This window comes from Kurthia sp. YJT4, assembly GCF_030219945.1.
Classification (GTDB): Bacteria; Bacillota; Bacilli; order Bacillales_A; family Planococcaceae; genus Kurthia; species Kurthia gibsonii.
On sequence record NZ_CP126689.1, the window covers coordinates 328,187 to 385,857 of the forward strand.

The window sequence follows — 57,671 nt, forward strand, 5'->3', positions numbered from 1 at the left end:
GTGGCTACGAACTAAACGGTTCAAAAGTATTCATTACAAATGGTGGTTATGCAGATGTCTATATCGTATTTGCAGTAACAGATTCAACTCAAAAGACAAAAGGAATTACAGCCTTTATTGTGGAGCGCACGATGGAAGGACTTGTAATTGGTAAAAATGAGGAGAAGATGGGGCTGCATGGTTCAAGTACGGTACAACTGACATTCGAAAACTTATTTGTTCCAGAAGAAAATATACTAGGTCAACTAGGCGAAGGCTTTACAATCGCGATGGCAAACTTAAATGTTGGACGAATTGGGATTGCAGCACAGGCTTTAGGGATTGCAGAAGCAGCACTTGAAGCGGCGATTGGTTATGCGAAAGAGCGACAACAATTTAATCAGCCGATTATTAAACATCAAGGAATTGCATTCAAATTAGCTGATATGGCGACATCTGTAGAAGCTGCGAAACAACTAGTTTATAGTGCAGCAGCATTATACGAACGTGGTGAAGACTGTAAAAAAGAAGCTTCAATGGCGAAATTATTTGCTTCGAAAATTGCAGTTGAAGTAGCAACTGAAGCTATCCAAGTTTACGGAGGCTATGGTTATTCAAAAGAATATCCTGTGGAACGCTATTTCCGCGACGCCAAAGTAACAGAGATTTATGAAGGTACGAGTGAAATTCAACGTTTAGTTATTTCAAAAGAACTTTAAAATCGGGAGGAAATGAATATGCAATTTAAATTATCAGAAGAACATGAGATGTTAAAGAAAATGGTTCGTGATTTTGCAGAGGAAGTAATCGCACCTTCAGCAGCAGAGCGTGATGAAGAAGCACGATTTGATCGTACGCATTTCGAACAAATGGCTGAACTTGGTTTAACAGGTGTTCCGTGGCCAGAAGAATACGGCGGCGCAGGAATGGATTATTTAGCGTACTGTATCGTTGTAGAAGAATTATCGCGTGTAGATGCTTCAGTGGGTGTCACAATTTCCGCTCATACGTCTTTAGCAGGTTGGCCGCTTTATAAATTCGGTACAGAAGAACAAAAGCAAAAATACTTACGCCCGATGGCAGAAGGTAAGAAGATTGGTGCTTATGGTTTAACAGAACCTGCTTCTGGTTCGGATGCAGGGGGTATGAAAACTGTTGCGAAAGAAGACGGTGACCATTACATCATTAATGGCTCGAAAATTTTCATTACAAATGGTGGTTTAGCTGATATTTATGTTGTATTTGCATTAACGGACCCGAATGACCGTCGTAGTACGACAGCATTCATCGTAGAATCTGACTTTGAAGGATTCTCTGTTGGGAAGAAAGAAGATAAGATGGGGATTCGTTCTTCACCAACAACGGAGATTATTTTTGAAAATTGCCGCGTTCCAAAAGAGAATATCTTAGGTGAAGTTGGTGATGGTTTTAAAATCGCGATGAAGACATTAGATGGTGGTCGTAACGGAATTGCAGCACAGGCAGTTGGTATTGCACAAGGCGCACTAGATGCGGCAGTTGCATATGCAAGTGAACGTGTTCAATTCGGTAAGCCAATCATTGAAAATCAAGGTGTCGGTTTTACACTAGCAGATATGGCGACAGCAACAGAAGCATCACGTCTTTTAACATATCAAGCAGCGTGGTTAGAAGGAGAAGGTCTACCATATGGTAAAGCATCTGCAATGGCGAAACTCATGGCTGGTGATACGGCGATGAAAGTAACAACAGATGCTGTACAAGTATTTGGTGGTTATGGTTATACGAAAGACTATCCAGTAGAACGCTTCATGCGCGATGCGAAAATCACACAAATTTATGAAGGTACACAAGAAATTCAGCGTATGGTTATTTCACGTATGCTACAAAAATAATGAAGCAAACTGTATGATGTTGGGGCATTTATAGTGGGTGGTAGAAATTGAACAAGCATCAATCTCTACTGCCCTTCTTTTATATAAGGGGAGGTCATAGAATGGGAAAAGTGAAAAGTAAAAGTCCAGTTCGTTTTGTAACGGCATCAAGTTTATTTGATGGACATGATGTGTCCGTTAATATTATGCGTCGTATTTTACAAGCACAGGGTGCAGAGGTTATTCATCTTGGGCATAACCGTTCTGTAGAAGAAGTCGTCAATGCAGCGATTCAAGAAGATGCACATGGTGTAGCAGTATCTTCTTATCAAGGTGGACATGTCGAGTACTTTAAATACATGTACGATTTACTCAATGAGAAGGGCGCACCACATATTAAAATTTGGGGCGGCGGTGGAGGTGTTATTCTCCCAGCCGAATTAAAAGATTTACATGCATATGGTGTTGCAGGATTATTCTCGCCAGAAGATGGCCGCCGTCTTGGACTAGATGGCATGGTGGCAAAGATGATTAATGATTCTGACAAGCCATTACCAGAAGATGATGTCATCGATTTAATACCAGAAGTTACAACTGAGAATGTACCGACACTTGCGAAGTTAATCACGTATGCAGAAAATGGCGCAAATGAAGCCTTTTTAGAGCAGGCGAGAAAGGCTTCAAAACATACACCTGTTTTAGGGATTACAGGAACAGGTGGTGCAGGGAAAAGTTCATTAACAGATGAATTAATTCGTCGTTTCCTTTCTGAATTCCCAGATAAAAAAATTGCGATTTTGTCAATTGACCCAACGAAGCAAAAAACGGGCGGTGCGCTACTTGGTGATCGTATTCGTATGAATGCGATTTTCGACCAGCGCATCTATATGCGTTCGCTTGCGACACGTGATTCACGTACAGAACTATCGCATGCTATTCGTGATGTACTTGATGTTGTGAAAGTCGCTGGGTTCGATTTAATCATCATTGAAACATCTGGTATTGGACAGGGTGATAATGAAATTACGACGATTTCAGATGTCGCAATGTACGTCATGACAAGTGAGTTTGGTGCGCCAACACAACTTGAAAAGATTGATATGATTGACTATGCCGACTTAATCGTTATTAATAAATTTGAACGTAAAGGTTCAGAAGATGCACTACGTCAAGTGCAAAAGCAGTATCAGCGTAGTCATATGCGTTTTGATGAGCCAATTGATCACATGCCTGTTTACGGTACAATTGCGAGTCAATTTAACGATAAAGGTACAAACGCATTATTTGCGGCACTTATTCGTACATTTAATGAGAAGATGGATTTAGATTGGCAAACAAGCTATGAAGAATTCGTTAAGACACAAAAACAAAATGTCATTATTCCAAATGACCGTCGTTATTATTTACGAGAGATTTCAGATACGGTGCGTAACTACCATAAAACAGCAGCAGAACAAGTAGATATCGCACGTCGACTATTCACATTACATGGCTCAATTGAAGCAGTGAAAGCAAATGGTGGAGATGAGGCGACAATCCAAGTTTTAGAGCAATTAGCTTTCCAAACAGAAGAACAACTAACAGCTGAATCACGTACGATTTTACGAAACTGGGAGCAGTTAAAAACGGATTATTCAGGGGATGAATATGTAACAAAAGTACGTGATAAAGAGATTCGCACAATTCTACGCACAGAAAGTTTATCAGGTACAAAAATTCCGAAAGTAGCCTTACCAAAGTATAAAGACTACGGTGAGATTTTAAACTTTGTCTATCGTGAAAATGTTCCAGGACAGTTCCCATTCACAGCAGGCGTATTCCCGTTCAAACGTGAAGGTGAAGATCCAAAGCGTCAATTTGCTGGAGAAGGAACACCAGAACGTACGAATCGTCGTTTCCACTATGTATCAAAAGATGATGATGCCAAACGTTTATCAACAGCTTTTGACTCCGTAACATTATACGGTGAAGATCCAGCAGAACGTCCTGATATTTATGGTAAGGTTGGGGAATCTGGCGTGAGTATTTGTACATTAGATGATATGAAAAAACTCTATGATGGATTCGATTTATGCGCACCATCTACATCGGTGTCGATGACGATTAACGGACCAGCACCGATTATTTTAGCGATGTTTATGAATGCAGCAATCGACCAACAAGTGCAAAAACGTGAAGAAGAGTTAGGCAGAACACTGACCGTCGAAGAATTTATGGAGACGAAAGAACATACGTTGAATGTTGTGCGTGGGACGGTTCAAGCAGATATTCTAAAAGAAGATCAAGGGCAAAATACATGTATCTTTTCTACGGAATTTGCGCTACGTATGATGGGTGACATTCAGCAGTACTTCATCGACCATAAAGTTCGCAACTACTATTCTGTATCGATTTCTGGCTATCATATTGCAGAAGCGGGCGCAAATCCAATTTCACAATTAGCATTCACGCTGGCAAATGGTTTCACATATGTTGAGTACTATTTAAGTCGAGGTATGCATATTGATGATTTTGCACCGAACCTATCGTTCTTCTTTTCGAATGGTTTAGACCCAGAATATACGGTGATTGGTCGTGTTGCACGTCGTATTTGGGCGACAGCAATGCGTAATAAGTACGGTGCAAATGAGCGTAGTCAAAAGTTAAAATATCATGTTCAAACGTCTGGACGAAGCTTACATGCGCAAGAGATTAACTTTAACGATATTCGTACAACACTACAAGCATTAATGGCGCTACAAGATAACTGTAACTCGCTGCATACAAATGCATATGACGAAGCGATTACAACACCAACAGAAGGTTCTGTACGTCGTGCGATGGCGATTCAGATGATTATTACAAAAGAGTATGGCTTAGCGAAGAATGAAAATCCATTACAAGGTTCATTCATCATTGAAGAATTAACGGATTTAGTCGAACAAGCTGTATTAGAAGAATTCGATCGTATTAACGACCGTGGCGGTGTACTTGGTGCGATGGAAACACAGTATCAACGTGGTAAAATTCAAGAAGAATCCATGTTATATGAACATCTAAAACATTCAGGTGAATTACCGATTATCGGTGTGAATACGTACTTGAACCCAAATGAAGAGTCAGACGAATCGATTGATTCAATGGAAGTAGCACGTGCAACGAAAGAAGAAAAAGAGTTACAATTAAAAAATCTACGCACTTTCCAAGAAAAACATCGTAATGAAGCAGAAGAACAACTTAAAAAATTAAAGCATGTTGCGAAAACAAATGGCAATATTTTCGAACAGTTAATGGAAACAGTTCGTTATGCGAGTCTAGGACAGATTACAAATGCATTATATGAAGTGGGCGGACAATACCGTCGTAATATGTAGTAGAATGACACAACACCTCTTGCGTATTTCGATACAAAAGAGGTGCTTTCTTTTGTATAAGGACAAAATCATTATTTTTTTGTATAATGACAGGTAAAGAGTTTTTTTTTAAGGAGCGTTAAATTGATGAAGAAATTCGTTCCAGGTATCATTTTAATAGGACTATTGATTGCGACTTATTTCATGTATAATAAGCAACTGGGCGCAATTCCAATCTTATTGCTCTCATTTTATTTATTCTATATTGTTTACACGCGCATAAAAGTCAACAAAACAACTAAATGATTGTGGTACAATGTAGTACACTGCGTTTATAATAGTAACATCATACTTTATGTATTTAGGAAAGGACGTGCACGAATTGAACCTTCGTGAATTAACTGAAGAAGAATTATTAGAAGAATCGCTAGTCAACCTAGCTTATGGCTTATTAACTGAACAAAAGCAACCACTTGCTTTCACAGAAATCATTGCAGAACTTGAAAAATTAAATGCACGTACACCAGAACAAATGGATGCGTATTTAAACCAATTCTACACAGACATGAACATCGATGGACGCTTCATGGTATTAGCTGAAAATCGTTGGGGCTTAAGAGAATGGTATGCAATTGATCAAGTAGAAGAAGAGATTGCACCAACTGTTAAAACACATAAGAAAAAAGTAAAAGCGGCATTATTAAATGACGATTTATTATTAGATGATGAAGAAATCGAAATCGACTTAGACTTAGTTGAAGAATTCGACGCATATGATGATGACGATGACGACGAAGATGATGACGATTTAGCAGTTCTAGATGTCATTGATGAAGATAAAGATTTAGATGAAGACGAAGAAGAATTAGAAATCGACATCGAAATTGATTTAGATGAAGATGAAGATGAAGATGATTTAGAAGAAGACGAGGAAGAAGAAGGTTTTAAATAATCTCGTTTTAAAAAAGTGCGAATTTCTTATAAGGAATTCGTACTTTTTTTCTATATGAATTGATAAAAAAAGCAACTTTCCGAAAAAAATAATTATCATCTTTAAAAATTTTTTCTGTCAGCGAAATACGGTACAAAAGGAATGAAAGCCCTTCCTAAAATAGCACTTTTACGTCATAACGACAAAATTCTTGACTTACAACTGCAAAAGTAATACTCTTTTATTTGGGCTCCCTTAAAAAGGAGATTGACCGTGTAAATACGACGCTCCCCCTGCAAAATTGCAGGATGGGGGCGTTTTTTCATTTTACAAAATGATTGGAATCACATTACTAAGGAGGTAGTCAATTTGACTAAATATATTTTCGTAACAGGTGGCGTCGTATCATCTTTGGGTAAAGGGATCACAGCAGCATCACTCGGTCGTTTATTAAAAAATCGAGGTTTAGAAGTAACTACACAAAAATTTGATCCTTACATCAACATCGACCCAGGCACAATGAGTCCGTATCAACATGGTGAGGTATTCGTAACGGATGATGGTGCAGAAACAGATTTAGACTTAGGTCACTATGAACGTTTTATTGATATTAACCTTGGTAAACATTCGACTGTTACGTCAGGTCGTGTCTATGCAACTGTGTTGAAAAAAGAGCGTCGCGGTGATTATGAAGGTGGAACAGTGCAAGTTATTCCACATATCACAAATGAAATTAAAGACCGCATTCAACGTGCAGGGCGCGAAACGAATGCAGATATTGTCATTACAGAGATTGGCGGCACAGTAGGTGATATCGAATCATTACCGTTCCTAGAAGCGATTCGTCAGTTAAAACGTGATTTAGGTAGTGAAAATGTATTGTATTTACATTGTACATTAGTACCGTATATCGCAGCTTCAGGAGAATTAAAAACAAAACCAACACAGCACTCTGTAAAAGAGTTACGTTCATTAGGTATTCAACCAAATATTTTAGTTGTACGTTCAGATCGTTCTGTTCCACAAAGTATGAAAGAAAAAATTGCGCTATTCTGTGATGTACATGCACATGAAGTAGTAGAGTGTGTAGATGCAGAAAGCTTATATGATATTCCACTAGCACTATTAGAACAAAATTTAGATGGCATTGTATTAGACCATTTTGGTATGGAAGCGCCAGCAGCAGATATGATGGAGTGGACAGCTTTAGTTAATCGTGTGAAAAATCTATCTAAAACAACAACAGTGGCATTAGTCGGTAAGTATGTCGAATTACAAGACGCTTATATCTCAGTAGCAGAGGCATTAAAACATGCTGGTTATGCACATGATGCTGACATTAACATTCAGTGGATTAATGCAGAAGATGTGAATGCTGAAAATGTAGCATCTTTATTATCAAAAGTTGATGGTATTCTTGTACCGGGTGGTTTTGGAGATCGCGGCGTAGAAGGTAAGATTGAAGCGATTAAATATGCACGTGAGAACGATGTACCATTCTTAGGTATTTGTTTGGGTATGCAAATGGCAGCTGTTGAATTTGCACGTAATGTTTTAGGATTAGATGATGCGCATTCTGCTGAATTAGATGCAGATACAGCACATCCAATTATTGACTTATTACCAGACCAAGAAGATGTAGAAGATTTAGGCGGTACATTACGTCTTGGTTTATATCCATGTAAATTAAAAGAAGGTTCACGAGCAGAAGCAATCTACGGAGAGTCGTTAGTATATGAACGTCATCGTCACCGCTATGAATTTAACAATGCGTATCGTGAGGCGATGGAAGCAGCAGGTCTTGTATTCTCAGGTTTATCACCAGATGGTCGACTAGTAGAAATTTTAGAATTACCTGAGAAGAAATTCTTTGTGGCAGCACAATTCCACCCAGAATTTATCTCACGTCCACAACGTCCACAACCTTTATTCCGCGACTTTATTGGCGCAACAATGAAATAATAATGAAGAAATAGTTGCTGGAACGTCGGTGTATAAACATCATTTTCTATAGGTATCAGAAAAAAACGGAATCGTGCTGTGGCGCGGTTCTGTTTTTTCGTTGCGAACTCTAAAAAGAAACATGAATATTTTGTTCCGAACACTATTTTAGCGGGAGAAATATCTCAGTCAAAAAAATATTAAAATTAAAAAATTTGAATTCGAAATAAGGGTATAGAGAAAATAAGATTGTGCATTAGAAGGTATTTTAAGTATATAAATGCTCGTTTAAGTAATAAAATTCTGTATTTATGATAAAATCTATTTCTAAAAAAAGGGATATTAGGTATGATGAGTATATTAAAAATGTGAGGTGGAAGTTTTGACAAAAAAAGCAATCGCCATCGTCGTTGCGTTAGTCGTACTAGTTGCAGCTGGTGGTTTTGGCGTATATTACTATTTTACAAATACGCCAAAGAATAAATATTTATTAAGTGAAAAGAAAAGTTATGAAGATGTAAGCAATTATCTTTCTGAACGATACAAAGATGAAATGGCGTTATCAAATAAAATGCCAAATGAGTCTTACAAATCGAGTATTACATTAGGTGCTGAATTACCTGAAACACTTACAAGTGGTCTTGGTATTCCGGCAGATTTAATTAAATCATCAAAAATTGAATTAAGTGCAGCACATGATCCGAAAAATAGTGCATCTCAATTGGCAATTAATCCGACAATTGGAGATAGCAAGATGGATGCATTCATTTGGAGTGCAGACGCTAAATATCAATATTTACAAGGTCCAATTCTGAAGAACCCGCTACAATTCAATAATGATCAATTTATTGAAGGACTTGAAAAATTAACAGGGGAAAAAATGAGTACTGAAGATGGGTTAACGAATGATACATTAAACCTAAACAGCATCATGAGTACACCGATTTCACAAGACCAACTGAATGATTTAGTAAATCGTTACATGAAATTCACAATCGACCAATTAAATGATGACTTATTCAAAAAAGGTAGCGAAGAGGTCGACGTATTCGGTAAAAAGCAAAAGCTTGATACAATTACATTAGACATGAAAAATACAGATGTGAAGAATTTAACAATTGCAGTTGTGGAAGAAGCATCGAATGATAAAGATTTACAAAAGCTATTAAAGCAATCAGATGCAACAATTGATGTGAAAAAAGAATTACAGACAGCTTTAAAAAGTTTAAAAGAAACAAAAGCAGCAGATTTCCCAACGATTAAGTCAACAATTTATGTCGATGGTAAAACAATTTTAAAACGTGATATCGTAATTGGTATTGATGAAGAAAAATTACACATCGTCGCTGATACAAAAGTAGATAAAGAGGTACAATTAAAAGTTGTTGGAACAGACAAAGAACAAACAGGGGCATTCACAATTGAAGGTTCATCAACAGGTTCAAAAGACTTTAAAGATGACTACACAATTAAATTATCAGACCAAGATACACCGATGTTTGAAATTCAACTGACAAATGATGAAAAAGTTGATGGTAAGAAGCGTACGAATGCGATGGCTCTGAACTTTACAGCTCCAGATGAAGATCCATTCAAAATTACGTACGATCAAGAGATGACAACAGATGTGAAGAATAATAGCCAAGACTCAAAAGGAACAGTTGCTTTTGATGTACAAGGTGAAAATATTAAACTATTTGTAGATACAAAAACAAAATTAAAAGAACCACTTAAACTAGACGTTCCAAACGCGAAAAATGTGAACGACATGACGGAAGATGAAGTAATCAAATTACGTGAAGAAGTAACAAACGTATTTGCTTCGTTATTTATGGGTTTAGGCGGACTATAAAATAGGAGGAGTGTGTAAATGTCAATCATGAACTTAATGGGCATTTACCACTCTTTTTTATTGAAAAAGTGGTATGTGCTTCTCTATGTTTTAGCGCTTATTGGACTCATTTTAGCTGCACTTTTATGGTTCAACACCCATCAACAAAAGGAGACAATCCTACAACTTGGTATTGTTGACCAAGATCAAACTACCGAAACGAATATGATTTTACAAGCAGTCGGTAAGGGGGAGGAGTTCTCAAATCAATTTAAGCTCAAACCCTTTACGAATGAAGAAGCAAAACAAGCTTTAGAAAATCATAAGATTGACGGTTATATTGTTTTAAAAGAAGGAATGACGAAAGCTTTTTATAAGAATGGAGAACTACCAATTCACGTCTATACATATGACGAAACATCTGTTCAAAGTATTGTGATTCAGCAATTGGCAGATTCCGTATATAGTCGCTTGATGTTAGCAGAGAGTGGGATTCTAACTTTCGCAGAATTCCAGAAAAAAGCGACAGATGAAGAATTCGTTTCGATGATGATTCGCTTACTCGTGACGGGATTAGACCGTCAAGGTGCATTTGAAGTGGAAGAAGTGAAGACGTATCAATTATCGACATATGTACTCGTAAGTGCGTACTTTCTATCAATTCTGATTATCTATTGGACGGTTTCGACATTACTGCATATGAATACATCGCAAGCGTTACAACAGCGTCTACGCCTCTACCCATTCGTTCAAGAACGTTTGATTTTATCAAGAGGATTATTTGCGACAACCGTGACAGTTCTTTTTTCAATCATTATGACAATCTGCATTGTTCCATTTACGGCATTCGAAGCCTATAATAGCTTGTATTTAATAACGACATTACTTAGTTATATTTTATCAATTTTCTTCTTATTTACGCTATGTGAATGGGTTCGCTTTTCGATTGGAAAATGGCTTATCTTACTCTACCTACTCGTGTTCTCAGGTGCAGTTATTCCAACACTTTATACACAACAGTGGCATATGAAAGAAAATCTATTTGCCCAAGTATTTCAGCGCATATTAGATTTACTACATGAAAATTACATTACCGACTTTACATTTGTTTTTTATATACAGATTAGCAGTATTGTTCTCATATGGTGTGTTGTGTTAGTTTGGAGGAAATACCGATGAAAAAACAATGGATTTTATATGGATTAACTTGTATCGCAGTCGTTTGCCTTATTGTCTTATTTGAAAAAAGCCAACAGCAAGTATTTAAAATTCCGATACTCATACAAGACGAAGACAAGTCTAAACAGTCAAAAGAGTGGGTCAAGTCAATTCAACAATCGGATTACATCGCTGTTCAATCCTTATCAAACGCGGAAGAAGCAACTGAAAAAATTCGTTTGAATGAAGCGAGCGTGGCACTCATCATTCCAAAAGGCTTTTCGACAAATTTAGCTTCGCAAAGTACGAAAGGAACAGTTCGCCTTGTGCAAGCAGATGGTTTAGTCGCGTCCATTGCAACAGAATTAATCAGTCAGGCACTCTATAAACAGCAAATTCCATATATGATTAAAGATGAACTGAAGAACAAAGAACCGATTGAGAAAATTGAACAAGCCTATGAAAAGAACGAACCAAAGAATCAACTGCAAAAAGCGACATCTACTACACGAACGACAACAGGAAGCTTATTCAATACATTCTTTATGTGCGGGCTCATTTTCTTGTTGAGTTTACAAGTGATCTTTTTACGAAGTATGCGACAATTTAATGTATTCAATCGACTGAAATTATATCGTTTCGCTTGGTTGAAATTAATTAGTAGATATAGCGTATATTCACTCCTCTTTGTGTACATACTCGGAAGTGTGAGTGTATGGATTCTACAAGTACAATCGCCACTCATCGTAAATCTACTCTGGTTAATACCGAGCCAAATCGTACTCGCATGGCTTTTCTTTTTTGTTAGAACGAACAGTCATATGCTTTGGATGACGACGCTCTGGACGATTGTGTATAGTGTCATTTATATCGGAACACAGTTGATGGGAGGGATTATATGATTGCAATTGAACAAGCTACAAAAGCATTTGGTAAAAAGACATTATTTCACGACCTTAACTTAATGTTTGAGGAGCAAAAAGTAACCGTTCTGCTCGGAGAAAATGGTGCAGGGAAGTCAACATTACTGCATATTCTTGCGGGACTTGAACACTTGAATACAGGGCGTATTTTATATCAAAATAGTCCGATCACTTCGAAACAAATACATGAAATCATCGGTTTTGTACCACAAGAAATTGCGCTTTGGGACCATCTGACAGTACAGCAAAACATTCAATTTTTTAAAAAGCAAAAAAAAGGCGCCATCTCTGACGAACAAATTAAGCGTTATTGTGAGCAATTACATCTCGTTGATTTACATCAGCCTATTTCAAAACTCTCGGGCGGTACGAAGCGTAAAGCTAATCTTTTAATCGGCTTATTACACCAACCGAAGTTTCTCATTTTAGATGAACCAACTGTAGGAATTGATTTAAAATCACGTTATGAAATTCAAGCACTCATTCGACAATTAAAGTCGACTTGTACAATTGTCATGACGACACATCATTTAGACGAAGTAGAAGCAGTAGCTGATTACATTATCACGATAGGAAAAGATCCTTTTTATAAACAAGTCTTGCAAGAAAAAGGTTTGCCATTCATAGAAGCAAATGAAGTATAGTAAATAAAAAAGGGGCTGAGACAAAAGTATTTTCAACATAGCAAATCCCGTATGATTTTTCAAAATCATGCGGGATTTGTTCGTTCAGATTAATTTCCGCTTCGAAAAACGAATAGAGGTAGGCAAGAAAAGAACGCAACGTCCTCTTGCAAATCTTGCCCCACTACATCACGTAGCGTTCGGGCATGGCTTCAAACTCCTCGTCACTGCGTTCCTGTGGGGTTTTCAGCTCATGCTATTCCCGCAGGAGTCGTTTTCTACGCGTTCAATTGATTTGATCATTCGCATTTGAGACATATTATTTTGTTCTGTCCCAGCCTCCTTTCTTCATTTAAATTATTCCCCGTCAACCATTTCATCATAGGCAATTTTTATCGCTTCATAAATGAATGAGGCAGCAAGTGTATGCGGTACGACAATACGCTCACCCAAGTCATTCGGTAGTAAACCTTTTCGAATGCCCATTGAGATATACGTATAGGCATAATCCGCCATTGCACCAGCGTCTTCTGCTTTTTCGGATGTCACGACACCGAAAGGAATGAATTGTTCATACAGTTTTTTTGCAAAAGCAAGTGCTTCAGGGTGATCTGCATGACGTGTAAAGATACATACACGATCTTGCTCGGTAAGTGTAATGGAATCATTCCATGCATGTAAATTCGTAAACTTCTCCTCTGCATGTAGTGCATTCATCTCAATCGCATGTAATTCATCATAACAAACAAAGAATACGCGACCATGTCCAAACGTCGCTTGCGCAAGAAGGCGTGCTGTCTCTTCAATTGCTTCTTCTTCCGAGCCACTAATTCTTTGGAATAAACCATTTAACTGCGTTGTTAACATTTTTAACATTCTTTTTTCACCTCATAAGTTATATTATAATATGGTTGAAATAGAATGTAAAAATAGGACTGAATCATAGATTTTGGGGAATATACAAGTAGAGCTGTTAGGAGAAAAAAATGAAGAAAATATTAATTGTAGATGACCAAGCAGGAATTCGCCTTTTATTAAATGAAGTATTTAAAAAAGCCGGCTATGAAACGTATCTAGCTGCAAACGGTTTGGAAGCAATTCGTTTTTTAGAAAATATCGTCATGGATTGTATGTTATTAGATATGCGTATTCCTGGAGCAAATGGCATTCAAATCTTGAAACACTTGCAAAAATTAGGTCAAAAAATGCCCATCATTATGATGACAGCTTATGGTGAGCAGGATTTATTAGATCAAGCGAAAGAACTTGGCGCTACACATTACTTTACAAAACCATTCGATATTAAAGAATTGCAAAATACCGTCAATAATTTGTTGGAAGATTAGGATGACGAGGTAGAATTAGGGATTTTTTTTTGATAAAATAATAATACAATGTGCTGACTGATATGGCACGCATCCTGAAGGAGGATTTTATATTATGGCTTTAGTATCGATGACAGAAATGTTAAACAAGGCAAAAGAAGAAAAGTATGCAGTAGGACAATTTAACATCAACAACTTAGAGTGGACACAAGCGATTCTTCAAGCAGCAGAAGAAGAAAAATCACCTGTAATTTTAGGCGTATCTGAAGGCGCTGGTAAATACATGGGCGGTTTTGTAGCAGTTGTACACATGGTTAAAGGGTTAATGGAGTCTTACGGTACAACTGTGCCTGTAGCCATTCATTTAGACCACGGCTCAAGCTTCGAAAAATGTAAAGAAGCTGTAGATGCAGGTTTCACGTCTGTAATGATCGATGCATCGCACCACCCATTTGAAGAAAATATTGAAATTACACATAAAGTAGTGGAATATGCACATTCAAAAGGTGTTTCTGTAGAAGCAGAATTAGGCACTGTTGGCGGTGACGAAGATGGCGTAATCGGTGGTATCATGTATGCTGATCCTGAAGAATGCCGTAAGATGGTAGAAGCAACAGACATCGACTGTCTTGCACCAGCACTTGGTTCAGTACACGGACCATACAAAGGTGAGCCAAACTTAGGTTTCAAAGAAATGGAAGAAATCTCGAAATTAACGCATTTACCACTAGTATTACATGGTGGTACTGGAATTCCAACTAAGGATATCCAACGTTCAATTTCATTAGGAACAGCTAAAATTAACGTGAATACAGAAAACCAAATTGCTGCTACAAAAGCAGTACGTGAAATTTTAGAAAACGATAAAGTTGTCTACGATCCACGTAAATTCTTAGGTCCAGCACGCGAAGCAATCAAAACAACAGTGATTGGTAAAATGCGTGAATTTGGTAGTTCACAAAAAGCATAATTCCTATTCAATTTAATATGAAGTATAATGTAGGAGAAGTGTGGATTTTTAAAATTCATGCTTCTCCATTTGTCATATTTTCAGGGGGAAAACATAATGAAATTTTTTATTGATACAGCAAACTTTGATGAGATTAAAGAAGCACATTCATGGGGGATTATTTCAGGTGTAACAACAAACCCATCACTTGTAGCAAAAGAAAAAAACATCTCATTCCACGATCGTTTAAAAGAGATCGCAGAATTAGTTGATGGTTCAGTATCTGGTGAAGTAATCTCACTTGATGCAGAAGGTATGATTAAAGAAGGTCTAGAACTTTCAAAAATTCACCCGAACATCACAGTAAAATTACCGATGACACCAGCTGGTTTAACAGCTTGTTCAACTTTAACAAAAGAAGGCATTAAAACAAATGTAACGCTTATTTTCTCTGCAAACCAAGCTCTATTAGCTGCACGCGCAGGCGCAACATATGTATCACCATTCATTGGACGTTTAGATGATATTGGTCAAGACGGTGTAGAATTAATTCGTGAAATCGCAGAAATCTTTGCCATCCACGAAATTCCTTCTCAAATCATCGCAGCATCAATCCGTCACCCACAACACGTAACACAAGCTGCATTAGCAGGCGCGCATATCGCTACAACACCATATAATGTGTTAGCGCAATTATTTAATCACCCGTTAACAAACAAAGGTATTGAAGGATTCATGAAAGATTGGGCAAATAAAGATCAATAAGCAAGGAGATTTCTAAATGGACGTTTATAAAATTCAAGGTCAAAAACGTCTGCAAGGAACCATTAAAGTGAGCGGCGCTAAAAATAGCGCTGTCGCTTTAATCCCTGCATCGATTTTGGCTAGTTCTCCAGTAACAATTGAAGGATTACCAGAAATTTTAGATGTGTGGACGTTGAAATCTTTACTCGAAGAAATCGGTGGACAAGTCACATTTGAAGATGGCGTGATGTCAATTAATCCTGAGACCATGATTGATATGCCGCTACCAAACGGTAATGTGAAAAAGCTACGCGCTTCATATTACTTGATGGGTGCGATGTTAGGTCGCTTTAAACAAGCAGTCATTGGACTTCCAGGTGGTTGTTACTTAGGACCACGTCCAATTGACCAACATATTAAAGGATTTGAAGCACTTGGCGCAAAAGTGACAAATGAGCATGGCGCTATTTATCTACGTGCAGATGAATTAAAAGGTGCAAAAATTTATCTAGATGTAAGCAGTGTAGGTGCAACAATTAATATTATGTTGGCAGCTGTGCTTGCAAAAGGACAAACAATTATTGAAAATGCTGCAAAAGAACCAGAGATTATTGATGTGGCTACGCTTTTAACGAGCATGGGCGCAAAAATTAAAGGTGCTGGCACGAATGTGATTCGTATTGACGGTGTTGAAAGTTTAAGTGGTACAAAACATACGATTATTCCAGACCGTATTGAGGCAGGTACATATATGATTATGGCCGCAGCAATTGGTGATGGAATTACAATCGATAATGTTATCCCGCTTCACTTAGAACCCATCACAGCAAAATTACGTGAAATGGGCGTAGAGGTACAAGAATATGAAGAAAAAATTCATATTCCAAAAGTAGAGAAGTTAAAATCAGTAGACATTAAAACACTTGTTTACCCAGGCTTCCCAACAGACTTACAACAACCATTCTCCGTTTTACAAACACAAGCACATGGTACATCTGTTGTAACAGATACGGTGTACTCTGCGCGCTTTAAACACATTGCAGAATTGAAGCGTATGGGAGCTACAGGTCAAGTAGAGGGTCGTTCATCTATTATTAAAGGAGCAACACCTTTGACTGCGGCATCTGTAACAGCGACAGATTTACGAGCAGGCGCAGCGCTTGTTATTGCAGGTTTACTGGCTTCAGGTGAAACAGAAATTCACGACATTTATCATATTGAGAGAGGCTATAGTGGCCTCATTGAAAAATTGCGTGGTTTAGGTGCTGTTATTGACAAAGTTACATTAACAAGTGCCGCTGTAACAGAAGAAAAATAGTGAACAATTTGTTGAAAACAGCACTATAATTTTCTCACTGTGCTACAATAGATTTGGTTTAAACCATTCCACTATTAAGAAAAAGTGGCAAACGGGAGGAACAGTAAAAGATGAAACGCAGTTTATCAATGGAAGTAGTACGTGTAACAGAAGCAGCGGCAATCGCATCAGCAAGATGGATGGGCCGAGGATTAAAAATCGAAGCAGATGATGCAGCAACAACAGCGATGCGTCAAGTATTCGACTCAATTCCAATGGACGCAGTAGTAGTAATCGGTGAAGGTGAAATGGACGAAGCGCCAATGCTATACATCGGTGAAAAATTAGGTTCAGATCCAAATGGACCACAAGTAGATATCGCAGTAGACCCACTTGAAGGTACGAATATCGTAGCAGCTGGTAGCGGTAATGCGTTAACAGTACTTGCAATTGCAGATAGAGGAAATCTACTTCATGCACCAGATATGTATATGGACAAAATTGCGGTTGGACCAGAAGCAGCTGGAAAAATCGACATTAATGCATCTGTAACAGATAACTTAAAAGCTGTAGCAGAAGCAAAAGGCAAGCATATCGAGGATGTTGTAGCAACGTTGTTAAAACGTGATCGACACCAAGCAATCGTAGACGAAATCCGTGCAGCGGGAGCTCGTATTAAATTCATTAATGACGGCGACGTAGCAGCAGCTATTAATACAGCATTTGATGAAACAGGTGTAGATATTTTATTCGGTACAGGCGGTGCACCAGAAGGCGTAATCGCAGCAGTAGCTTTAAAATGTCTAGGCGGAGAATTCCAAGGTCGTTTAGTTGCATCGAACGATGAAGAAATCGCTCGTTGTGAAAAAATGGGAATTGAAGTAAACACAGTTTTATACATGGATGATTTAGTAAAAGGTGATGACGCAATCTTTGCAGCGACAGGTGTAACAGATGGCGAATTACTAAAAGGTGTTCAGTTCAAAGGTGGACACTGTACAACAGAATCAGTTGTAATGCGTGCAAAATCTGGTACTGTCCGTTTTGTAGAAGGTCGCCATAGTTTAACGAAAAAACCAAACTTATACATGGAAGACTAAACAAAACTTTCTCATTCTACTTATATAATTGCTCGGCAGCGCAAGCTGTCGAGCCCTTTCTTTCTATACATCTCTTTTAAATTCCCATGCATTGCATATAAAATAAATAAAAAAATAATATAAGAGTGGTGTTGAATAAATATGCCGGCATTAACAATTTCACAACTTGAGGATATGAAACTCAAGGATCTTTATGCGCTCGCAAAAGAGTATAAAGTATCTTATTATAGTAAATTAACGAAAAAAGAATTAATCTTTGCTATTTTAAAATCAAGAGCTGAACAGGAAGGATACTTCTTCATGGAAGGAATTTTAGAAATCGTCTCACAAGAAGGTTTCGGATTCTTACGTCCAATTAACTATTCGCCAAGTTCTGAAGATATTTATATCTCTGCATCTCAAATTCGTCGTTTTAGCTTACGTAATGGAGATAAAGTAACGGGTAAAGTACGTCCACCAAAAGAAAACGAACGTTATTATGGTTTACTACACGTAGAAGCAGTAAATGGTGAGAATCCTGAGACTGCAAAAGAACGTGTTCATTTTCCGGCTTTAACACCACTATATCCAGATCGACAAATCAAACTAGAAACAACACCGACGAAATTATCAACACGAATTATGGATTTAGTTGCACCGGTTGGTTTTGGACAACGTGGGTTGATTGTAGCGCCACCAAAAGCAGGTAAAACGCTATTATTAAAAGAAATAGCGAATGCCATTACAGAAAAGTATCCTGAAGCTGAATTAATTGTTTTATTAATCGATGAACGTCCTGAGGAAGTAACAGATATTGAGCGTTCTGTTCAAGCAGATGTTGTCAGCTCGACATTCGATGAATTACCTGAAAATCATGTAAAGGTAGCAGAATTAGTATTAGAGCGTGCGATGCGCCTTGTGGAACATAAACGTGATGTCATTATTTTAATGGACTCGATTACACGTTTAGCACGTGCTTATAACTTGGTTATTCCACCAAGTGGACGTACACTTTCAGGTGGTATTGACCCAGCTGCCTTCCATCGTCCAAAACGATTCTTCGGTGCTGCACGTAATATCGAAGAGGGCGGAAGTCTAACAATTTTAGCAACTGCTCTAGTTGATACGGGTTCACGCATGGATGAAGTGATTTATGAAGAGTTCAAAGGTACAGGGAACTTAGAATTGCACTTAGATCGAAATTTAGCAGAGCGTCGTATTTTCCCAGCGATTGATATTCGTCGTTCAGGAACACGAAAAGAAGAATTACTCATTCCAAAAGAACAATTGAATAAGTTGTGGGGAATTCGTAAAACATTTGCGGATGCACCTGACTTTACAGAGAAGTTCTTGAAAAAACTACGTACATGTAAAACGAATGAAGAATTTTTTGAAAAGCTTGATTCAAGTATGAAAAAAGCAACGAATGGTAAAGGGCTTATTTAATCTTACATAATAGAGGCTCAAAACATTTTATTTATGTCATATCGAGAAAAATAAATTGCATTCAAATAAGGTCTTTGTTATAATTTGATTCATGATGCAATCATTACGTGTTGCATATGCGACAGATGATTCTGGGTCGTGTAAGGCAACAGTTTGATATTAACTACTCTGTTCCAGATGGTTCAGGGCGAGAGGAGAAACAAACATGAAACAAGGTATTCACCCAGATTACAAAGAAGCAACAGTAACTTGCTCTTGTGGTAACACTTTCAAAACTGGTTCAGTAAAAGAAAACATCGTTGTGGAATTCTGCAACGAATGTCACCCATTCTACACTGGCCGTCAAAAATTCGCGTCTGCTGATGGACGTGTTGATCGTTTCAACAAAAAATACGGTCTTAAATAATTCAACTCGAATTATTAAAATACCTGCTAGGCGCTCTGTCGCTTAGTAGGTATTTTTCGTTTTACATAAGTGTGGATTCCCATTCGCGCGCGGATTTGTCCCTTTCGGCGGAGGAGATTCTCTTTCGTGCGCGGATTAGTCCCTTTCGATGGCGGTGTTTCCCTTTCGCGCGTGGATTTGTCCCTTTCAACGGGGATGATTCCCATTCGCGCGCAGATTTGTTCCTTTTAACGGCGAAGATTCCCTTTGGCGCGTGGATTTGTCCCTTTCGTCGAAGGAGATTCCCTTTCGCGCGTGGAATAGTCCCTTTCAACGGTGAAGATTCCCTTTGGCGCGCAGATTTGTCCCTTTCGATGGTGGTGTTTCCCATTCGCGCGCGGATTTGTCCCTTTCAACGGCGAAGATTCCCTTTCGCAGGTGGAGTAGTCCCTTTCAACGGCGAAGATTCCCTTTCGCGCGCGGATTTGTCCCTTTCAACGGCGAAGATTCCCTTTCGCAGGTGGAGTAGTCCCTTTCAAAGGCGAAGATTCCCATTCGCGCGTGGATTTGTCCCTTTCGTCGAAGGAGATTCCCATTCGCGCGCGGATTTGTCCCTTTCAACGGCGAAGATTCACTTTCGCGCGTGGAGTAGTCCCTTTCAACGGCGAAGATTCCCTTTCGCGCGTGGATTTGTCCCTTTCGTCGAAGGAGATTCCCTTTCGCGCGTGGAGTAGTCCCTTTCAACGGCGAAGATTTCCTTTCGTGCGTGGATTTGTCCCTTTCAAAGGCGAAGATTCCCTTTGGCGTGTGGATTTGTCCCTTTCGTCGAAGGAGATTCCCTTTGGCGTGTGGATTTGTCCCTTTCGTCGAAGGAGATTCCCATTCGCGCGTGGATTTGTCCCTTTCGTCGAAGGAGATTCCCTTTCGCGCGTGGATTTGTCCCTTTCGTCGAAGGAGATTCCCTTTGGCGCGTGGATTTGTCCCTTTCGTCGAAGAAGATTCCCATTCGCGCGTGGATTTATCCCTTTCGCAGGCGGCGTTTCCCATTCGCGCGCAGATTTGTCCCTTTCAAAGGCGAAGATTCCCTTTCGTAAGCGAATCAGTCCCTTTCAACGCCCAACTCCTTTTAAAAAAGTGCGAAAATGACCATGTATTTAACCTTGATAAAAAGGGTAGATTCCTGTAGTATAAAGCACGTTGTTTAAAATAAAATCATCGTTTTACATCATATAAAATTTTGAATTTACATATAAATAATGCCATAATTATAGAATGAAGAAAGGGGTATTCCAATGTATGTAACGCAGCAAAATGGCTGGATTGAAGTAATTTGCGGTAGTATGTTCTCTGGGAAGTCGGAGGAGTTAATTCGTCGTGTACGTCGTGCACAATTTGCGAAACAACGCATTGCAGTATTCAAGCCACAAATTGATAATCGTTATAGTGAAGAAGCCGTTGTATCACATAATGGCACAACCGTTATTGCTTATCCGATTCAAGAACCATCAGAAATGTGGGATTATATCTCAGACGAGTACGATGTTATAGCAATTGATGAAGCCCAATTCTTTGGTCACGATATTATCGAAACGGTACAAAAATTAGCAGATCATGGCTATCGCGTGATTTTAGCTGGACTTGACCAAGATTTTAAAGGCGTTCCATTTGGACCGATGCCATTTTTAATGGCGATTGCGGAACAAGTCACGAAATTACAAGCTGTATGTAGCGAATGTGGCTCACCAGCTAGTCGCACACAGCGTTTAATTAACGGAGAACCTGCAAAAGCGGACGATCCTGTTATTTTAGTAGGTGCATCTGAAGCATACGAGCCAAGATGTCGTCATCATCACTTTGTACCAGAAGGTAAGACATCTGTTGTAGAAAAGTGATGAAAAAAGTCGTTTTTTAGGGTAAAATATATAGGATGATTTTTAAAAGAGTAGCAAGAGTTACTCTTTTTCTTTATACTATTATAGGGACAATAAATAGATAAAACATGATATAGATTAGGAATAAGAAAGGAAAAGGTGAAAATATATGTTTGATCGCCTTCAAGTAGTTGAGGACCGTTATGAACGTTTAAATGAGTTATTAAGTGACCCGGACGTTGTATCGGATAATAAAAAATTAGCACAATATTCAAAAGAACAATCAGATATTCAAGAAACAGTTGAAGTGTATCGTGAGTATAAATCAATTAAAGAGCAAATCGCTGACGCAAAAGAGATGTTAGACGAAAAGCTTGATCCAGATATGAAAGAAATGGTTAAAGAAGAATTAAAAGAACTAGAAGTACAAGTACCGGGCTTAGAAGAACGCCTAAAAGTACTGTTAATTCCAAAAGACCCGAACGACAGTAAAAACGTAATCATGGAGATTCGTGGAGCAGCAGGTGGAGACGAAGCAGCCTTATTCGCAAACTCTCTATTCCGTATGTACAGTAAATATGCGGAAACACAAGGCTGGAAAATCGAAGTTATGAACGCGAATCCAACAGAACTTGGTGGGTATAAAGAGATTGTCTTCATGATTAATGGACAAGGCGCTTACTCAAAATTCAAGTATGAAAGTGGCGCACACCGTGTACAACGTGTTCCAGAAACAGAATCACAAGGTCGTGTACACACATCTACATCAACAGTAGTGGTTATGCCAGAAGCAGAAGAAGTAGAATTAGACTTACAAGAAAAAGATATTCGTGTCGACATCTATCACGCATCAGGCGCAGGTGGTCAGCACGTTAATAAAACCGCATCAGCTGTACGTATGACGCATATTCCAACAGGTGTTGTTGTAGCGATGCAAGATGAACGTTCACAATTAAAAAATCGCGAAAAAGCGATGAAAATTTTACGTGCGCGTGTATATGATAAATTACAACAAGAAGCGCAAAGTGAATACGATGCAGAACGTAAATCAGCTGTTGGTACAGGTGACCGTTCAGAGCGTATTCGCACATACAACTATCCACAAAACCGTGTAACAGATCACCGTATTGGTTTAACAATTCAAAAATTAGACCAAATCATCGAAGGTAAGCTCGATGAGGTATTCGACGCGTTAATTATGGAAGAACAAGCGAAAAAATTGGACCAACTAAATGAACCAAGAATGTAAGCAAATTTTCGAGGCCCTTCAATGGGCTTCTTCTTTTTTAGAGGAAAAAAATCGTGAGGCGAATGCAGCCCGCTTACTACTTCAGCATGTTTTAGCTGTTGATTATACAGGTCTCATGTTGAACATGCGCGAGCCTTTAACGGAAGAACAGCAACAACAATTTGAGGAGCTAATCCACGCTCATATCGCTGGTAAACCAGTTCAATATTTAATTGGAACAGAACAATTTTACGGTCGTACATTCCAAGTGAATGAAGCTGTATTAATTCCAAGACCAGAAACGGAAGAATTAGTAGAGCAAGCACTAGATCGGATGACAGCGAAGTTCGGTGATGCATCATTATCACTTGTGGATATTGGAACAGGCAGTGGTGCAATTGCAGTTACGCTAAAAAAAGAGCGCCCGAGTCTGCAAGTAACAGCTACTGACCTAAGTGAAGATGCACTTCAAACTGCAAAACAAAATGCACAACTGTTAGAAGCAGATGTCACTTTTTTGCAGGGTGATTTAACAGCACCTGTTCAACATCAAAAGTTCGATGTTGTACTATCAAACCCACCGTACATTGCGTTCGACGAAGTGAATGTGATGAATGAAGTAGTATTAGAACATGAACCGCATACAGCTCTATTCGCTGAAGAAAATGGTCTTCAGTTGTATCGTCGACTTTGTGAGGAGTTACCGCATATTGTGCATAACCAAGCAATTATTGGCTTTGAAATAGGTTATCAACAAGGTGAAGCTGTGTATAACTTATTGAAAAAAAGTTTTCCACAGGGAAAAGTAGAAGTTTTAAAAGATTTATTTGGACAAGATCGTATGGTTTTTTGTGAAATCGGATAGTTATCCACAGCTGTAAAGTATAAAACCTTTACATTTATAAAATAATTAAAAAATGGTGCGAAATGCGTAGTATCAATACTTATAAGAAGTCTAAAGCACCTATTTTCAAATAAATTCGTATATTTCTGAAAAAGTTATGCACAGAATTTCACGAAATATCCACAATTTCAATCGAAAAATCAAAAATGTGCATAACTTTCTGAAAAATTGTGTGGGAGGAAGAACAAAATGGAGACAAAACGAGTAGTCGTCAATCCAGATGGTACATTTACTTCTGCCTATGATGAAGCAGTTCAATTATTAAAAGCAGGTGAGGTTGTCGCATTTCCTACCGAAACAGTTTATGGACTAGGTGGCGTTGCAACAAGTGATGCGGCAGTTGCTAAGATTTATGAAGCAAAAGGTCGACCATCTGACAATCCATTAATCGTTCACATTGGAACAATTGAAGAAATTGATCGCTATGTAATCGATGTAAATGATAAGGCAAAAAAATGTATGGATGCATTTTGGCCAGGCCCTCTAACTGTTATTTGTAAAGTGAAGCCGAATGTACTATCTGAAAAAGTAACAGCTGGTTTGGATACAGTTGGTTTACGCATGCCAAGCCACCCCGTATCACTACAATTGTTACGACATCTAGGTGAACCAGTTGCTGCGCCAAGTGCGAACCGAAGTGGTAAGCCAAGTCCAACAGAAGGTATTCACGTAGAAGAAGACTTAGCAGGTAGAATTCCGATGATTGTAGATGGTGGCGCAACAGGAATCGGTGTGGAATCAACAGTAATTGATTGCACATTAGATATACCCACCATTCTACGTCCGGGTGGTGTCACAAAAGAAATGTTGGAAGCTGTCATTGGAGAAGTTCATCAACCAACACACTTAGAACAAAAAGAAGGTGCCCCAAAAGCGCCCGGTATGAAATATACACATTATGCACCGAATGCGCCTGTTTATATGATTGAAAAAGATGAAGAGAAAATCCAGTCTGCAATTCAAGCGCTGCATAAAGAAAATAAAAAAGTGGCTTTACTCGCGCCAGAAAATTATGCGTGTGATGAAGCGGATTATTTCTTCTCATTTGGACAAGATACACAAGAAGAGATGGCGTTACATCTGTATCATGCATTACGTGCTTGTGACGCAACGGATGCAGACATTGTACTCGCAACTGCGACAACGACAGATGGTGTGGGTTCAGCTATTATGAACCGACTTGAAAAATCAGCAGGCGGTAATTGGTATAAATAAAAGTTTTCAAAGAGAATCACGCAATCAAGTGATTCTCTTTTTTCTTTTCTCTAGATGGTATGTGTTAAGATGAATATAATAAAAATAGATGGAAATAAATAATGTACGAAGTCATAGTTGATACTTTAGGCATAATATTTTTTTGGTAAAATGTATCATTTTTCCTTCTATTTAAGGTATAATTTAACTATAAGAGAGGTGCGCCATGCAAATTTATTTTATTTGTACAGGTAATACATGTCGAAGCCCAATGGCAGAAGCAATTTTGAAACATAAGAAATTAGAAAATGTGGATGTATATTCAGCAGGTGTTTATGCACAATCAGGTGTTCCAATGTCTACAAATGCGCAAATTGTATTACAAGAACATGGAATTGAAGCGCAACATCAATCTTCACCAGTAGATGTAAATCGATTAAATCAGTCAGATTTAATTTTGACGATGACAGGATCGCATTTACATGCATTATTGCAAGTATACCCACACATTGCGGATAAAGCATTTACATTACATGAATACGTATATAATCTGCAAAAAGATGTATCGGATCCATACGGTGGAAGTGTAGATGTCTATCGTCGTACATTTGAAGAACTACAACGTTTGATTGACGCACTTCAATCGAAAATAGTGGAGGATTAATACATGGAAAAAGAAAATAAGCACGCATTTAGTTTACGTAAAAAGTTAGTCTTATTTGTAGTAGCATTAGCAGTCATTACATACGGGACGAGCTTAGTATTTATACAATATATTCAGCCTACGTTCTTTCCCGATTCCAATGTATTAGTATTTGAGATTGTAACGTTTAGTTTAGGAGTTATGTGGTCTGGTATTTTAGCAGCAATTTTAGCATTCTTTATTATTAAGCCGTTACAACAACTTGAAAAAGTAGCGCTAGAAGCAGCAAAAGGGAATATTCATCAAGAAATTGAGGTTCGTAAATCAAAAGATGAAATCGAATCTTTAGCGAAGGCTTTTCAAACGATGCTTGTCAACTTGCGTCAAATGGTCAGTAGTATTGAAGATAATTTTCAACAAACGAATCAAACGGTTCGCGCTTTATCAGTAGAATCAAAAGAAGCTTTAGAACAGTCGGATGCCATTGCCCAAACAATCGCACAGATTTCAGAAGGCGCTGTAGATTCAGCCATCTCGATTCAAAATACAGCTGAAGCGATGGAAGATGTACGTTCACTAGCAGATGAAGTGAATAATCACGCAGTAACTTCTTCAGAGTATTCTCGAAAAATGATTGGTGAACTGAATCGCACAACAACAGCCATTGAACAACTTGTGAAGGGTATTCAAGATATGGCTGAGGGGAATCGTCTTGCGTTACAAGATATCCACCAGTTAGAACGGAATGCTAATGAAGTTGAAAAGATTATTTTATTAGTCGGTTCAATTGCAGAGCAAACGAATTTACTGGCATTGAATGCGTCAATTGAAGCAGCGCGTGCTGGTGAGCATGGTAAAGGATTTGCAGTTGTAGCAGAAGAAGTACGTAAACTGGCAGATGGCAGTGCAGAAGCAGCAAAAGGTGTTGCGAAATTAATTCAAGTGATGCAAGCAGACGTTGTACAAGTTGTAGGCAAGATGACGTCACAAGTTGAAATTGCAGAACATGAAATGGCACGTGTCAACGAAACAACAGACGCTGTTTCAAGTATGAATCAGATTGTGAATAAGATGGCATCTTCAGTAGATGAGATCTCAACATTTGTTGGAAAACAGTTACACAATATTGAACAAACAGCACAACAGTCACAAGAAGTAGCAGCGATTGCTGAGGAGACAAGTGCAGGAGCGCAGGAAGTTCGCAGTGCAGCAGAAGAACAAGCTCGTTCGATTTCGCAAATGGATGACCTATCACGCAACTTACAAGTACAATCAGAAGAACTGCATAAAACCATTCAGCAATTTAAGTAATATAATAGTAGAAAAGAGAAATCACTTGGGGAAAGTGGTTTCTTTTTTTATTTCAGAGATGGATTTAATCCATAGAACATTTAAAAAAGAGTGTTCTCTCCACCTTCAATTTTGAAGTTTATAGAAAAGGTGAATTATTTGGTCAAGACTTTTAAAACATACTTGTCACGCTTTCGTCATATTTTGATATTTTTTTAAAATCGACTTCATTTTCTCATTGCGCGAATGGATGTTTTTATTATATAGTATTCAATACTTCAATTGAAATACTCTAATTAAAGTATTTTAATTCAAAATGAAAACAAAAAGGGGAACATCATAGAATATGAAATTCAAAGATTTTATTAAAGGTAAAAGTATTGGTTCAGCTATGTTCATGGCGATTTTTTATGTCGTAGTTATGCTTGGTATTTTTTTAGCTGGTTACTCGGCACTTCCGGGAAACATCGACCGCTTACATGTAGCCATCGTAAACGAAGACGAAGGTGCATATGGTAAACAAATCGCAAAAAGTCTTGAAAAAGAATTACCATTTAAACATATTGAAAAAGATTTAACGAATAAAGAAGCAATGAAAGAATTGAACGACAACGAAGTAGCGATGGTTGTTCGTATTCCAAAAACATTCTCAAAAGATTTACAAGATGGTAAAACAAGTTCATCAATTGACTTTAGTGTGAACGAAGCATCTGCCACAGCAGTATCTTCAACAATGACACAAGTAGCAAGTCAAATTAATGCACAACTAAGTAAGCAATTCTCAACGCAAACAGCTGAAGGAATTTTAGCGCAGTTACAAGTTCCAAAAGAACAAGCAAAAGAGATGGCTGAAGCAATTCAAACAAGCTATCAAGGTAACATTAAAATTATCAACGATGTACCGGCAGGCATGCAAAATAACATGCTACCAATGTTCTTAACGATGTCACTATATATTGGTGCCATGATTGGTTCAATGATGTTAGTAGGTGCATTCAAATTAAATCGTGGTAAAGCGACAAAAACACGTCTCTTCACGTATATGCAATTAGCATCAATCATCATTGGTGTGATTGCAGGTATTGCTTCAACAATTATTTCATTCTTATTAATCGACCATTTAGAAGGATCAAAAGCATTCTTCGAAATGTGGGGACAACAAGCATTAAACTACTGGGTATGCTTCAACTTCACAGCTATGTTCATCTTCTTATTAGGCGATGCAGGTATGATTGTGAATATTCCAGTACTGCTTTACCAAACAATTTCAAATGGTGCAACAATCTCTTACGATATGATGTACGCACCATTCCAATGGGGTAGCCACATTACGCCAATGTTCTATTCGGTTCAAGCGTACTTTGCAAACATCTTTGGTAATACATCTGCCGCACCATTTATTTGGGGACTAGTGGCAGTAGGCGTAGTCGCAATGTTAATTAACATCATCATTGCTTGGTTATTACACCGTCCACTACCACTCGACAAACCAGAGGCAGAAGCAACAGCTAAATAATGTAGCAACATATAGGAGCTGAAGAAGTGAGTATTCAAATATTTATTTTAAGTAACTTAATGGAACAGAGCGCCTATCCATATCAACTCAAGAAAAAATTAGCTGACTTTAAAATTCTCGATTTGAATAACTCACTATCAGAAAGTCGGCTATACTATAATTTTGAATCGCTAAAAAAACAAGGTTTGATTGCAGTAGAAGAAGTACTGCATGAAGAACATCGTCCAGATAAGCAGATGTTCACGATTACAGAAAAAGGTCGTGAACAGCTCGCTGGAAAAATCTATAAAGTGTTCGAACAAGCGATTGGCATTGATGATATGATGGTTGGTTTGGGCAATCTTGAATATGTCGATTGTTATCGCGTACTTGCGATACTTGAGAAAAAGCTCGACAAGTATAAAAAGAATTGGGCGATGATTACGACATTTGATAGCGAAAAATATGTAACGACACGCTATGCGGATCTACGTACGATGATGGATGCCTATACGACGGAACGATATGAACAATTAATTCGTTATATGGAACAAATCATTGAATATGTAGAACAATACGAAAAAAAATGAGAGATGGGCGATTCAGTCCATCTCTTTTTGTTGAAAGAAATTCAGGTTTGAAATAGGTTTTGATTCACTAAAGAAGTAAAAATGGAAAAAAGATAACATTTTTTGTCCATATAGTAAGAATTATCAGAAAAATTAACGTATTGTATAAATCTACAAAGTTCGGTATTATGGATTTAAAGAGATGTTTTATTTATTTGAAAGCTCTTATTACTATCTATAACTTAACTATCTAATCTTTTTAAGTTTTAAATGTTCGTCTTATGGGCGTGGAAGGACCTTAAATTTTGAAAATATATGTCTTTCTCAATGTAAAAATGGTAATATTGTAGTGAACCTTAAACATAATGAAAAGAGGGATTAAATTGAAAATCGCAATTTCATCTGACCATGGCGGAAACAATTTACGTAAGGAGATTATGGCCTTACTAGATGAGCTAGGATTCAGTTATGAAGATTTTGGACCTCAAGACGACAGCTCTGTAGATTACCCTGATTATGCAAAACCAGTATCAGAAGGTGTTGCTTCAGGTAATTTCGATAAAGGTATTTTAATTTGTGGTACAGGCATTGGTATGTCAATCGCTGCAAATAAAGTAAAAGGAATTCGTTGTGCATTAGTACATGACGTATTCTCAGCAAAAGCTACACGTTGCCATAATGATTCAAACATTATCGCAATGGGTGAACGTGTAATCGGCCCTGGCCTTGCACGTGAAATTGTCGCAACTTGGTTACAAACAGATTTTGAAGGTGGTCGTCATGAACGCCGCATCGAAAAAATCACTGCACTTGAAGAACAAAAATAAGCGCAATTCGTAAGGAGACATGATCATGTTAGACACAATCTCGCAAGATCTAACCATCTTATTAAATGAATTAGCAGAACAAGCCACTTTTAAAAAGGGGCAGTTATTTGTTGTCGGATGTTCCACATCTGAAGTCAAAGGTGCAAAAATCGGTACAGCAGGTGGGTTGGAAATTGCAGAAGCACTGTATCAACCACTTGAACAATTTGCAAAACAGCATGGACTCTATTTAGTATTCCAAGGCTGTGAACATATTAATCGTGCTTTAACAATGGAGAGAGAAGCAGCAGAACGCTATCAATTAGAAGAGGTTGCCGTTATTCCAGTCGTCAAAGCAGGAGGATCAATGTCAGCATATGCTTATCGTCATTTACAAGATCCCGTCGTTGTAGAGACTGTACAAGCTCATGCAGGAATTGATATCGGCCAAACATTAATCGGTATGCATTTAAAGAGGGTGGCAGTTCCTGTTAGAACATCTGTCCAACGTATTGGTGAAGCTGTTGTAACAGTTGCAAAAACTCGTTTAAAACTAGTCGGTGGAGAACGAGCAGTATATACATTAGATTAATTAATTATTTAGGGGGCAAAGAGAAATGGAAAAACTTGCAGCAAAAGATAAGGCGGTATTTAACGCAATTGAATTAGAATTTGCACGCCAACAAGAAAACATCGAGTTAATCGCTTCAGAAAATATCGTAACAAAAGCAGTAATGGAAGCACAGGGTTCTGTATTAACAAACAAATATGCAGAAGGTTATCCTGGGAAACGCTACTACGGTGGTTGTGAATTCGTAGATATCGTAGAAGATATCGCGCGTGATCGTGCAAAAGAATTATTCGGTGCAGAATACGTTAACGTACAGCCTCACTCGGGTGCACAAGCAAACATGGCAGTTTATTTCACAATTCTTGAGCAGGGCGATACAGTGCTGGGTATGAACTTAGCACATGGTGGTCACTTAACACATGGTAGCCCAGTGAACTTCTCTGGCGTTCAATACAATTTCGTAGAATATGGTGTTACAGAAGATACAAACGTAATCGACTATAACGATGTTCGCGAAAAAGCATTAGCGCACAAACCAAAATTAATCGTAGCAGGTGCTTCAGCTTACCCACGTGAAATCGACTTCGCTAAATTCCGCGAAATCGCAGACGAAGTAGGCGCGCTATTCATGGTGGATATGGCACATATCGCAGGTCTTGTAGCAGCTGGTCTTCACCAAAACCCAGTACCATATGCTGATTTTGTAACAACAACAACACACAAAACATTACGTGGTCCACGTGGCGGTATGATTCTTTGTAAAGAAGAATGGGGTAAAAAGATTGACAAATCAATCTTCCCAGGAATTCAAGGTGGTCCATTAATGCACGTAATCGCAGCGAAAGCAGTAGCATTCGGTGAAGCATTACAACCAGAATTCAAAGCATACGCACAACAAGTCATCACAAACGCAAAAGTATTAGGTGAAGCACTAGAAGCTGAAGGCATCAAAACAGTTTCAGGCGGTACAGATAACCACCTATTACTATTAGATGTACGCTCACTAAACCTAACTGGTAAAGAAGCAGAAGCTTTATTAGATGAGGTACACATCACAGCGAACAAAAACGCAATTCCATTCGACCCAGAAAAACCATTCGTAACTTCAGGCGTACGTATCGGTACACCAGCGATTACATCTCGTGGTTTCAAGGAAGAAGATATGAAAGAAGTTGCTTCAATCATCGCACTTGTATTGAAAAATCCAAACGATGCAGCAATCAAAGCAGAAGCAATTACACGCGTAAAATCATTAACAGATGCACACCCAATCTACGCAGACTAATTTATAAAATGGAGAAATCGCCTGAGGGCGGTTTCTTTTTTTGTTAGGATTTTGAATGAGTGCCCCTTTCAAAGAGCGAGATTCCCTTTGGCGCGTAGAATAGTCCCTTTCAAAGAGTCGAATTCCCTTTCGCGCGTAGAATAGTCCCTTTTAAAGAGTCGAATTCCCATTGGCGCGTAGAATAGTCCCTTTCAAAGAGTCGAATTCCCATTGGTGCGTAGAATAGTCCCTTTCAAAGAGTCGAATTCCCTTTCGCATGCAAAAAAGTCCCTTTCGGAAGAATAGATTCCCTTTGGTGCGCAGAATAGTCCCTTTCAAAGAGTCGAATTCCCTTTGGTGCGTAGAATAGTCCCTTTCAAAGAGTCGAATTCCCATTGGCGCGTAGAATAGTCCCTTTCAAAGAGTCGAATTCCCATTGGTGCGTAGAATAGTCCCTTTCAAAGAGTCGAATTCCCTTTCGCATGCAAAAAAGTCCCTTTCGGAAGAATAGATTCCCTTTGGTGCGCAGAATAGTCCCTTTCGGAGAGCGAGATTCCCTTTGGCGCGAGATTTAGTCCCTTTCAAAGAGCGAGATTCCCTTTCGCGCGTAGAATAGTCCCTTTCAAAGAGTCGAATTCCCTTTGGCGCGTAGAATAGTCCCTTTCAAAGAGTCAAATTCCCTTTCGCGCGTAGAATAGTCCCTTTCAGATGAGAAGATTCCCTTTGGTGCGCAGAATAGTCCCTTTCAGATGAGAAGATTCCCTTTCGCGCGTAGAATAGTCCCTTTCGGAAGAATAATTCCCTTTGGCACGCGAACCAGTCCCTTTTAAAAAATCTTCGTTATTCAATAGTAAGCTTCTAAAAGATATAAATTTTCGCTTTAGATTCACTCCTATTAAATAAAAGTAAATAGAATGAGGAATAGAATCATGTAGGAAGTCACGCTTTTTTGACTAAAATTCACTTTTTTATTGGAGTTTCTTCTATATATATAGATGAATTTTCAGAAATCTTATTTCGCTCTAATCCGTCACATGAAAACTTAAAATGTGTCAAAATGAGAAATGAAAATATTGACATTTGTATGCCGTTTTATTTCTGTTATAATAGTCAAGATAAACAAAAGTAGGGAGAGAACTAAAAATGGGAAAAGTATATGTATTCGACCATCCATTAATTCAACACAAATTATCATACATCCGTGATATCAATACAGGAACAAAGGAGTTTCGTGAACTAGTTGACGAAGTAGCTACATTAATGGCATTTGAAATCACACGTGATTTACAAACAGAAGAAATCGAAATTCAAACACCTGTTACAAAAACAAAAACAAAAGTATTATCAGGTAAAAAGATGGCAATCGTGCCAATCCTACGTGCTGGTTTAGGCATGGTAGATGGTATGTTAAAACTAATTCCAGCTGCAAAAGTAGCACACATTGGTTTATACCGCGATCCAGAAACTTTACAACCGGTAGAATACTACGCAAAATTCCCAGCTGATATTGAAGAACGTGAATTCATCATCGTTGATCCAATGTTAGCTACAGGTGGTTCTGCAATTGAAGCAATGAACTCACTGAAAAAACGCGGCGCGAAAAACATTCGCTTCATGTGCTTAATTGCGGCTCCAGAAGGCGTAAAAGCAATTCAAGAAGCACACCCAGAAATCGATATTTACATTGCGGCATTAGATGAAAAATTAAATGACCATGGCTATATCGTACCTGGACTAGGTGATGCAGGCGACCGTTTATTCGGTACAAAATAATACGTTGTACAGGGATGGTGCAAAAAACATGAAAAAGTGGAAAGTAATGACTGTGTTTGGTACAAGGCCGGAAGCTATTAAGATGGCGCCTCTTGTAAAAGCGTTGCAGCAAAATACAGAGCAGATTGATACAGTTGTGACGGTAACGGCGCAACACCGCGAAATGCTTGATCAAGTATTAGAAACTTTTAAGATTGTTCCAGATTATGATTTGAATATTATGAAAGAACGCCAAACACTTCTTGATGTTGCGACACGCGGTTTAGAAGGTCTCGATCAAATTATGAAAGAGGCGAAACCCGATGTTGTACTTGTACATGGCGATACAGCAACTACATTTGTGGCTAGTTTAGCTGCCTTCTATAATCAAGTAGCGATTGGTCACGTAGAAGCAGGTCTTCGTACATGGAATAAATATTCACCATATCCAGAAGAGATGAATCGTCAACTGACAGGTGTGTTAGCTGACATTCACTTTGCACCAACTGAACAAGCGAAAGAAAATCTTCTAAAAGAAAATAAAGAGCCGAACTCAATTATTGTGACAGGAAATACAGCGATTGATGCATTAACGACAACTGTTGCAGATGACTATACACATCCTGTACTTAAAGCAATTGGTGACAATCGAATGGTTCTATTAACCGCACACCGACGTGAAAACTTAGGTGAACCGATGGAAAATATGTTCCGAGCGATTTATCGTATTTTAGAAGAACATCCAGATGTACAAGTAGTCTATCCGATGCATTTGAATCCAGCAGTTCGTGACACAGCGCGTGCAATTTTAGGATCGCATGAACGCGTTCATCTAATTGAACCGCTTGAAGTATTTGACTTCCATAATTTTGCGTCACGTTCTTACATGATTTTAACGGATTCAGGTGGTATTCAAGAGGAAGCGCCGTCACTAGGAAAACCAGTACTCGTATTACGAGACACGACGGAACGACCAGAAGGAATTGAAGCGGGGACACTCAAGCTTGCTGGAGTGGAAGAAGAGACCATTTATGATTTAACAAAAGAATTATTGACGGATAGTGCATTATACAATCAAATGGCGCAAGCATCGAATCCGTATGGTGACGGGCATGCTTCTGAACGCATTGTAGAAGCGTTAATTGCTTTTCTAGAAAAATAAAAAAACAAAAACTACTCGAACCGCTAGAATACGAATATTCTTAGTCGAGTAGTCTTTGTTTTTAAAGTTAAATCGAGAAATAAAGAACATTTCCAAGTTTTTTCTTAAATTTGTCGACTATTTGACAAAAGTGTACAGGTTGTGAAGTTTTTATGCAGAACCAATTGACATGAAATATTCACTATTGTATGCTAACAAAGGGTAAGAATGATAAGGGTTTCTATGTCTGAATATCAAGCCGTACCTCTTTTTTTTATGGAGTTTGGTTATTGACGTATAAGGCAAATCCCTAGCTTTTGACTCTTTTAACGTTTTCGGACGTGTAAAGGTTCTTATATGGAGCGATGGTACTTCATTAAATGTTAGCTAATAATACATAATAAGTTTCCGATTAAGTTAAGCAATGCTTACTTTGGTAACGGTTACCCTTAATATGTTCCACAATTAGCTACGTTCCATCCGGTGGTCAGCTTTATATCCATCATTCGAAAAAAAGATTCAGGAGATTAAAGACCAAATGGTAGAAATGCATTGGATTTTTAAAAAGCAGATAATAGGTTTTATTATTTTGCTAATCGTTTGTGCAATCGGCTGGGGCTTTACATCGTACCACGCGTTATTCGCAGGTCTCGCATTAGGTGCCCTTTGTGGTCTATTTAATTTTTGGAACCTGATCCGAAGAATGGAAAGCTTTGATCGTAAGACACGTCAGGGACAAAAGGTTAAGTCCTTAGGTACCCTTATTCGCTACGGATCAGCTTTACTTGCGGCAGCTGTCGCATTGACTTGGTCTGAGTATTTTAACGTAGCTAGTACTGTCGTTGGATTAATGATTCCGTACATTCTACTTTTCGTAGATAGGATCATAGTTCATTTGAAAAACTAAATAAGCAAAGCGCATGTGAAAGAGAGGTGAACGAACAAGTGGAACATAAAAATCCTTATTTTGAAATAGCTGGTTTAGGTTTCAATACAGCAGACGTAATGATGTTATTAATCACAGCTGTGATTGTATTCATTATTGCATTTGTATCAACACGTAAACTTCAGTTAAAGCCAACTGGTATGCAAAACTTCATGGAGTGGCTTATGGACTTCGTGAAAGGCATCATCTCAAACAACATGGACTGGAAGACAGGTGGTCAATTCCACATCTTAGGTATTACATTAATCATGTTTATCTTTGTAGCGAATATGCTAGGTCTACCATTCTCAATCTCTGTAGATGGTTACTTATGGTGGAAATCACCAACAGCAGATCCAGTTGTTACACTAACATTAGCTGTTATGATTCTTGTCTTAACAAACTACTATGGTGTAAAAGCACAAGGTATGAAAGGATACTTGAAGACATTCGTGTCTCCAATGAGTTTCTTATTACCAATTAAGATTATTGAAGAACTTGCAAATACATTAACTCTTGGTCTACGACTTTACGGTAACATCTTTGCCGGGGAGGTATTATTAGGATTATTAGCAGGTCTGGCTACAGCGTGGTCAGGTGCTGGTTTCTTAGCAGCTTTCATTCCAATGATGGCATGGCAAGCATTCTCAGTATTCATCGGAGCAATCCAATCATTCATTTTCGTTATGTTAACAATGGTTTACATGTCTCACAAAGTGAGCAAAGACCATTAATTAATTATAAACCAGTTAATTCGTATTCATTAGGGATTAGCTAAACAACCAAAAAATATTACATTTCCAAGGAGGAAAATTTACAATGGGTTTAATCGCAGCAGCAATCGCAGTTGGTCTAGGTGCACTAGGCGCAGGTATTGGTAACGGTCTTATCGTAGGTCGTACAGTTGAAGGGATCGCACGTCAACCAGAATTACGTGGAGTATTACAAACAACAATGTTCATCGGTGTCGCTTTAGTAGAGGCATTACCAATCATCGCAGTAGTTATCGCGTTCATCGTAATGAACAAATAATTTGTCTTCAATGTTTCTTGGCGAAGTCTTAATTACTTGAGTCACTTCGCCTTTCATTTATATCGGTTTCATTACTGATATAAATTCCTTTAGACTACAAATCTTAAACAAGATTCAATTATAAAAAAAATTTCAATTGACTCTAAGCTCTTGAAGGGAGTGAAACAATCGTGTTATTAGATTATTTAGTGCTAGGTTCCGCAGCGGGCCAAAACCAATACGGTACAATTTTAGCAACGTTAGTAGTATTCGTAGTATTAATGCTTCTTCTTAAAAAATTCGCATGGGGTCCACTTATGGGAATTATGCAACAACGTGAAGAATTAGTTGCATACGAAATCGAATCAGCTGAAAAAAGTCGTAAAGAAGCACATGAATTATTAGAAGAACAACGTAGCCTTCTTAAAGAAGCTCGTACAGAAGCGCAAGCGATTGTGGAGAACGCTAAACAACAAGCAATTCTTCAAAAAGAAGAAATTGTTTCATCAGCTAAAGCTGAAGCAGTTCGTTTACAAGAATCAGCGAAACGTGATATTGAGAGCGAAAAAGAAAAAGCTATCGCAGCTGTTCGTGAAGAAGTGGTTTCACTATCTGTACTGGCAGCAACTAAAGTTCTTAACAAAGAAGTTTCTACAGAAGATAATCGTACGCTTATCGAAGAAACGATTGCGAAGGCAGGGGAAGCTCGATGAGTCAATCCATTGCAGCGAATCGCTATGCTAAAGCCTTATATGAATTGGCAAAGGAAAAAAACGTAGTTGCTGAAACAGTAGCTGACTTACGTGAAGTAAGAATCGTTTTTACAGAGTCTAAAGATTTATTCAATCTTTTAGTAGCTCCTAACCTAACAACAGAGAAAAAATTTGAACTAATTGATTCAATTTTTTCATCTGTACAACCAATTATTGTCGATGCACTAAAAGTTATCTTAGTTAATAACCGAATCGACGAAACTGTAAGTGTGATTGATTCGTTTATCCGCATTGCGAATGATGAGTCAGGTGTAGAAGATGCAATTGTGTATTCTACAGAAGCGCTTACTGAAGATCAACTTGAACGAATCTCAACAACTTTTGCTAAGCAAGTTGGTAAAGATTCATTAAATATTACAAACGAAATTGATTCATCATTAATTGGTGGAATCAAATTAATCATTGGAAACCGAATTTACGATAATACAATCGTAAGCAAAGTGAACGGTTTACGTCGTGCATTACTAGGTTAATCCAAAATTATTGTGAGAGGTAGAGGTGACAAACGTGGGCATCAAAGCTGAAGAAATCAGTGTTCTTATTAAACAGCAGATGGAAAATTTCCAATCTGAGATGCAAGTTAGCGAAGTTGGTACAGTCATCAGTGTCGGTGATGGTATCGCTCGTGCTCATGGTCTTGACAATGCCATGTCTGGGGAATTATTAGAATTCTCTAATGGTGTTCTTGGGTTGGCTCAAAACCTAGAAGAAAATAACGTAGGTATCGTTATTTTAGGTCCAACACAAGGCATTACAGAAGGCGACGAAGTTCGTCGTACAGGTCGTATTATGGAAGTACCAGTTGGTGAAGAACTAATTGGTCGTGTAGTAAATACATTAGGTTTACCAGTTGATGGATTAGGTCCAATCAACACTACTAAAACTCGTCCAATCGAAAGCCCAGCTTTCGGTGTAATGGCTCGTAAATCAGTAGACCAACCTTTACAAACAGGAATCAAAGCGATTGACGCACTTGTTCCAATCGGTCGTGGTCAACGTGAGTTAATCATCGGTGACCGTCAAGTTGGTAAAACTTCAATCGCAATCGATACAATTTTAAACCAAGCAGACCAAGATATGATTTGTATCTACGTTGCAATTGGTCAAAAAGAATCTACTGTACGTAACGTTGTAGAAACTCTACGCGCACACGGTGCATTAGATTACACTATCGTACTTACTGCGTCAGCATCTTCTCCATCTCCAATGTTATACCTAGCTCCTTATGCTGGTGTATCAATGGCTGAAGAATTAATGCTACAAGGTAAAGACGTATTAATCGTATATGATGATCTTTCTAAGCAAGCAGCAGCTTACCGTGAGCTTTCATTATTATTACGTCGTCCTCCAGGTCGTGAAGCTTACCCTGGTGATGTATTCTACCTACACAGTCGTTTATTAGAACGTGCAGCTCGTCTTAACGAAAGATACGGTGGTGGTTCAATCACTGCATTACCATTCGTTGAAACTCAAGCTGGTGATATCGGTGCGTACATCCCAACAAACGTAATCTCAATTACGGATGGACAAATCTTCTTACAAGCTAACTTATTCAACTCTGGTGTACGCCCTGCGATCAACCCAGGTTTATCAGTATCTCGTGTTGGTGGTTCTGCACAAATTAAAGCAATGAAAAAAGTTGCCGGTACGCTACGTCTTGACTTAGCTACATTCCGTGAACTTGAGTCATTCGCTCAATTCGGTTCAGACCTAGATGCAGCTACAACTGCTAAACTTGAGCGTGGTAAACGTACAGTAGAAGTTCTAAAACAAGATCTAAACAAACCATTAAAAGTTGAGCGTCAAGTTGCAATCATCTACGCTTTAACAAAAGGTTTCTTAGATGATATCCCTGTACATGACATCGTACGTTTCGAAAACGAATTTAACTTATGGTTAGATGCTAACGATGCAAACCACAAAAACGTTTTAGGTACAATTCGTGAAACTAAAGGCCTTCCAGCTGATGAAGATATGAAATCAACTATTGAAGCATTCAAGAAAACTTTCGCAATCTCAGAAGAAGCTTAATTTAGTGAAAACGAACTTTTAAAAAAACGGTAAGGTGGTGAAATACCAGTGGCAACATTACGTGAGGTAAAACAACGTATTAACTCTACAAAATCTACAAGTAAAATCACATCAGCGATGCACTTAGTATCATCTTCTAAGATGTCACGTGCAGAGCGAAATGCGAAAAAGTACGTACCTTATATGGCTAAAATTCAAGAAGTAGTAGCTGCAATCGCTCAAGGAACATCGAATGCTTCTCACCCGATGCTAGTTGAACGCCCAGTTAAGAAAAGCGCATATTTAATTATCGCTTCTGACCGTGGTTTAGCAGGTGCTTACAACACGAATGTAATCCGTACTGCATTAAACGGTATGGAAAAACGTGGCCAAAAGAAAGAAGACGTAGTCATCTTTGCAATAGGTCGTACAGTAGCTGATTTCTTTAAGAAAACAGGCTACACAGTTGTGGACGCGGAGATTGGTCTTCCAGATCAACCTGCATTTGCAGATATTAAAGCGATTGCTCGTAAAGCTGTTGGTATGTTCACAGATGGCACATATGATGAAATCTACATGTGTTATAGCCATTTTGTAAGTGCTATTTCTAGCGAATTAGTTGAGAAAAAGTTACTTCCAATCACTGATATCGCGCCAGCTACTTCTACTGCATCTTATGAATTCGAACCATCAGGTGACGAAATTCTAGAAGTATTGCTTCCACAATACGCAGAAAGTTTAGTATATGGTGCGTTACTAGATGCTAAAGCTAGTGAACATGCTGCACGTATGACAGCAATGAAAAACGCTACAGATAACGCTAAAGAATTAATTGATGACTTAACAGTCTTGTATAACCGTGCACGTCAAGCGGCTATTACACAGGAAATTACAGAAATCGTAGGTGGAGCTGCAGCCTTAGAATAGGCTAAGCTTCATCTCAAACTGTAATAGTTTGATAGGAGGGAAAAAGTATATGAACACAGGACACGTTCTTCAAGTAATGGGTGCTGTTGTCGACGTTAAGTTCGAAAACAACGCATTACCTGAAATTTATAACGCTTTAACTGTAGAAATTAAAAAGCCTAATCAAGAGCCTCAAGTTCTTACACTTGAAGTTGCACTTCATTTAGGCGACAATACTGTTCGTACAATCGCTATGTCATCTACTGATGGCTTACAACGTGGAGCAGTAGTAACTGACAAAGGTATGGCAATCTCAGTACCAGTCGGTGAAAACACTTTAGGTCGTGTATTCAACGTACTTGGTGAACCAATCGACTTAGAAATCGGTAAACCAGAAATTCCAGCTTCTGATCGTCGTGATCCAATTCACCGTGAAGCTCCAACATTCGATGAGCTTTCAACTTCAGTTGAAGTTCTTGAAACAGGAATTAAAGTAGTAGACTTATTAGCACCTTACATCAAAGGTGGTAAAGTTGGTTTATTCGGTGGTGCCGGTGTAGGTAAAACGGTATTAATCCAAGAATTAATCAACAACATCGCAAAAGGCCACGGCGGTATCTCAGTATTCGCTGGTGTTGGTGAGCGTACTCGTGAAGGTAATGACCTTTACTACGAAATGACTGACGCAGGCGTTATCACTAAAACTGCGATGGTATTCGGTCAAATGAACGAGCCACCAGGCGCACGTATGCGTGTAGCACTTTCTGGTCTTACAATGGCAGAATACTTCCGTGATGAAATGGGACAAGACGTTCTATTATTCATTGATAACATCTTCCGTTTCACTCAAGCAGGTTCTGAGGTTTCTGCATTATTAGGTCGTATGCCTTCTGCTGTAGGTTACCAACCAACTCTTGCTACTGAAATGGGTAAATTACAAGAACGTATCACTTCTACTAAAAAAGGTTCTGTTACTTCTATCCAAGCGGTATATGTACCAGCCGATGACTATACTGACCCGGCTCCAGCTACAACATTCGCTCACTTAGATTCAACAACTAACCTTGAACGTAAATTATCTGAGATGGGTATCTACCCAGCGGTTGATCCACTTGCTTCAACTTCTCGTGCATTAGCACCTGAAATCGTTGGACAAGAGCACTACGATATCGCTCGTCGTGTACAATCAACTTTACAACGTAACAACGAATTACAAGATATCATCGCTATCTTAGGTATGGATGAATTATCTGATGAAGATAAATTAACTGTAAACCGCGCTCGTCGTATTCAGTTCTTCTTATCTCAAAACTTCCACGTTGCGGAACAGTTCACTGGTCAACCAGGATCATTCGTACACGTAAAAGATACAATCAAAGGTTTCTCTGAAATCCTTGAAGGTAAATACGATAAATTCCCTGAAGAAGCATTCCACTTAGTGGGCGGCATCGATGATGTTATTGCTAAAGCAAAAAGTTTAGGCGTAACACTTTAATATTAGGGACGAGGAGGAAAAAATATGAAGACCACTGTAGTCAACATTGTCACTCCCGACGGCCCAGTATACGATTCTGAAGTCTCAATGGTAAGTGTGCGTACAACAGGCGGGGAAATGGGGATCTTACCAGGTCACATTCCAACTGTTGCGCCACTTGAAGTTGGGGTTGTTCGTCTGAAAAAAGATAAAACAACTGATTTAGTAGCAGTAAGCGGCGGTTTCGTTGAAATCCGTGGCGATAAAGTTTCGATTTTATCTCCTTCTGCTGAACCAGCTGATTCAATTGATCTTGCTCGTGCAAAAGAAGCACTTCAACGTGCAGAAAAGCACTTAGCAGCAAAACAAGACAAAAACACAGATTTCAAGCGTGCTGAAGCAGCGCTAAAACGCGCAATGAATCGTATCAACGTTAAAGAGGGTAACATCTAATTTAATGAAAGACTGTCTTAATGACCAACTCTTGTTGGCTTGTTAAGACAGTTTTTTTTGTTTATACATAAAAAATACCCATTTCAAATCATGAAAAACCTTTATTTTCCTTTTAAATAAATCATCTGTATGTTTTAATAGAGAGTGGGTTGCATAAAAAATGTATTCAATCGCTTTTCTTTTGGAAATATGATAAAAATTTGACTGGTAAATGGGACGATTTTTAACCTATACTTCATTTTTTTGTAGCAATATGCTTCATTTATTGAGATAATAAACCTATGTGTATTTTTACTGAAAGGGGAAATGGAATTTGGATTCGATTAATGCAACAATTGGAACGAGTGCACTTTTAGGGTTGATCTCGCATATCTTTTTTATTGGTATCGCATTTTACTCATTGCAGAGTTTGATGTATGAGCAGATCTTCAAAAAAGGGAGAGTATTTCAAATCCAACTTCTATTGATCTTAGTGAGTATTGCACTAGGGACAGCTGTGTCGAATTTCTTTTTACAGTTTTTAAACTGGTCGCGTCAATTACAATATTTGTTTTAATTGTTAAAGGCGTAATTTTAAAGGGTTTGCACATAAAGCATCCAATATTATATTGCTATTGAAATGAGAGAGAGAAATAATTGCCTGGGAAATAGTCAGGTAATACATAGATGTTTTGCGTTTTATGTCCTGATTTCGAGGGTACTGTTCTTACAGTGGTTCATTTACCTATAAAGAGATGAAAGTCTGTGTTCTAGCGTCTTCTCAGTATCTATAGTAATACAAAATACATTTTGAAAATAGTTTAAAGGGTGCTTGAAATACATCTTGAAAAAAGGTAATATTGTACTTGTTTTGTTACTAATAAATGACATCATACATTTAGAATTTTATGAACGAATAATAGATAAAATAAATACTGAGATGACAGAATATGAGTTCGGAGGGACAGATTAATGGATAAAATTATCGTCAAAGGCGGTCGTGTATTAAAAGGAAATGTACGTGTAGAGGGTGCCAAAAATGCCGTTTTACCTGTATTAGCCGCTACGCTTTTAGCATCAGAAGGAAAGAATACAATTAAAAACGTTCCGAACTTAGCAGATGTATATACAATTGATGAAGTATTAAAAAGTTTAAATGTTGACGTATCTTTTTCACCTGAAACAAATACAGTTGAAATTGATGCTTCTAAAACACTTTCATCAGAAGCGCAGTTTGAATACGTTCGTAAAATGCGCGCCTCAATTCTTGTTATGGGGCCATTATTAGCACGTAACGGTTATGCACGAGTTGCAATGCCAGGTGGATGTGCAATCGGTTCACGTCCAATTGACCAACATCTAAAAGGTTTTGAATTAATGGGTGCAACAATCTCAAATGGACATGGTTATGTTGAAGCAAGAACAGAAGGTCGTTTAAAAGGTGCAACAATCTATTTAGATTTCCCAAGTGTGGGCGCAACAGAAAATATTTTAACTGCTGCAGCACTTGCAGAAGGTACAACAATTATCGAAAATGCAGCAAAAGAACCTGAAATCGTAGACTTAGCAAACTTTATTAACGAAATGGGTGGCCGTGTTGTCGGTGCAGGTACAGATAAAATTCGTATCGAAGGTGTGGAACGACTAACAGGAACAACACATCATATTATTCCAGACCGTATTGAAGCAGGTACATTTATGGTAGCTGCAGCGATTACTGGTGGCGATGTTGTCATTGAAAACGCCGAAGCAGAGCATATGACAGCGTTAATTTCGAAAATGGTTGAAATGGGCGTAGAAATCACTGAAGAGGCTTCAGGACTTCGTGTACGCGCTACACAGCCATTGAAAGCAGTAGATGTGAAAACGATTCCTCACCCTGGCTTCCCAACAGATATGCAATCGCAAATGATGGCGTTAATGTTAGTGACACAAGGTACGAGTGTCATTACGGAGACTGTATTCGAAAATCGCTTTATGCACGTTGAAGAATTCCGCCGTATGAATGCGACAGCAAAAATTGATGGTCGTTCAGTAATTATCGAAGGTCCTTCATCTTTACAAGGTGCAGAAGTAGCAGCAACAGATTTACGTGCAGCAGCAGCACTTATTTTAGCAGGTCTTGTAGCAGACGGTATTACACGTGTTTCTGAATTAAAACACTTAGATCGTGGTTATGTTGATTTCCACAAAAAACTAGCTTCTCTTGGTGCTGACATCGAGCGTGTATCAAACACAGAAGAAGTTGTCGAAAGAGAATTCCAAGTAAATTAATTTCAAAACGAAGAAGTCCATTTTTCTAGACATGAATTGTCTGTGAAAAATGGACTTTTTATATTTAAATAAAAAGATCGCCTTAATTAATTTATAAGAGCCTTAATGTAATTAATAGACAGCTATGATAAAATAGTACCTAATAATAGGAAAAAATAAGATAAACTGAGAGGGGCACTCATGATGTTTTCAAAAGACGTAGGCATTGATTTAGGTACGGCGAACGTCCTCATATATTTAAAAGGAAAAGGAGTTATTTTAAACGAACCTTCTGTTGTAGCGATTGATCGAAATACGAAAAAGGTACTAGCTGTTGGGGAAGAAGCGCGTCAAATGATTGGACGTACTCCAGAAAATATTGTTGCGATTCGACCATTAAAAGATGGTGTCATTCATGATTTCGATATTACGGAAGCCATGTTAAAATATTTCATTCAAAAATTAAAATTACGAGGATTTATGTCGAAACCACGTGTGCTTGTGTGTTGTCCTTCCAATATTACACCAGTAGAGCAAAAAGCGGTTCGTGATGCGGTAGTTCGTGCAGGTGGTGGTGAAGTCTATTTAGAAGAAGAACCGAAAGTAGCTGCGATTGGAGCAGGCATGGATATCTTCCAACCTTCAGGTAATATGGTCATCGACATCGGTGGCGGTACGACGGATGTAGCAGTTCTATCCATGGGTGAAGTTGTCACAGCACAGTCACTACGTGTAGCAGGTGATCAATTTGATCAAGATATTGCGGCTTACATAAAAAAGAAGTATAAATTATTAGTAGGAGAACGTACAGCAGAGTCCTTAAAAATGTCGATTGGGTCCATGATATTAGCAGATAAAAATGATACAATGGACATTCGAGGACGCGATATGGTGACAGGTTTACCAAAAGTGATTTCTTTTACTTCTGAGGAGCTGTTAGAAGCAATCTCAGATTCTATTGAGATGATTATTAAAGCTGCAAAGAATGTGCTTGAAAAAACACCACCAGAGCTTTCAGCGGATATTATTGATCGTGGAATTATGCTGACGGGTGGTGGCGCATTAATTAGTGGTTTAGACCGTCGTTTAACAGAAGAATTATTGGTGCCAGTATATGTAGCTGAAAACCCAATGGATTGTGTCGTTATTGGAACAGGTATGATTTTAGATAACCTAAATAACATTTCAAAAAAGTAACTTTTAGCCGATAAATAGATTAGTGAATTTTTTAAGAAGGGATGAATGCTTGTGTTTAGAGGATTTTATACAGCAGCTACAGGTATGATTGCGCAGCAACGTCGTACAGAGATGCTTTCAAATAACATTGCCAATGCGAATACACCAGGATATAAAGCGGACCAATCGACGATTCGATCATTTCCAAATATGCTGATGTCTAGTATTCAAAAAACGGGGGCAGCCTCGCTTCAGAACGGCTTTAATCCTAGTAATATGCAGCAAATCGGTGATTTAGGAACAGGCGTTTATATGCAAGAAACATTGCCGAACTTTTTGCAGGGTTCGATTGTGGAAACAGAGAGTAATACGGATGTGGCACTATTAGATGGAGATTTACCAGTGAATCCACAGACGGGTAAACAAGGGGCAGTATTCTTTAAAGTGCAAACAGCCGATAATCGTCAAGCTTATACACGTAACGGTAACTTTACAATTGATGGGCAGGGCTTTTTAACAACTGCACGCGGTGAATATGTACTTGATGAAAACAACAACCGTATTGCGTTACAAAATAACGAATTTACGTTGAAGTCAACTGGTGAGATTACTGTAGATGGACAGCAAGTAGGGCGTTTAGGTGTTGCATATTCTAATCAACCAGATGCACTTGAAAAACAAGAGAACGGTTTATACTTTACTGCAAACAATCAAGATTTACCGAATGCTTATAATGCAAATGGTGTTACATTTACAATGCAGCAAGGATTTACGGAGAGTTCAAATGTCGATTCAGCACAGACGATGACATCGATGATGGAAGCGTATCGTGTCTTTGAAGCGAATCAAAAAGTTTTACAAGCGTATGACCGTAGTATGGATAAAGCAGTAAACGAAATCGGTAAGGTATAGGAGGGTTTTTAGATGTTACGCACAATGCTAACAGCAACAAATACAATGTCGCAACTACAACAAAAACTCGATACTGTATCGAGTAATATTGCGAATAGCAATACGGTAGGTTATAAAGCACGTAATGCGACATTTGGTGAAATGTTGTATCAACAATTTAATAATGACACAGGAGACCGCGCACCACGTCAATCACCAGCTGGTATTCGAATCGGTGTAGGTGCTCAAATTGCGCAAACAAAATTAAATACGAAAGTCGGAAATGTTACACAGACGAATCGTAAATTAGACTTTGCTCTAACGAAAGAGAATCAATATTTCACTTTTTTATCCCCTTCTTCTGATCGACTTGTATTATCGCGTCAAGGGAATTTTTACTTATCGCCGAATGCGAATGGCAGTACGAGTTTAGTGAATTCGGATGGTTATGACGTAGCAGATTCAAATGGACGTTCAATTCGATTCGATAAAGATGTATCAGACATTACTGTAACACCAGATGGTACAATGAACGTAACATTTGCAGATGGTAGTCGAGAAAATGTAGAGCTTGGGATTGCACAAGTAAGTAAACCCAACTTGTTAAAACAAGATGAAGATAAATACTTACGTTATTCAGATGATATCGCAGCACAATATCCAAATGAAGGTGATATTGCAAACTTGATTGTTGGTAATGATCGTGCGCAAATTTCAGTTGAAGGTGGCGCATTGGAATCTTCTAATGTAGACTTATCTAAAGAAATGTCTGAGTTAATTAATACACAGCGTTCTTATCAAATGAATGCACGTACTATTACAATGGCTGACCAAATGTTAGGTCTTATTAATGGTATGCGTTAATAAACACTAGAAGGAGAACAATCGATGGAAGATAGACGAGCTGAAAAGAAGGTAACGCCTACGGTATCAAGACAGGCGCGTAAAGAGCAACAAGAGATAGTAGAGGAACTTTCGAGTAAAAGTTACGCGAAAAAATCTATTAAATTTATGCTATTACGCTTATTAGTAATCATCGTACTCCTATTCATCGCAACCTTCGTTGGATTAATGATTGGTTATGGCGTAATTGGCGATGGTGATATGTTAGATGTATTTAAACCATCGACATGGACGCATGTATTCGATATTATGGATGGTACAGAGAAATAGGAGGATTTATATGTTAACAGCGAATCAAATTCAAGAAATTTTACCACACCGTTATCCATTTTTATTAGTGGATCGCATTACAGAATTAGAAGTAGGAAAGCGCGCGAAAGGCTTCAAAAACGTAACAGTGAATGAAGAATTCTTCCAAGGGCATTTCCCTGGCTATTCTGTTATGCCAGGTGTATTAATCATTGAAGCAATGGCACAAGTAGGTGGCGTAGCACTATTAAGTTCAGATGATTTTAAAGGTCGTATCGTATTCTTAACAGGTGTCGATAACGCACGCTTTAAACGCCAAGTAATCCCAGGAGACGTACTAACAATGGAAGTAGAATTTGTGAAGTTACGTGGCACAATGGGTAAAGGTCATGGTCGAGTGACTGTTGGCGATGAGTTAGTATGTGAAGCAGACATCCTATTTGCAATTGGACCAAAAGCTGAATAAATGATCTATGTAAGAACCGCTGAGATGCGGTTCTTTTTTTGTGCGTGAGAGTATTCCACTTTCGATTGTCGAAATTCCCTTTCGTGTGTGAAAAAGTCCCATTCGACAGTCGAGATTCCCTTTCGCGTGTGAAAAAGTCCCATTCGACAGTCGAGATTCTCTTTCGCGTGTGAAAAAGTCCCATTCGACAGTCGAGATTCCCTTTCGTATGTGAAGTAGTCCCATTCGACAGTCGAAATTCCCTTTCGCGTGTGAAAAAGTCCCATTCGACAGTCGAGATTCCCTTTCGCATATGAAGTAGTCCCTTTCCAAAGTCGAGATTCCCTTTCGCGCGCAGAAAAGTCCCTTTCCAAAGTCGAAATTCCCTTTCGCGTATGAAAAAGTCCCTTTCCAAAGTCGAAATTCCCTTTCATAAAATTAGTAGTCCATTTTATAAAAAAACACCCCTATCTCATTTAGAGTAGGAGTGTTCTTACTATATTAAGGTTGAAGGCGTGGACGTGTCATCATGTCGGAACGGAATCGTGCTAACAGTTCGTCACCTGTTAAACCTTCTTCGACTAATTTATCGAGTAGTTGCTCGGCATATTGGCGACGATGTGTTTTGAGTGTTCCTTTCATGAGGATGGATACTTCATTTTCAAAGTACTTAATACCTTGAACGAGTACACGAAATCCTGCAGGTTCATTATCAGGATATGAAATAACCGCACGTACCTCAATCACTTCATCTGTATCTATAAGTGGTAGAAAATCTTCTGCATATTTGTGATCAACGTACATCTCGAGAATCCAAGTATGATGGCTATTTTCTTGGTTGATGATAATACCATCAATGAGTGGATAGGAAATAAATGTGTCTTCTTTAAAGCGTTCAATTGACAGCATTTTGAATGTTTTCAGATGAACCACCTACCTTTTTTTAATGTTATAAGTATAACATATGAAAACATGCCGTATTCATAACTTGCATGTAATAATTGCTCGATTCGTGTCTATTTTTTGAAAATATTATGTTGAACCATATAGGAAATACGAAAACGCCGTTTTGCGTAAAATCTCGGCATCCTTTAGTATAGCGGTAATAGAAGGGGGGTGAAACATTGAATAACGTTTCAATTGTTGGGAGATTAACGAAAGCACCAGAAGTAAGGACAGTAGCAGACGGTAAAAGTGTCGGGCGTTTTACACTTGCGGTCAATCGGAATTTTAAAAATCAGCAAGGAGAGAACGACGTCGATTTTATTCTTTGTACAGCATGGGGGAAGTTAGCTGAACACATGGTGAAATATTGTGGCAAAGGATCACAAGTCGGGGTAATCGGACGATTGCAGTCGCGTAACTACACGAATGATGAAGGAAAGAGAATTTATATTACAGATGTGCTAGCTTTAGAAGTGCGATTTTTACAATTGAAAAATCCAGAACCAACTGTAAAAGTAGAGGATTTTCAATTACCAGCTGCTTTTACAGCGCAACAACCAATGCAATAGTGAGGGCTCTATGAGGGAGTATGTAGGCGAAAGAGAGAGCTGGGGGGCTCTTTCTTTCCATTTATACATAAGAAAAGAAGGAACCACATCTTCATGCGATTCCTTCTCTCTATTTAAAATGAAAAACTCAGTAAATCTTTAATTTGCGTATCATCAAGTTCTGTAATCCATTGACTTGATTGGATGAGTTCTTCCGATAAAGCTTGTTTTTCTGTTAATAAGGCATCAATTTTTTCTTCAATCGTACCTGTTGTAATAAATTTATGCACATGGACAAATTGTGTCTGTCCAATACGGTATGCGCGGTCTGTTGCTTGATTTTCGACTGCTGGATTCCACCAACGGTCTGCATGTAATACATGATTCGCAGCAGTTAAGTTTAACCCTGTACCGCCAGCTTTTAATGACAGAATGAAAATCGGGAATTCACCTTTTTGGAATGATTCAACGAAATAATCGCGCTGTTGTTTTGGCATACTTCCTGTTAAGAATGGTACATCCACGTCGTATAATTCCGAGAAGCAATGCTGCAGTAAATGGCCCATACCAATATACTGTGTGAAAATCAGACATTGTTCACCGTTATCAATAATTTCAGCACCTTTTGACACGATATGTTTCAACTTTTCAGAGCGTTTTATCATCGTAGGTGCTTCATCGAATGCCTCTTTTAAATATAATGCAGGATGGTTACATAACTGCTTTAATTTATTCAGCATTTTCAAAATTAACCCTTTACGTTCAAAACCACTCAATGTCTCAATTTTATGCAATGTCTCTTGAATAAAGCTCTCGTATAATACTGCCTGTTCTTCCGTCAAAGCACAGTATTCACGCTGCTCTAGCTTCTCAGGTAAATTTAGCTGAAGTGCAGGGTCTTGTTTTGTACGACGCAGTAGGAATGGTTGAATCTTTTTGCGAAGCCTCTCTTTGACATCATTTGAGTCATCACGCTCAATCGGCGCAATAAACGACTCTTGGAATCGAGAGAAGCTGCCCAAGTAACCGCGGTAAATGAAATCAAAAATCGCCCATAGTTCAGATAGACGATTCTCAACAGGTGTACCTGTTAAGGCGATATGATGTGAACCATTCAAACGACGAATCGCTTTCGATTGCTTCGTATTCATATTTTTAATATTTTGCGCCTCATCCAGCGTAATATTCGTAAAATGAAGCAGTGATAGTTCCTCAATATCCTGTGTTACCGTACCATACGTTGTTAAGATGATTTGGATTCCATTGTCTTGTAAGTAATCTGTAAATTGCTCACCTTTTAAACGTTTCGCACCGTAGTGTAAATACGTCGTCAGTGAAGGCGCAAATCGCTCAATCTCTTTTTGCCAGTTTCCAAGTACGGAAGTCGGACAAATAATAATCGTCGGCTCTGTCGGTTGTTCTTCTTCATAGACGCGCAGTAGATAAGAGATTAACTGAATCGTTTTACCAAGTCCCATGTCATCTGCAAGTACAGCCCCAAATCCTTGTTCACGCATGAATGATAACCAGTTGTAACCTTCTTGCTGATAAGGGCGCAATGTTGCTTGTAGAGAAGGGGATACCGGTAAATCAGGAAGTCCTTGTTTCTCCATCATTTTCTGCACGTAGTCCTTTAAAGATGCTTGAAGTTCGAGCTGCAACATCGGATCATCGCGGTCGTCATCATCATCTAGTTCTAGCGGGATGTCGAGTGAACTGGATAACTCTTGGAATAATAAATCTTTCACCGTCCAGTTCTCTGTTTCAGTTTGACTCATCAAGCGCTGAATTTCTTGCATCCATGCTGCATCTACACGCACCCATTCTGTACCTGCACGAATAAATTCACGTTGATCTTCTACCATACGTTTGAATTCGTCCATCGGAATATCGTGACCATTCAATGAGACCTTCCAATCGAATGTTAGAATCTCTTGCAGACCAGCAGCAGATTTGAAGTTCGATGAAGTACTTGCATTGGCACGTACTTTGAACTTAGACTCTTTTAATTCTTTCAACCAAGCAGGTAAGACAATTTCAAACCCAAGTGCTTGTAAACGAACGAAGTCACCACGTAAAAATTGGCGCACATCCGTATCCGTTAAATTCACACATAGGAATGGCTCATCTGGAATTCCTACCATATAAGGTTGGTCACCTAAAAGATGCATCATTTGCTGTTGTAGTTGATGAATCGAAGCAGCATAATCCGCCCACTTTGCTGGTAAGACATGTTCAATCTTCAAGTGTCTTTTACGTACAGGTGGTGTCCAATAAGTTGTTTTTGTTGTCGGACGAAGAACCGTTTCAAGTTGCCACAGTTGTTCGCCTTCCTCTGGTTCACGTAATCGAAGTCCAATCATGACTTCATCATCAATTTGTTTTTCGCGAATTGGCCAACCGCCATTACGGAAAAATGGTACAAGTGCAGGTAAATCGTCTTCTGTTAAAGCAGCTTCTGTGAGTGTCATCTGAAGTGCTTGCAGAAGTAAATCTTTTGCATCTTGTGAGATGGGAAGGTGGAATGATACTTGCTCGTCTATTTCAACATGTTGCCATAAGTCTTTTTTAAACCAGTAATCAGCGGCTTCTTGTACTGTTTTGAGAAATTGCTCGTCCTGTTCATTTAATCCCTTATACTGAACAAATGGATGACGATAATAAGACGAAAATAATTCAATTAATTCGAGTGTCGTTAAAAAGACTTGTTCATTTTTAGTTGTAATCGCTAATCCGAAAAAGCTTTTTTCGTGTTTATAGTAAAGTTGTGTCACCCATTCTTCTAAGCGAAGCGGGCGACCAACATTTGCATCATATCCTGTAAGATGAAACTGTCCATTCGGTAATGTATCAATAGAAAGGCCGATTGTTTTTGTAAAAGCTGTTGTTGTCATAGCATCAGATTTCCTTTCTCAATTTCTTCTTGCAATGCACGCATACGCTTATAGTTTTGGCGAACGGTTGTGACATATTGATTCCAAAATTCATGCTTTCCACTTTTCTTCGCGACTGCCTTCATTTTTTTCATAAGGCGAACAGCAGACTTATAGTGTTGACGTGATTTTTGATTAATTTCTTCCATAATTAATGAGTGGTAGAGTGATAAAAGAACCGATGGACGTTCTTCTACAACCGTCTTCAAACCACAAATCTCTAAAAAAGCGAGAGAAGTTGGGTAGAGTTGGTGTAGCGCAGACCAATCATCGAAGCGCTTCTTTCGAATTAAAAACTGAGAATAAGGCTGCAAACCATATTTTCCATACGCTGCAAACAATGTTTCTTCTAATTCTTCCGATAACTCTACACCCTGTCTTTCTTCATCAAAATGTTTAACAAAAGACATGCGATGAGGTGGCGCAAGATATTCCTGAATAAATGTACCCATAAATGGAATGATTGTTTCGATAATTTTTTTGCGAACAGCTTCTTGTTGATTCAAACCAGCTGTTCTAGCCAATTCAATCCATGATAGTAAATCTTTTGCTTCAATTTCATCTAAATAGGGTTGAAGTGCTTCTGTTTGGTCGAGCATTACTAAAAAGATGGATTTCATATATGGAATAGATAGGTCATCTTCATATTGACGAGCAGTTGATAACTTTTCAAGTTCAACTTCACGATCTCTTTTATTCGTAAAAATATGATTCCATATTAATAGGTAGATTTCGATACGATTTTCGACATACCCGCTTTGATTTAATAGGAAGTAATGACTCATCTCTTTTAGTGAATTATAGAAAGGATCAAATGCAAACAGACGTGACTTTTTCGACATTGCCAGCACATTCACTTCAAGACGTTCAATTTCATCTTGAATAAAGCGACGATAAAAACTTTGTGCCGCTTCTGTATTAGCAAGTGATAGATGTTTCCACGTATGCGATAGTAATGCAACATGTGTAAATACATCAAAAAGTGGCTGCCATTCACGTTCTAGTGGTCGCTGTTTGCGAATTTGCTCCATCATATCATTAAAAATACCATCTAGCAGATAGGGATTCATCTGTTGTTGATGATATAAGTTTCTTTTATAAACATTTTGTACAAAACGCAACCAATTTTCAGGCGTTCGTTCTTCTTTAAATAAGGTCATTTGTTCTTGTTGTGCACGAGAACGGAATTGCTCCAACCAATTTGATAAAGAGTCAATGTATTGGTAGAGGGCAAAAAGCGCCGCAACACGATGGCGGCATAGGCTTTCTTTCATAGCGCATGAGCAGTTAAGTGAATGGTCTTTCAAATTTAATGTTACCGTAGCGAGACTTGCATCTTGGACTACAAAAAGAGCTTTATGCAATTTGTAATCATAATCAATGATTTTGACGTAGTTATGACGTACAAGAAAAGCTGCACGGCGCACTAATTCTTCCGACTCTTGTTTTGTAGGGGACAACATTTTTGAAATTTGCCCCATATACTTTCGAATTATATCTTCTTCTGCTTTTGCAATTTCTGCAATATTCATGTTCATTCATCATCCGCTCCCGAAAAAAATCGTTCTTTCTATTATATCGCTTTTAAGGACGAACGTGAATGAATAAAGAAAAAAACTTTATGTATTTAAAAGTGTTGTTGTAACAACTGTCACAGTTGATTCCCATAATAAGGTTGGTTTGTTTCAAAAAGAATGGTGGTAAAGTTCTACGCAAAGACATTAATATTCAGACATCTTAAATTTTATTACAGGAGGGGTGAATATGTTAAAAATAAGAAGAATTGAACCTTTCTACACTAAGAGAGATGGCGACCATTTAAAACTCGTATTTGCGTATCAATACTTTTCGATTTTAAAAGATGATGAGCTATTCCATTTCATACCTGTTGAAGGAAAAGAAATCATCATCAATCTACAAACATTGCAAATCGAAAATTTATCCGATGTCTTTGTATTCCAAAAAAGCAGTCGTTTTATTCGTTTACCGCTATATCAACTACTACTTGTATCAAACATTCATGATCATCTGCAAAAGATTCTAGAAGACTTAGAACTAAGCACGGAAACTAAAAGAGCTCAAAATAATATTAATGAAGAAACAGCTCAACTTGTAAATGAAATGGAAGATATGAATAGATTACGGATGATTGATTATGCTTTGGATCATAAAGATCAAGAAATGTTTGAACAGCTAATGGATGATGACAATGGAACCTAATATAATCAAGATAAAACGACAATTTAGAAGACAAGGGAGTGACTCAATTATATGAGAATACTCCTTTTTTTATGCTTGAAAAGGAGGGAGATGGGCCACTCGTTGTTTGATTCGGGTCATTCGCCCGCAAAAACGGGCCATTCACTCCGCCAAATGGGTCACTCGAACGTCCAAACGGGTCACTCGCCACCGAAGTTAGGCACTCATCCCAAAACTATTTAAAATTCTATGTAGTGCTTGCTGTACGCCGCGCAAGCACTCAATTGGCGAGCCACCATTTCATAAAAAATAGAAAAATTGCGACACATAGAACGACAAGACTAAAAATTAAGGTCACGCGATCATATACATCCGATTTCCGTTTTTTACGCTCGGTCATACGATGAATTCACTCCCATCTCGTACTATTTAGTATTTATCCGATATAAATCGGCATTAAACTTTACAAAAACTGTTTATTTTCCGATAATTGCTATAAGAGTGAGAAGGAGGTGTTTCAAATAATCGGCAAATGGTATGCGCAAGGACTATCGATTTGGCGTTCGATGAATACGCAATTCAATGCGGCGAACAAGGCGCTTGAGAGAATTGCGACGGGGTATCGAATCAATCGAGCAGCAGATGATCCAGCAGGACTTGCAATTTCAGAGAAGATGCGCGCGCAAATTAGTGGTTTGAATCAAGCAGGGAAAAATATTCAAAATGGTATGTCTATGCTTCAAACAGCAGAAGGTGCTTTAAACGAAACACACGCCATTCTTCAAAGGATGCGAGATTTAGCTGTTCAGTCTGCGAGCGATACGCTGACAGATGGCGACCGCGCATTAATTCAAACGGAATATGAGGAACTCAAAAAAGAGATTCAACGTATTTCAAAAGATACACAATTTAATCAAAAGAATTTGATTAATGGAGATTACAAAGATCAGCCTTTTAAAATTCAGGCTGGTGCAAATGCAGGACAGACGATTGATTTGTATTTAGGGGATGCAAGTCTATCTGGGATGGGGCTGCCAGATACGTCGTCCATTGGCACAAGGGAAGATGCGGAAAAAGCGATTTCAGAAGTAGATGATGCGATTAATCAAGTGTCGAAACAGCGCTCTAAGTTGGGTGCATATATGAATCGCCTAGAACATGCTTATAATGTCACGATGAATACGCATGAAAACTTAGTTTCAGCAGAGTCACGTATTCGAGATGCGGATATTGCAAAAGAGATGATGAATTTCACAAAGGCATCGATTTTACAACAAGCTGCACAGTATGCGATGGCGATGCACATGCAACAAGGACAATCTATTCTACAATTATTAAAACCAGTACCTATAATGAATAAATAATGAAGTTGTATGCATAAAATATTCATTATAAATGTATAATTGGCTATTTTAATGAATTTATATGAATAAATATTAATTTAACATCTAGACAGTTGCATAAAAATGAAATATAATTCATATATAAACAAAATAAATCAAACCAAAGGGGTTTTGAATATGAAAAAATGGTTAATCGCAATGGTGGCAATCGTCATGGTTGTACTTGCAGGATGTGGAGCAAAGGATGATTCATCAAAAGATGGTGGTAGTAACGATGATTCAACAATTTCAAAAGTAGAAAAAGATAAAAAGTTAATCATTGGTACGAATGCAGGTTACTACCCATTCGAAATGATTGATAAAGACGGCAAAATGGTTGGTTACGATATTGATGTAGCAACAGCACTAGCAAAATCAATGGGTGCAACAGTTGAAGTGAAGCAATTCGGCTTTGACGCACTGATCCCAGCTTTACAAACAGGTAAAATTGATATGATTTTTGCAGGTATGACCATTACAAAAGAACGTGAAAATGCTGTAAGCTTTGCGGATGCATATTATGAAACAGGTCAAGGCGTTATGGTGAGAAATGATAGCAAAATTAAAGATTTAAAAGAAGTAGATGAAAAAGGTAAAACAGTCGTTGTTCAAATCGGTACAACAGGTTCAATCGTAGCGAAAAAAGAACTGAAGAATGCGGAAATTAAAGAATACGAAGATTTCCCATCAGCAGCGCTTGCAGTACAACAAGGTCAAGCTGATGCACTTGTATATGATGAGCCAGCGATTAAAGTATATGCACTACAAAACGAAGGTAAAGTAAAAGCTTTAGACGGCTTACTTGCAACAGATAAATTAGGAATCGCGATTAAAAAAGGCGATGAGAAAACAGTAAAATACGTGAATGACTTCTTAAAAGAATATTTAGGTTCTAAAGAGGAAGAAGAAACGAAGAAAAAATGGTTTGAAGATAGCAACTGGTTAAACCAAGTAGAAAGCCCAAAACAATAATAGAATCGTTCTGATTTTATTAGACAGAGAGAGGGAAACCTCTTTTTTGTCATTTCAAGCGGTATTTAGGAGGAGTATATATGTTTAATAACTACGAGTTCGATTGGAGCGTCATCCCTGATAATATCGACGTCTTCCTCGAAGGGGCTTTACTAACACTAGAAATTTCAGCAATCTCCCTGTTGCTTAGTTTACCAATTGGTATCATCTTCGGTTTTGGTCGTATTTCACGTAATATCGGTGTTCGTTTGATTGCAAGCACGTATGTTGAAATCATGCGTGGTGTGCCATTACTTGTACTATTAATGTTCGTATACTTCGGACTGGGTGCGATTTTCGGTCTTAGTTCATATTGGAGTGCGATTGTCAGTTTAGCTGTATTTGAAGGGGCATTCTTAGCAGAAATTTTCCGTTCAGGTATTCAATCTGTACCAAAAGGACAGATGGAAGCAGCACGTTCATCGGGTATGTCGAATTTTCAAGCGATGCGTTATATTATTTTACCGCAAGCCATTCGTCGTACATTACCACCAGCAGCGTCTCAATTTATTATGTTAATTAAAGATTCGTCGTTAGTGTCGGTTATTGCAGGTGTTGACTTAACATTAAAAGCGAAAAACCTTGTATCGAGTTCGTTTCGTGCATTGGAGATATGGGCATTCGTTGCGGTGATTTACTTCATCATGACATTCTCATTATCGCTACTTATTCGCTATTTTG

The 57,671-nt window shown here is 38.3% G+C and carries 55 protein-coding genes (2 of these 55 running past the window's edge); 51 read left to right on the forward strand and 4 right to left on the reverse strand.

The genetic code is table 11. From position 1 onward, the window contains the following. The 10 genes from QN089_RS01670 to QN089_RS01715 form a co-directional block, all read left to right on the forward strand. Positions 1 to 698 carry the 3' portion of an acyl-CoA dehydrogenase family protein gene (locus QN089_RS01670; protein WP_285215810.1) on the forward strand. Its footprint begins 433 nt before the window's first position, so only the last 698 of its 1,131 coding nucleotides appear in the window; its start codon lies beyond the left edge, outside the window; its stop codon occupies positions 696 to 698. 18 nt (positions 699 to 716) lie between these two features. Beyond that, positions 717 to 1,853, forward strand: a complete 1,137-nt coding sequence (locus tag QN089_RS01675) for an acyl-CoA dehydrogenase (protein ID WP_068455975.1) — start codon at positions 717 to 719, stop codon at positions 1,851 to 1,853. Positions 1,854 to 1,954: 101 nt separating this feature from the next. Beyond that, entirely contained in the window at positions 1,955 to 5,185 is a 3,231-nt protein-coding gene (gene icmF / locus QN089_RS01680; RefSeq protein ID WP_285215811.1) for a fused isobutyryl-CoA mutase/GTPase IcmF, read from the forward strand. Between the two features lie 126 nt (positions 5,186 to 5,311). After that, positions 5,312 to 5,470, forward strand: coding sequence for a hypothetical protein (locus tag QN089_RS01685; RefSeq protein ID WP_165442706.1), 159 nt, complete (start codon positions 5,312 to 5,314; stop codon positions 5,468 to 5,470). A 67-nt stretch (positions 5,471 to 5,537) separates the two neighbouring features. Beyond that, positions 5,538 to 6,116, forward strand: a complete 579-nt coding sequence (gene rpoE / locus QN089_RS01690) for a DNA-directed RNA polymerase subunit delta (RefSeq protein WP_240626078.1) — start codon at positions 5,538 to 5,540, stop codon at positions 6,114 to 6,116. A gap of 348 nt (positions 6,117 to 6,464) precedes the next feature. Continuing rightward, complete coding sequence (locus QN089_RS01695) at positions 6,465 to 8,057, forward strand: CTP synthase (RefSeq protein ID WP_068455965.1); 1,593 nt, start codon at positions 6,465 to 6,467, stop codon at positions 8,055 to 8,057. Between the two features lie 361 nt (positions 8,058 to 8,418). Beyond that, on the forward strand, positions 8,419 to 9,888 hold the full coding sequence (locus QN089_RS01700; protein ID WP_285215812.1) for a DUF6583 family protein: 1,470 nt from the start codon (positions 8,419 to 8,421) through the stop codon (positions 9,886 to 9,888). Positions 9,889 to 9,906: 18 nt separating this feature from the next. Beyond that, positions 9,907 to 11,046, forward strand: a complete 1,140-nt coding sequence (locus tag QN089_RS01705; protein ID WP_068455959.1) for an ABC transporter permease — start codon at positions 9,907 to 9,909, stop codon at positions 11,044 to 11,046. Then, entirely contained in the window at positions 11,043 to 11,927 is an 885-nt protein-coding gene (locus QN089_RS01710) for an ABC transporter permease (RefSeq protein WP_068455956.1), read from the forward strand. The genes QN089_RS01705 and QN089_RS01710 overlap by 4 nt, the downstream gene beginning before the upstream one ends. Then, positions 11,924 to 12,592: an ABC transporter ATP-binding protein gene (locus tag QN089_RS01715; protein ID WP_068455953.1), complete on the forward strand. Its 669-nt coding sequence runs from the start codon at positions 11,924 to 11,926 to the stop codon at positions 12,590 to 12,592. The genes QN089_RS01710 and QN089_RS01715 overlap by 4 nt, the downstream gene beginning before the upstream one ends. A 336-nt stretch (positions 12,593 to 12,928) precedes the next feature. On the opposite strand, the gene QN089_RS01720 is transcribed toward QN089_RS01715, so the two are convergent. Further along, positions 12,929 to 13,447, reverse strand: coding sequence for a DUF2529 family protein (locus QN089_RS01720; RefSeq protein WP_068455950.1), 519 nt, complete (start codon positions 13,445 to 13,447; stop codon positions 12,929 to 12,931). 110 nt (positions 13,448 to 13,557) lie between these two features. Here QN089_RS01720 and QN089_RS01725 point away from each other — a divergent pair, with 110 nt between their 5' ends. From QN089_RS01725 to fabZ, 36 genes are all read left to right on the forward strand, one after another. Then, on the forward strand, positions 13,558 to 13,917 hold the full coding sequence (locus QN089_RS01725; RefSeq protein ID WP_285215813.1) for a response regulator: 360 nt from the start codon (positions 13,558 to 13,560) through the stop codon (positions 13,915 to 13,917). Between the two features lie 94 nt (positions 13,918 to 14,011). After that, positions 14,012 to 14,866 carry a class II fructose-bisphosphate aldolase gene (locus QN089_RS01730; protein WP_087682496.1) on the forward strand — a complete coding sequence of 285 codons (855 nt, stop codon included), beginning with the start codon at positions 14,012 to 14,014 and terminating at the stop codon, positions 14,864 to 14,866. Between the two features lie 96 nt (positions 14,867 to 14,962). Continuing rightward, the gene (gene fsa, locus QN089_RS01735; RefSeq protein ID WP_068455941.1) at positions 14,963 to 15,610 is read left to right on the forward strand and encodes a fructose-6-phosphate aldolase; all 648 of its coding nucleotides are present in this window, start codon (positions 14,963 to 14,965) and stop codon (positions 15,608 to 15,610) included. A gap of 16 nt (positions 15,611 to 15,626) precedes the next feature. After that, a complete protein-coding gene (locus QN089_RS01740) occupies positions 15,627 to 16,907 on the forward strand; it encodes a UDP-N-acetylglucosamine 1-carboxyvinyltransferase (RefSeq protein WP_068455938.1) in 1,281 nt (426 codons plus the stop codon). 110 nt (positions 16,908 to 17,017) lie between these two features. Then, on the forward strand, positions 17,018 to 17,986 hold the full coding sequence (gene glpX, locus QN089_RS01745; RefSeq protein ID WP_068455935.1) for a class II fructose-bisphosphatase: 969 nt from the start codon (positions 17,018 to 17,020) through the stop codon (positions 17,984 to 17,986). A gap of 141 nt (positions 17,987 to 18,127) precedes the next feature. Further along, complete coding sequence (rho, locus tag QN089_RS01750) at positions 18,128 to 19,411, forward strand: transcription termination factor Rho (protein WP_068455932.1); 1,284 nt, start codon at positions 18,128 to 18,130, stop codon at positions 19,409 to 19,411. A 205-nt stretch (positions 19,412 to 19,616) separates the two neighbouring features. Beyond that, the gene (rpmE, locus tag QN089_RS01755; RefSeq protein ID WP_068455929.1) at positions 19,617 to 19,817 is read left to right on the forward strand and encodes a 50S ribosomal protein L31; all 201 of its coding nucleotides are present in this window, start codon (positions 19,617 to 19,619) and stop codon (positions 19,815 to 19,817) included. A gap of 1,271 nt (positions 19,818 to 21,088) precedes the next feature. Further along, entirely contained in the window at positions 21,089 to 21,688 is a 600-nt protein-coding gene (locus QN089_RS01760; protein ID WP_068455919.1) for a thymidine kinase, read from the forward strand. Positions 21,689 to 21,836: 148 nt separating this feature from the next. Then, complete coding sequence (gene prfA, locus QN089_RS01765) at positions 21,837 to 22,916, forward strand: peptide chain release factor 1 (RefSeq protein WP_285215814.1); 1,080 nt, start codon at positions 21,837 to 21,839, stop codon at positions 22,914 to 22,916. Continuing rightward, on the forward strand, positions 22,900 to 23,760 hold the full coding sequence (gene prmC, locus QN089_RS01770; RefSeq protein WP_285215815.1) for a peptide chain release factor N(5)-glutamine methyltransferase: 861 nt from the start codon (positions 22,900 to 22,902) through the stop codon (positions 23,758 to 23,760). Before prfA ends, prmC begins: the two co-directional genes overlap by 17 nt. Before the next feature lie 228 nt (positions 23,761 to 23,988). Further along, a complete protein-coding gene (locus tag QN089_RS01775) occupies positions 23,989 to 25,014 on the forward strand; it encodes an L-threonylcarbamoyladenylate synthase (RefSeq protein ID WP_285215816.1) in 1,026 nt (341 codons plus the stop codon). A gap of 205 nt (positions 25,015 to 25,219) precedes the next feature. After that, the gene (locus QN089_RS01780; protein WP_068455906.1) at positions 25,220 to 25,657 is read left to right on the forward strand and encodes a low molecular weight protein arginine phosphatase; all 438 of its coding nucleotides are present in this window, start codon (positions 25,220 to 25,222) and stop codon (positions 25,655 to 25,657) included. Between the two features lie 3 nt (positions 25,658 to 25,660). Beyond that, the gene (locus tag QN089_RS01785) at positions 25,661 to 26,947 is read left to right on the forward strand and encodes a methyl-accepting chemotaxis protein (protein ID WP_285215817.1); all 1,287 of its coding nucleotides are present in this window, start codon (positions 25,661 to 25,663) and stop codon (positions 26,945 to 26,947) included. Positions 26,948 to 27,272: 325 nt separating this feature from the next. Next, the gene (locus tag QN089_RS01790; RefSeq protein ID WP_285215818.1) at positions 27,273 to 28,442 is read left to right on the forward strand and encodes a YhgE/Pip domain-containing protein; all 1,170 of its coding nucleotides are present in this window, start codon (positions 27,273 to 27,275) and stop codon (positions 28,440 to 28,442) included. Positions 28,443 to 28,468: 26 nt separating this feature from the next. Then, a complete protein-coding gene (locus QN089_RS01795) occupies positions 28,469 to 29,011 on the forward strand; it encodes a PadR family transcriptional regulator (RefSeq protein WP_087682502.1) in 543 nt (180 codons plus the stop codon). Positions 29,012 to 29,373: 362 nt separating this feature from the next. Next, positions 29,374 to 29,817: a ribose 5-phosphate isomerase B gene (gene rpiB, locus QN089_RS01800; protein WP_068455885.1), complete on the forward strand. Its 444-nt coding sequence runs from the start codon at positions 29,374 to 29,376 to the stop codon at positions 29,815 to 29,817. Positions 29,818 to 29,842: 25 nt separating this feature from the next. Continuing rightward, positions 29,843 to 30,388 (forward strand): TIGR01440 family protein, encoded by a 546-nt coding sequence (locus QN089_RS01805; RefSeq protein WP_087682503.1) that lies wholly within the window; start codon positions 29,843 to 29,845, stop codon positions 30,386 to 30,388. Positions 30,389 to 30,413: 25 nt separating this feature from the next. Next, a complete protein-coding gene (glyA, locus tag QN089_RS01810; RefSeq protein WP_068455879.1) occupies positions 30,414 to 31,652 on the forward strand; it encodes a serine hydroxymethyltransferase in 1,239 nt (412 codons plus the stop codon). A gap of 1,122 nt (positions 31,653 to 32,774) precedes the next feature. Beyond that, complete coding sequence (gene upp / locus QN089_RS01815; protein WP_068455876.1) at positions 32,775 to 33,404, forward strand: uracil phosphoribosyltransferase; 630 nt, start codon at positions 32,775 to 32,777, stop codon at positions 33,402 to 33,404. A 28-nt stretch (positions 33,405 to 33,432) separates the two neighbouring features. Further along, entirely contained in the window at positions 33,433 to 34,545 is a 1,113-nt protein-coding gene (gene wecB / locus QN089_RS01820) for a non-hydrolyzing UDP-N-acetylglucosamine 2-epimerase (protein WP_285215819.1), read from the forward strand. Positions 34,546 to 35,062: 517 nt separating this feature from the next. Further along, on the forward strand, positions 35,063 to 35,431 hold the full coding sequence (locus tag QN089_RS01825) for an ATP synthase subunit I (protein WP_285215820.1): 369 nt from the start codon (positions 35,063 to 35,065) through the stop codon (positions 35,429 to 35,431). A 38-nt stretch (positions 35,432 to 35,469) separates the two neighbouring features. After that, positions 35,470 to 36,183 (forward strand): F0F1 ATP synthase subunit A, encoded by a 714-nt coding sequence (gene atpB, locus QN089_RS01830; RefSeq protein ID WP_087682506.1) that lies wholly within the window; start codon positions 35,470 to 35,472, stop codon positions 36,181 to 36,183. Positions 36,184 to 36,268: 85 nt separating this feature from the next. Further along, positions 36,269 to 36,481: a F0F1 ATP synthase subunit C gene (gene atpE, locus QN089_RS01835; protein WP_087682507.1), complete on the forward strand. Its 213-nt coding sequence runs from the start codon at positions 36,269 to 36,271 to the stop codon at positions 36,479 to 36,481. 170 nt (positions 36,482 to 36,651) lie between these two features. Then, complete coding sequence (gene atpF / locus QN089_RS01840) at positions 36,652 to 37,173, forward strand: F0F1 ATP synthase subunit B (RefSeq protein ID WP_068455861.1); 522 nt, start codon at positions 36,652 to 36,654, stop codon at positions 37,171 to 37,173. Beyond that, the gene (locus QN089_RS01845; protein WP_068455859.1) at positions 37,170 to 37,706 is read left to right on the forward strand and encodes a F0F1 ATP synthase subunit delta; all 537 of its coding nucleotides are present in this window, start codon (positions 37,170 to 37,172) and stop codon (positions 37,704 to 37,706) included. Before atpF ends, QN089_RS01845 begins: the two co-directional genes overlap by 4 nt. 34 nt (positions 37,707 to 37,740) lie before the next feature. Beyond that, entirely contained in the window at positions 37,741 to 39,264 is a 1,524-nt protein-coding gene (gene atpA, locus QN089_RS01850; protein ID WP_087682508.1) for a F0F1 ATP synthase subunit alpha, read from the forward strand. 48 nt (positions 39,265 to 39,312) lie between these two features. Further along, positions 39,313 to 40,170, forward strand: coding sequence for an ATP synthase F1 subunit gamma (gene atpG / locus QN089_RS01855; RefSeq protein WP_068455851.1), 858 nt, complete (start codon positions 39,313 to 39,315; stop codon positions 40,168 to 40,170). A 49-nt stretch (positions 40,171 to 40,219) separates the two neighbouring features. Beyond that, entirely contained in the window at positions 40,220 to 41,644 is a 1,425-nt protein-coding gene (gene atpD / locus QN089_RS01860; RefSeq protein WP_068455847.1) for a F0F1 ATP synthase subunit beta, read from the forward strand. Positions 41,645 to 41,668: 24 nt separating this feature from the next. Beyond that, on the forward strand, positions 41,669 to 42,076 hold the full coding sequence (locus QN089_RS01865; RefSeq protein WP_087682510.1) for a F0F1 ATP synthase subunit epsilon: 408 nt from the start codon (positions 41,669 to 41,671) through the stop codon (positions 42,074 to 42,076). A 313-nt stretch (positions 42,077 to 42,389) separates the two neighbouring features. Continuing rightward, complete coding sequence (locus QN089_RS01870; protein WP_082701482.1) at positions 42,390 to 42,632, forward strand: DUF1146 family protein; 243 nt, start codon at positions 42,390 to 42,392, stop codon at positions 42,630 to 42,632. Positions 42,633 to 43,027: 395 nt separating this feature from the next. After that, the gene (murA, locus tag QN089_RS01875; protein ID WP_068455841.1) at positions 43,028 to 44,329 is read left to right on the forward strand and encodes a UDP-N-acetylglucosamine 1-carboxyvinyltransferase; all 1,302 of its coding nucleotides are present in this window, start codon (positions 43,028 to 43,030) and stop codon (positions 44,327 to 44,329) included. A gap of 183 nt (positions 44,330 to 44,512) precedes the next feature. After that, complete coding sequence (mreB, locus tag QN089_RS01880; protein WP_285216402.1) at positions 44,513 to 45,505, forward strand: rod shape-determining protein; 993 nt, start codon at positions 44,513 to 44,515, stop codon at positions 45,503 to 45,505. A gap of 51 nt (positions 45,506 to 45,556) precedes the next feature. Further along, positions 45,557 to 46,396, forward strand: coding sequence for a flagellar hook-basal body protein (locus QN089_RS01885; protein WP_285215821.1), 840 nt, complete (start codon positions 45,557 to 45,559; stop codon positions 46,394 to 46,396). Between the two features lie 12 nt (positions 46,397 to 46,408). Further along, positions 46,409 to 47,239 (forward strand): flagellar hook-basal body protein, encoded by an 831-nt coding sequence (locus QN089_RS01890; RefSeq protein WP_068455837.1) that lies wholly within the window; start codon positions 46,409 to 46,411, stop codon positions 47,237 to 47,239. A 24-nt stretch (positions 47,240 to 47,263) separates the two neighbouring features. Continuing rightward, a complete protein-coding gene (locus tag QN089_RS01895; RefSeq protein WP_068455834.1) occupies positions 47,264 to 47,548 on the forward strand; it encodes a DNA-directed RNA polymerase subunit beta in 285 nt (94 codons plus the stop codon). A 10-nt stretch (positions 47,549 to 47,558) separates the two neighbouring features. Further along, positions 47,559 to 47,993 carry a 3-hydroxyacyl-ACP dehydratase FabZ gene (gene fabZ, locus QN089_RS01900; RefSeq protein WP_068455831.1) on the forward strand — a complete coding sequence of 145 codons (435 nt, stop codon included), beginning with the start codon at positions 47,559 to 47,561 and terminating at the stop codon, positions 47,991 to 47,993. 480 nt (positions 47,994 to 48,473) lie between these two features. Here the strand turns inward: fabZ and QN089_RS01905 are convergent, their stop codons facing one another. After that, the gene (locus tag QN089_RS01905) at positions 48,474 to 48,905 is read right to left on the reverse strand and encodes a YwpF family protein (protein WP_325921864.1); all 432 of its coding nucleotides are present in this window, start codon (positions 48,903 to 48,905) and stop codon (positions 48,474 to 48,476) included. A gap of 191 nt (positions 48,906 to 49,096) precedes the next feature. Between QN089_RS01905 and QN089_RS01910 the strand changes: the two genes are divergently transcribed. Beyond that, positions 49,097 to 49,486 carry a single-stranded DNA-binding protein gene (locus QN089_RS01910; protein ID WP_082701481.1) on the forward strand — a complete coding sequence of 130 codons (390 nt, stop codon included), beginning with the start codon at positions 49,097 to 49,099 and terminating at the stop codon, positions 49,484 to 49,486. 113 nt (positions 49,487 to 49,599) lie between these two features. Here QN089_RS01910 and QN089_RS01915 read toward each other — a convergent pair whose 3' ends face one another. Both QN089_RS01915 and QN089_RS01920 read right to left on the reverse strand, forming a co-directional pair. Next, the gene (locus QN089_RS01915; RefSeq protein ID WP_285215822.1) at positions 49,600 to 52,359 is read right to left on the reverse strand and encodes a DEAD/DEAH box helicase; all 2,760 of its coding nucleotides are present in this window, start codon (positions 52,357 to 52,359) and stop codon (positions 49,600 to 49,602) included. Continuing rightward, complete coding sequence (locus tag QN089_RS01920; protein WP_285215823.1) at positions 52,356 to 53,936, reverse strand: hypothetical protein; 1,581 nt, start codon at positions 53,934 to 53,936, stop codon at positions 52,356 to 52,358. Before QN089_RS01920 ends, QN089_RS01915 begins: the two co-directional genes overlap by 4 nt. Positions 53,937 to 54,162: 226 nt before the next feature. Between QN089_RS01920 and QN089_RS01925 the strand changes: the two genes are divergently transcribed. The 4 genes from QN089_RS01925 to QN089_RS01940 all read left to right on the forward strand — a co-directional run. Next, entirely contained in the window at positions 54,163 to 54,618 is a 456-nt protein-coding gene (locus QN089_RS01925; RefSeq protein ID WP_285215824.1) for a transcriptional regulator, read from the forward strand. A 500-nt stretch (positions 54,619 to 55,118) separates the two neighbouring features. After that, positions 55,119 to 55,961, forward strand: a complete 843-nt coding sequence (locus QN089_RS01930) for a flagellin N-terminal helical domain-containing protein (RefSeq protein ID WP_285216403.1) — start codon at positions 55,119 to 55,121, stop codon at positions 55,959 to 55,961. Positions 55,962 to 56,117: 156 nt separating this feature from the next. Beyond that, entirely contained in the window at positions 56,118 to 56,951 is an 834-nt protein-coding gene (locus tag QN089_RS01935) for a transporter substrate-binding domain-containing protein (protein WP_285215825.1), read from the forward strand. An 80-nt stretch (positions 56,952 to 57,031) separates the two neighbouring features. Next, positions 57,032 to 57,671, forward strand: the 5' portion of a protein-coding gene (locus QN089_RS01940; RefSeq protein ID WP_068455811.1) for an amino acid ABC transporter permease. 29 nt of this gene lie beyond the right edge of the window; 640 of the gene's 669 nt are visible here — the first part of the coding sequence; its start codon is at positions 57,032 to 57,034; its stop codon lies beyond the right edge, outside the window.

Coding starts and splice junctions, on each gene's coding strand:
- QN089_RS01675 (WP_068455975.1), top strand. CDS start 717: ATGCAATTTAAATTATCAGAAGAACATGAGATGTTAAAGAAAATGGTT.
- icmF (WP_285215811.1), top strand. CDS start 1,955: ATGGGAAAAGTGAAAAGTAAAAGTCCAGTTCGTTTTGTAACGGCATCA.
- QN089_RS01685 (WP_165442706.1), top strand. CDS start 5,312: ATGAAGAAATTCGTTCCAGGTATCATTTTAATAGGACTATTGATTGCG.
- QN089_RS01705 (WP_068455959.1), top strand. CDS start 9,907: ATGTCAATCATGAACTTAATGGGCATTTACCACTCTTTTTTATTGAAA.
- QN089_RS01710 (WP_068455956.1), top strand. CDS start 11,043: ATGAAAAAACAATGGATTTTATATGGATTAACTTGTATCGCAGTCGTT.
- QN089_RS01715 (WP_068455953.1), top strand. CDS start 11,924: ATGATTGCAATTGAACAAGCTACAAAAGCATTTGGTAAAAAGACATTA.
- QN089_RS01720 (WP_068455950.1), bottom strand. CDS start 13,447: ATGTTAAAAATGTTAACAACGCAGTTAAATGGTTTATTCCAAAGAATT.
- QN089_RS01725 (WP_285215813.1), top strand. CDS start 13,558: ATGAAGAAAATATTAATTGTAGATGACCAAGCAGGAATTCGCCTTTTA.
- QN089_RS01730 (WP_087682496.1), top strand. CDS start 14,012: ATGGCTTTAGTATCGATGACAGAAATGTTAAACAAGGCAAAAGAAGAA.
- fsa (WP_068455941.1), top strand. CDS start 14,963: ATGAAATTTTTTATTGATACAGCAAACTTTGATGAGATTAAAGAAGCA.
- QN089_RS01740 (WP_068455938.1), top strand. CDS start 15,627: ATGGACGTTTATAAAATTCAAGGTCAAAAACGTCTGCAAGGAACCATT.
- glpX (WP_068455935.1), top strand. CDS start 17,018: ATGAAACGCAGTTTATCAATGGAAGTAGTACGTGTAACAGAAGCAGCG.
- rho (WP_068455932.1), top strand. CDS start 18,128: ATGCCGGCATTAACAATTTCACAACTTGAGGATATGAAACTCAAGGAT.
- rpmE (WP_068455929.1), top strand. CDS start 19,617: ATGAAACAAGGTATTCACCCAGATTACAAAGAAGCAACAGTAACTTGC.
- QN089_RS01760 (WP_068455919.1), top strand. CDS start 21,089: ATGTATGTAACGCAGCAAAATGGCTGGATTGAAGTAATTTGCGGTAGT.
- prfA (WP_285215814.1), top strand. CDS start 21,837: ATGTTTGATCGCCTTCAAGTAGTTGAGGACCGTTATGAACGTTTAAAT.
- prmC (WP_285215815.1), top strand. CDS start 22,900: ATGAACCAAGAATGTAAGCAAATTTTCGAGGCCCTTCAATGGGCTTCT.
- QN089_RS01775 (WP_285215816.1), top strand. CDS start 23,989: ATGGAGACAAAACGAGTAGTCGTCAATCCAGATGGTACATTTACTTCT.
- QN089_RS01780 (WP_068455906.1), top strand. CDS start 25,220: ATGCAAATTTATTTTATTTGTACAGGTAATACATGTCGAAGCCCAATG.
- QN089_RS01785 (WP_285215817.1), top strand. CDS start 25,661: ATGGAAAAAGAAAATAAGCACGCATTTAGTTTACGTAAAAAGTTAGTC.
- QN089_RS01790 (WP_285215818.1), top strand. CDS start 27,273: ATGAAATTCAAAGATTTTATTAAAGGTAAAAGTATTGGTTCAGCTATG.
- QN089_RS01805 (WP_087682503.1), top strand. CDS start 29,843: ATGTTAGACACAATCTCGCAAGATCTAACCATCTTATTAAATGAATTA.
- glyA (WP_068455879.1), top strand. CDS start 30,414: ATGGAAAAACTTGCAGCAAAAGATAAGGCGGTATTTAACGCAATTGAA.
- upp (WP_068455876.1), top strand. CDS start 32,775: ATGGGAAAAGTATATGTATTCGACCATCCATTAATTCAACACAAATTA.
- wecB (WP_285215819.1), top strand. CDS start 33,433: ATGAAAAAGTGGAAAGTAATGACTGTGTTTGGTACAAGGCCGGAAGCT.
- QN089_RS01825 (WP_285215820.1), top strand. CDS start 35,063: ATGGTAGAAATGCATTGGATTTTTAAAAAGCAGATAATAGGTTTTATT.
- atpE (WP_087682507.1), top strand. CDS start 36,269: ATGGGTTTAATCGCAGCAGCAATCGCAGTTGGTCTAGGTGCACTAGGC.
- QN089_RS01845 (WP_068455859.1), top strand. CDS start 37,170: ATGAGTCAATCCATTGCAGCGAATCGCTATGCTAAAGCCTTATATGAA.
- atpD (WP_068455847.1), top strand. CDS start 40,220: ATGAACACAGGACACGTTCTTCAAGTAATGGGTGCTGTTGTCGACGTT.
- QN089_RS01865 (WP_087682510.1), top strand. CDS start 41,669: ATGAAGACCACTGTAGTCAACATTGTCACTCCCGACGGCCCAGTATAC.
- murA (WP_068455841.1), top strand. CDS start 43,028: ATGGATAAAATTATCGTCAAAGGCGGTCGTGTATTAAAAGGAAATGTA.
- mreB (WP_285216402.1), top strand. CDS start 44,513: ATGTTTTCAAAAGACGTAGGCATTGATTTAGGTACGGCGAACGTCCTC.
- QN089_RS01890 (WP_068455837.1), top strand. CDS start 46,409: ATGTTACGCACAATGCTAACAGCAACAAATACAATGTCGCAACTACAA.
- QN089_RS01895 (WP_068455834.1), top strand. CDS start 47,264: ATGGAAGATAGACGAGCTGAAAAGAAGGTAACGCCTACGGTATCAAGA.
- fabZ (WP_068455831.1), top strand. CDS start 47,559: ATGTTAACAGCGAATCAAATTCAAGAAATTTTACCACACCGTTATCCA.
- QN089_RS01915 (WP_285215822.1), bottom strand. CDS start 52,359: ATGACAACAACAGCTTTTACAAAAACAATCGGCCTTTCTATTGATACA.
- QN089_RS01920 (WP_285215823.1), bottom strand. CDS start 53,936: ATGAACATGAATATTGCAGAAATTGCAAAAGCAGAAGAAGATATAATT.
- QN089_RS01925 (WP_285215824.1), top strand. CDS start 54,163: ATGTTAAAAATAAGAAGAATTGAACCTTTCTACACTAAGAGAGATGGC.
- QN089_RS01935 (WP_285215825.1), top strand. CDS start 56,118: ATGAAAAAATGGTTAATCGCAATGGTGGCAATCGTCATGGTTGTACTT.